Annotated in this window: 33 protein-coding genes and 2 tRNA genes (1 of these 35 running past the window's edge); 12 read left to right on the top strand and 23 right to left on the bottom strand. The window is 65.9% G+C overall.

The features are described 5' to 3' along the window. Positions 1-373 precede the first annotated feature (373 nt). From ACN0RC_RS07700 to rplM, 4 genes are all read right to left on the bottom strand, one after another. Positions 374-5566, bottom strand: coding sequence for a metallophosphoesterase (locus tag ACN0RC_RS07700; protein WP_417510410.1), 5193 nt, complete (start codon positions 5564-5566; stop codon positions 374-376). Between the two features lie 290 nt (positions 5567-5856). Further along, positions 5857-7215, bottom strand: coding sequence for a phosphoglucosamine mutase (gene glmM, locus ACN0RC_RS07695; protein ID WP_417510408.1), 1359 nt, complete (start codon positions 7213-7215; stop codon positions 5857-5859). Between the two features lie 14 nt (positions 7216-7229). Next, positions 7230-7712, bottom strand: coding sequence for a 30S ribosomal protein S9 (gene rpsI, locus ACN0RC_RS07690; protein WP_417510406.1), 483 nt, complete (start codon positions 7710-7712; stop codon positions 7230-7232). A 26-nt stretch (positions 7713-7738) separates the two neighbouring features. Continuing rightward, positions 7739-8185: a 50S ribosomal protein L13 gene (rplM, locus tag ACN0RC_RS07685; protein WP_417510404.1), complete on the bottom strand. Its 447-nt coding sequence runs from the start codon at positions 8183-8185 to the stop codon at positions 7739-7741. Between the two features lie 364 nt (positions 8186-8549). Here rplM and ACN0RC_RS07680 point away from each other — a divergent pair, with 364 nt between their 5' ends. The 4 genes from ACN0RC_RS07680 to ACN0RC_RS07665 are packed head-to-tail and all read left to right on the top strand — an operon-like array spanning position 8550 to position 12574. Beyond that, complete coding sequence (locus tag ACN0RC_RS07680; RefSeq protein WP_417510402.1) at positions 8550-9038, top strand: ribose-5-phosphate isomerase; 489 nt, start codon at positions 8550-8552, stop codon at positions 9036-9038. Further along, positions 9032-9862 carry a triose-phosphate isomerase family protein gene (locus ACN0RC_RS07675; protein ID WP_417510400.1) on the top strand — a complete coding sequence of 277 codons (831 nt, stop codon included), beginning with the start codon at positions 9032-9034 and terminating at the stop codon, positions 9860-9862. Before ACN0RC_RS07680 ends, ACN0RC_RS07675 begins: the two co-directional genes overlap by 7 nt. Beyond that, positions 9859-11568, top strand: coding sequence for a dihydroxyacetone kinase family protein (locus ACN0RC_RS07670; RefSeq protein WP_417510398.1), 1710 nt, complete (start codon positions 9859-9861; stop codon positions 11566-11568). The genes ACN0RC_RS07675 and ACN0RC_RS07670 overlap by 4 nt, the downstream gene beginning before the upstream one ends. Next, positions 11561-12574 carry a tagatose 1,6-diphosphate aldolase gene (locus ACN0RC_RS07665; RefSeq protein ID WP_417510396.1) on the top strand — a complete coding sequence of 338 codons (1014 nt, stop codon included), beginning with the start codon at positions 11561-11563 and terminating at the stop codon, positions 12572-12574. The genes ACN0RC_RS07670 and ACN0RC_RS07665 overlap by 8 nt, the downstream gene beginning before the upstream one ends. A 4-nt stretch (positions 12575-12578) precedes the next feature. On the opposite strand, the gene ACN0RC_RS07660 is transcribed toward ACN0RC_RS07665, so the two are convergent. From ACN0RC_RS07660 to ACN0RC_RS07640, 5 genes are all read right to left on the bottom strand, one after another. Next, positions 12579-13142: an SIS domain-containing protein gene (locus ACN0RC_RS07660; RefSeq protein WP_417510394.1), complete on the bottom strand. Its 564-nt coding sequence runs from the start codon at positions 13140-13142 to the stop codon at positions 12579-12581. A 2-nt stretch (positions 13143-13144) separates the two neighbouring features. Continuing rightward, complete coding sequence (locus tag ACN0RC_RS07655) at positions 13145-14203, bottom strand: ABC transporter permease (RefSeq protein WP_417510392.1); 1059 nt, start codon at positions 14201-14203, stop codon at positions 13145-13147. A gap of 14 nt (positions 14204-14217) precedes the next feature. Then, on the bottom strand, positions 14218-15252 hold the full coding sequence (locus ACN0RC_RS07650; RefSeq protein WP_417510390.1) for an ABC transporter permease: 1035 nt from the start codon (positions 15250-15252) through the stop codon (positions 14218-14220). Beyond that, positions 15249-16802 (bottom strand): sugar ABC transporter ATP-binding protein, encoded by a 1554-nt coding sequence (locus ACN0RC_RS07645; protein WP_417510388.1) that lies wholly within the window; start codon positions 16800-16802, stop codon positions 15249-15251. Before ACN0RC_RS07645 ends, ACN0RC_RS07650 begins: the two co-directional genes overlap by 4 nt. Before the next feature lie 82 nt (positions 16803-16884). Continuing rightward, entirely contained in the window at positions 16885-17946 is a 1062-nt protein-coding gene (locus tag ACN0RC_RS07640) for a substrate-binding domain-containing protein (protein ID WP_417510386.1), read from the bottom strand. Between the two features lie 338 nt (positions 17947-18284). Between ACN0RC_RS07640 and ACN0RC_RS07635 the strand changes: the two genes are divergently transcribed. After that, complete coding sequence (locus ACN0RC_RS07635; protein ID WP_417510384.1) at positions 18285-20285, top strand: bifunctional aldolase/short-chain dehydrogenase; 2001 nt, start codon at positions 18285-18287, stop codon at positions 20283-20285. Positions 20286-20332: 47 nt separating this feature from the next. After that, positions 20333-21277: a carbohydrate kinase family protein gene (locus tag ACN0RC_RS07630; RefSeq protein WP_417510382.1), complete on the top strand. Its 945-nt coding sequence runs from the start codon at positions 20333-20335 to the stop codon at positions 21275-21277. 5 nt (positions 21278-21282) lie between these two features. On the opposite strand, the gene ACN0RC_RS07625 is transcribed toward ACN0RC_RS07630, so the two are convergent. Both ACN0RC_RS07625 and ACN0RC_RS07620 read right to left on the bottom strand, forming a co-directional pair. Further along, positions 21283-22098, bottom strand: a complete 816-nt coding sequence (locus tag ACN0RC_RS07625) for a DeoR/GlpR family DNA-binding transcription regulator (protein ID WP_417510380.1) — start codon at positions 22096-22098, stop codon at positions 21283-21285. Positions 22099-22282: 184 nt separating this feature from the next. After that, a complete protein-coding gene (locus ACN0RC_RS07620; RefSeq protein WP_417510378.1) occupies positions 22283-24211 on the bottom strand; it encodes an acyltransferase family protein in 1929 nt (642 codons plus the stop codon). Positions 24212-24233: 22 nt separating this feature from the next. On the opposite strand from ACN0RC_RS07620, the gene truA reads away from it, so the two are divergent. Together truA and ACN0RC_RS07610 are read left to right on the top strand one after the other, a co-directional pair. Beyond that, positions 24234-25076 carry a tRNA pseudouridine(38-40) synthase TruA gene (truA, locus tag ACN0RC_RS07615; RefSeq protein ID WP_417510376.1) on the top strand — a complete coding sequence of 281 codons (843 nt, stop codon included), beginning with the start codon at positions 24234-24236 and terminating at the stop codon, positions 25074-25076. 10 nt (positions 25077-25086) lie between these two features. Then, positions 25087-25755 (top strand): endonuclease/exonuclease/phosphatase family protein, encoded by a 669-nt coding sequence (locus tag ACN0RC_RS07610; protein WP_417510374.1) that lies wholly within the window; start codon positions 25087-25089, stop codon positions 25753-25755. 101 nt (positions 25756-25856) lie between these two features. Here ACN0RC_RS07610 and ACN0RC_RS07605 read toward each other — a convergent pair whose 3' ends face one another. The 3 genes from ACN0RC_RS07605 to rraA all read right to left on the bottom strand — a co-directional run bounded on the left by ACN0RC_RS07605 (position 25857) and on the right by rraA (position 30981). Further along, entirely contained in the window at positions 25857-27701 is a 1845-nt protein-coding gene (locus ACN0RC_RS07605) for an O-antigen ligase family protein (RefSeq protein ID WP_417510372.1), read from the bottom strand. Positions 27702-27733: 32 nt separating this feature from the next. Continuing rightward, positions 27734-30364, bottom strand: a complete 2631-nt coding sequence (locus tag ACN0RC_RS07600; protein ID WP_417510370.1) for a carboxypeptidase regulatory-like domain-containing protein — start codon at positions 30362-30364, stop codon at positions 27734-27736. 149 nt (positions 30365-30513) lie between these two features. Next, positions 30514-30981: a ribonuclease E activity regulator RraA gene (rraA, locus tag ACN0RC_RS07595; protein WP_417510368.1), complete on the bottom strand. Its 468-nt coding sequence runs from the start codon at positions 30979-30981 to the stop codon at positions 30514-30516. 171 nt (positions 30982-31152) lie between these two features. On the opposite strand from rraA, the gene ACN0RC_RS07590 reads away from it, so the two are divergent. Next, entirely contained in the window at positions 31153-33417 is a 2265-nt protein-coding gene (locus tag ACN0RC_RS07590) for an Ig-like domain-containing protein (protein WP_417510366.1), read from the top strand. Between the two features lie 131 nt (positions 33418-33548). Then, on the top strand, positions 33549-33977 hold the full coding sequence (locus tag ACN0RC_RS07585) for a hypothetical protein (RefSeq protein ID WP_417510364.1): 429 nt from the start codon (positions 33549-33551) through the stop codon (positions 33975-33977). On the opposite strand, the gene ACN0RC_RS07580 is transcribed toward ACN0RC_RS07585, so the two are convergent. The 3 genes from ACN0RC_RS07580 to ACN0RC_RS07570 form a co-directional block, all read right to left on the bottom strand. Then, positions 33947-34078: a hypothetical protein gene (locus ACN0RC_RS07580; RefSeq protein ID WP_417510362.1), complete on the bottom strand. Its 132-nt coding sequence runs from the start codon at positions 34076-34078 to the stop codon at positions 33947-33949. The two genes, ACN0RC_RS07585 and ACN0RC_RS07580, sit on opposite strands and share 31 nt — an antisense overlap. A gap of 85 nt (positions 34079-34163) precedes the next feature. Then, positions 34164-35003, bottom strand: a complete 840-nt coding sequence (locus tag ACN0RC_RS07575) for a universal stress protein (protein ID WP_417510360.1) — start codon at positions 35001-35003, stop codon at positions 34164-34166. A 111-nt stretch (positions 35004-35114) separates the two neighbouring features. Beyond that, positions 35115-36560 carry an MBL fold metallo-hydrolase gene (locus tag ACN0RC_RS07570; protein ID WP_417510358.1) on the bottom strand — a complete coding sequence of 482 codons (1446 nt, stop codon included), beginning with the start codon at positions 36558-36560 and terminating at the stop codon, positions 35115-35117. Positions 36561-36996: 436 nt separating this feature from the next. Between ACN0RC_RS07570 and ACN0RC_RS07565 the strand changes: the two genes are divergently transcribed. Both ACN0RC_RS07565 and ACN0RC_RS07560 read left to right on the top strand, forming a co-directional pair. Continuing rightward, complete coding sequence (locus tag ACN0RC_RS07565; RefSeq protein WP_417510356.1) at positions 36997-37317, top strand: metal-sensitive transcriptional regulator; 321 nt, start codon at positions 36997-36999, stop codon at positions 37315-37317. Between the two features lie 300 nt (positions 37318-37617). Next, a complete protein-coding gene (locus tag ACN0RC_RS07560) occupies positions 37618-39471 on the top strand; it encodes a heavy metal translocating P-type ATPase (protein ID WP_417510354.1) in 1854 nt (617 codons plus the stop codon). 133 nt (positions 39472-39604) lie between these two features. Here the strand turns inward: ACN0RC_RS07560 and ACN0RC_RS07555 are convergent. From ACN0RC_RS07555 to ACN0RC_RS07530, 6 genes are all read right to left on the bottom strand, one after another. Continuing rightward, positions 39605-39678 (bottom strand) — tRNA-Met (locus tag ACN0RC_RS07555). Positions 39679-39711: 33 nt separating this feature from the next. Next, positions 39712-39783, bottom strand: a tRNA-Thr gene (locus ACN0RC_RS07550). 50 nt (positions 39784-39833) lie between these two features. Continuing rightward, positions 39834-40514 carry a M23 family metallopeptidase gene (locus ACN0RC_RS07545; RefSeq protein ID WP_417510352.1) on the bottom strand — a complete coding sequence of 227 codons (681 nt, stop codon included), beginning with the start codon at positions 40512-40514 and terminating at the stop codon, positions 39834-39836. Positions 40515-40951: 437 nt separating this feature from the next. After that, positions 40952-41749, bottom strand: coding sequence for an inositol monophosphatase family protein (locus ACN0RC_RS07540; RefSeq protein WP_417510350.1), 798 nt, complete (start codon positions 41747-41749; stop codon positions 40952-40954). Between the two features lie 8 nt (positions 41750-41757). After that, on the bottom strand, positions 41758-42879 hold the full coding sequence (locus ACN0RC_RS07535) for a hypothetical protein (RefSeq protein ID WP_417510348.1): 1122 nt from the start codon (positions 42877-42879) through the stop codon (positions 41758-41760). A 93-nt stretch (positions 42880-42972) separates the two neighbouring features. Beyond that, positions 42973-43311, bottom strand: the 3' portion of a protein-coding gene (locus ACN0RC_RS07530; protein WP_417510346.1) for an enoyl-CoA hydratase/isomerase family protein. 459 nt of this gene lie beyond the right edge of the window; the window shows 339 of its 798 coding nt (coding positions 460-798); its start codon lies beyond the right edge, outside the window; it ends in the stop codon at positions 42973-42975.

Genomic DNA, 43311 nt, shown 5'->3' with positions numbered 1-43311 from the left:
GGTCTCCTGGCGCTCCCCGCCTGCGTCCGCGGCGGGTTGTGGATGCGCCTCCGCCGCGCGGCCAGGGGACTGGTGCTCGGCCCGGGCGCCTGCCTGCTCGCCATCGTCTCGGCGATCGTGGTCTCGTGGGTGGTGCTGGTCGAAGTGCTGCGTTAGGTTCTCGGCGGGGGGCTGCGCGGGGTCGGCGCGGGGGCGGCGGGGGTCGGCAGGGGTCGCAATTGGCCGCCTCAGCTCACCGGACGCGGCACACTGCGCCACCCGCCGCGCCGCGCACTGCCGCAGGGGTCGCTGAACGCCGCTTGGCCCCGCCGGACGCGGCACACTGCGCCACCTGCCGCGTGCGAACGGGCGGGGTGGCGAAGTCCCGCACCCGTCAGCTGACCGAGCGGCGGCTGCGGCGACGTACCAGCAGACCAGCTCCGGCGATCAGCGCGAGTGCCCCGGCGATCGTCCAGCCGATCAGTCCTGCGCCGTCAGCACCGGTCGTCGCCAGAGCGCCGTCAGAAGTTCCGCCAGAGCCGTTGCCGCCCTTGTCCGTACCCGAGCCGTCGGATCCGCCGGGCGTGCCGCCATCGCCGTTTCCGTCACCGTTTCCGCCGTCGCCGTTTCCGCCGTCGCCGTCTCCGCCACCATCACCCGGGCCCGGGTCTGTCGCGGGCAGCACCGTGAACAGCTGCACAGGCGAGACATCGATTGCCCCGTACGGGTCACTCGTGCGCACGTACCAGCCACGCTCCCCCACCTCGGCCAGCGGCCACGGCGCCGACAGAATCGACCCAGAAGCCACCTGCTCGAACGACGCGATCTCGTTCGCCGTGAGGATCTCTGCCGAGAACGCATCGGTCCCCAGCATCCGCTCGACCGTCGAAATGCCGAGGTCTGCGAACGACAGCTCGAACTCCTGCGGAATCGCCGCCAGCGTCGGGTCATCGGAGTTGTATTTGCCCAGCAGCCCGCCGTTCGCCGGGTCCTCCAGCGACGGCGAGAACGTGCGCACGATCATGCGCTGACCCACCGTGTCGAAGTGCATCAGGCGCAAGAAGCCCTGACCGCCCTCAGGCAGCCCCTGGTAGTCGAACAGCATCGAGTAGACGTTGCGATCCATCACGCCATCACCGTCATCATCGAACTGATCGGTGCGGGTCAACGCGCTGTGGTAATGCCCGGAGAGCACCATCTTCACATTCACGTTGGTCGCGACGACCTCATCGAGGATCCGCTGCGGAGTCGCACCCAGACCGCCCGTGGTGAGGATGAACTCGTGCTGCGCGATGATCGCCACCCGATCGGGGTACTGCGCGAGCACCTCGTTCATCCATGCTATCTCGACATCACCAGGACCCCACCCGGTGTAGACCATGATGAAGTCGATCCCGCCCGCCGACAGCAGGTCGTAGTGACTGCGGTTGTTCTCGTCGCCACCGCCGTACCAGGGGTTGCCCTCGAACCGATCCGCACCGAAGTACGTGCCGTAGTTCGTGTAGTCGATCACCGAGTGACCCACGTCGTGGTTGCCCGCCAGCACACCGTACGGCAGACCAGCCTCGTCGAGCCGGCGGTACTCCGGGTCGGCGTTCTCCCACTGGTACATCTGGTCGTAGTCGTCGACGATGTCGCCGGTGTGGAACAGGTACTGCAGGTTCAGCGTCTCGCGCTGCGCGAGCAGATAACTGTGGATCGCCTGCTGGTGACGGTAGCGGTCCTCCTCGGGAATGAGGTTCTCGTTGTAGTACTGAGTGTCGGATTCCCACCCGAAGGTGAAGTCGTACTCGGCGCGCGGAGTATCCAGCGGATGCCCCGGCGTTGCTCCCGACTCGCGCGTGCTCAGATCAGCACCCGCGAACCCCTCGGAATGCTGGATCAGCACCCGCACCGCGCCATCGTGCGCGTGCGCGGTGACATCGATCGCGGCATCCAGCGTGAACGAACCCTCATCGGCCGCGACGTGCCTGGTCTGCTCGACCCACGCCGAGCCGTCTGCGGCGAGCGCGTACAGCACGACCGTCGCACCGGCGTTCGCGCTGCCAGACCACGACACCCGCACGAGCGAGCCGTCGCCGGCATCCCCCGTGGCGACATCGAAAAGCTGGTACGGGAACGCCTCATTCGAAGACACATCGGCGGCGAGGCCGTCGGTGCTCGACAGCATCCAGATGTCTTCATCGCTCAGCAGCTCGGGCTGCGCGCGATCCAGGCTCTGCGCATCGTTCACCGTGCCGGACTGCAGCTCGATGTCACCATCAGCGAGGTCCACACGTCGCCCCTCAAGGAACGCGACATCCAGCACGTCTCCGGTCGGGTCCTCGACCTTCGCCTGCAGGGTCACATCTCCCGCCTCGACCTCTTCACCCTCGGCGGGCGACAGCGCACCGGCACTGGGCTGCTCGTCGTAGGTGATGAAGCTCGTGGTGTATTCCGAGACGTTGCCCAGAGCATCCGTCGCCGTGATCGCGAGCGTGTGGGTACCTGCGGGCAGCACGACCGACGAGGTCTCGTACGGGAGCGGGATCTCGACTCCGTCGAGCATCGCAACGGTCTGACCGACCCCGGCGCCGGCATCAGTGACGTCGGCATCGATCGCGATCACGCCCTGGAATGCCGTGCCATCGACGATCTCGGTGGCGACATCTGGTCCGGTGTTGTCGACGGTGACGGTGCGAGAGACGGTGTTGGCCGCCTCCGCCGCTGTCACGACGGCCGGACCGTCTTCGTGCGAGGTCGTGTCCCACTGGGCCGTGACCGCAGAGAATGCGTTCTCCGGCAGGGTGAACCGCGCGTCGTAGAAGTCGAACTTGCCCGTGCTGTCGCCCATCGAGAGCACGGTCTCTGGGTTGTCGTACCCCTGCGGGAAGAGCGTGCGCCCGTCGGGCAGGATCATGCGCAGCCCGCGGATCACGAAGTCGTCGTTGTTCTCGAGCTCGTCGATCTCGGGAGCCTTCTTCGTGCCGGCCCACACGCTCACGACCAGCTCGTCGCCCTGACGCACGTACGACAGCGGCACGGGGGTCGAGATGGTCTCCCAGTTCGAGTAGGTGCCCTTGTCGAAGATGTTCAGCACGTCTTCGCCGATGCGAACACCGTTCTTGAAGTAGTAGTCGGTGTTCGACGTCTCAAAGGCGAACATGGGCTCGGCCTCGAGGCTCGTCACGGTCTCAAGCTCGGTGCCGTCGACGTCCACATCGATCTCTGCCGGGTACTCGTCTGCTGCCGCCACAATCGTCTCGATGCCACTCTTCGCGGCACCACCCACGAACGCACCGTCTTCGAGGCCCAGGCGCAGCGGCTCGGTGGAGACGCCCTTCACATTCGCCCGAACAGTGTCGAGAGTCGTCGTGTGCGAGCCATCGCTCGCCGTGACCGAGTACTCGAACCACGACTTGCCCGTCAGATCGACCGCGGGGATCGTGTGGATATACGCGCCGTCGCCGGCATCCGACAGGTTGACCGCCGGCATCGCACCATCGACGTCGTTGGCCATCTCGAGCGTGACCGTGCGCGCCTGCACGTCATCCGTGACGCCGAAGCTCAGCGCGAAGTCGGCGGCCGGGTCGATCTCGCCGGCCGTGCGGTTCTCGATGACCGGCGCCGCAGTGTCGGGCGCGGGGATCATCAGCCCCGCGGGCACCTGGTCAGCCTGGATCGCCCCGGGCGTCGCCGGAGTGACACCGAGAATCCGCTGCAGCGTCAGGTCGTCGTCGCTGGTGACGTAACGGATGCCCTGATCGACCATCGTGTCATCGGCGCCAGCGAGGTTGTAGTGAGCGCGGTTGAGGGAGTGACCGGTGTTGGTGATGACCTCGATTCCGCGCGGGGAGCCGTTCGCCATTCCGCCGGAGTAGATCTCGACGAGGTTCTCACCGAGCGTGAGAGTCGTGCCGAACGCGGCGTTGAAGTCGGCGACGCCGAGCTCGTTGTTCGGACCGTTCTTGATCCACAGCACGAGCGTCTCTCCGGCCGAGATCACCACATCGGCGGGAGTCGCCGGCCACCGGCTCGTCTGCGTGTTGGTGTGCTCGTCGACCGCGTAGAGGTAGTTGATCGAGTAGTCGCCGAAATCGATCGGCTCGCTCGTGGCGTTGTAGACCTCGACGAACTCGAATCCGTCAGAGGCGCCGACGTTCGTCGAGTCGGGCAGCAGCTCGGTCACCTGCAGCGGCGCGGTGACCACCGAGGGATCGGGCTGCGGATCGAACTCGGGCTCGGGCTCGGGGGCCTGTGCCGTGAGGACGTCGGGTGAGATCACGCCGGGAGTCGGGGCAGCCGCCTCTTCGAGAAGCGGCATGCTGTGCTGAGCGATATCGCCGGGAATGCGGAAGTGCGCGCTCAGGTCCACGCCGACCGAGCCTGCCGGATAGTACGACCAGCCGACGATTTCTTCGGCCTCGGCCACGTCGTTCACAACCCGGATGCCGCGGCCTCCGCCGTTCGCCATCCCAGCCTGTCCCTCGACCCTGATCACGCGCGTCTCGGCGGGTGCTCCCCAGCGGGTGCGAAATTCGTCCGCCGTGTGCGCGAACGAGTCCAGGGTCGCGGTGGTGTAGCTCAGCCACATCACGACGGTCTCACCGGGGGCGATCGCGGTCGGTGCGGCGTCAGTGTCAGCATACGTCGTCACCGTCAGCGCGACGTCACGGGTGCGGTCATCGGAATCGACGAAGGTGTAGGCGAAAGAGTATCCGTCAGCGGTCTCGGACGTCTGCAGATCGATCGGCTGGTTCGTGGTGTTGTGCACCTCGAAGTACTCGAAGGCATCGGTGCCGACGTTATCTGGCGCGATCTCGGTGACCATGAGCGGCCAGTTCGACGCCGGCCCAGGCTGTGGCTCTTCGGGCTGCGTCGGCGCAGGGCGCTCCAGCGCGATCGGCAGCACCGTGCCGGGGGTCCGCTCGGACTGCAGGCCGAGCACGCTCAGGCTTTCCGGCGCACCGGCCGTCTCGGGTGCGGCCGGCAGACGGAAGTGCACTCCGAAGTCATCACCCATCGACCCCGCCGGATAGTGCGACCACGTCAGCAGCGCGTCATTCTTCAGAACCCGGATGCCGCGGTCTCCGCCGTTGGCCATCCCCGCCTGTCCTGTGATCCGGACGACCTGGGTGGCCGCATCCACCCCGTGGTAGGTGCGGAAGTCGTCCGTCGTGCGGGCGAAGGAGTCGACCGCACCGGCGGCATAGCTCAGCCAGAGCACAGCAGTTTCGCCTGCGGCGAGCACCAGCGGCTCAGCGGTGAGCGCGATGTCGCGACTGCGGTCGTCGGAGTCGGCGTAGGAGTACGCGAACGAGTATCCCTCTGCTGCGAGATCCACCGCCGCGGCGGTCGTGTTGTGGATCTCGACGTACTCGAACTGGTCGCTGCCGACGTTGTTCGCGACGATCTCGGTGACGATGATCGCGGGGGCGGCGGTGGCGGCTGCCATCTTGGCGGGCGCCGCGGTGGCGGTCGCCGTCTTCAGCGCGTGCGGCGGCGGCGTGACGGATGCCGCGACCGGACTGACCGGAAGCAGCGTGGCGACCAGCACGGTCGCGCCGAAGATGGACGGGAGGGCAAGAGCAGGACGGCGCAGGAGCACGTGGACACACCAATGGCTGGGGAAGTCGACAGGGACGTCCCGAAGCTATTGATGTGTCCGCAACGAGCGGTGTCGCACACTCCCGACCCGCGTGGCCGTGAGGTTGCCGTCAGGTGAACTGGCTCGCTGCGCAGTGTTGCCCATGCGCGTTGCCGCGGCACGTGCCGCAGGAGTCGCGATGCGCGTTGTTGCCCCTGCACGTTGCCGCGGGGTCGCAGTTGGTCGCCTCAGCTCACCGGACGCGGCACACTGCGCCACCTCCCGTGCGCGAACCCGCGCGAACCAGAGCGCTACAGCGCGAGGCGCTCCTTGACGACCGCAGCAAGCCGGTCGGCGTAGGACTGTGCGGATTCAGCATCCGCCGCCTCGACCATCACGCGCACGAGCTGTTCGGTTCCGGACTTGCGCAGCAGCACTCGTCCGGAATCACCGAGCTCGGCCTCGATGGCGGCGACGGCACTCTGTATGCCCTCATCTTCGGCGCAGCGCTCTTTGTCGACCCCGCGCACGTTGATGAGCACCTGCGGGTACACCGTCATGACGTTCGCGAGCTCGGCGAGCGTCTTGTTCTTGTGCGCCATCTCGGCGACGAGGTGAAGACCCGTGAGCACACCGTCGCCGGTCGTCGCGAACTCGCTCATGATGACGTGCCCGGACTGCTCACCGCCCAGCGCGAAGCCGTTGGCGTTCATGTCTTCGAGCACGTAGCGGTCGCCGACAGCGGTCTGGCGCACGGCGATGCCGTGCTCTTCCATCGCGCGGTGGAGGCCCAGGTTGCTCATCACTGTTGCGACGAGCGTGTCCTTGACGAGGTGACCGCGCTCTTTCATGGCCACCGCGAGGATCGCCATGATGCGGTCGCCGTCGATGATGCGTCCGTCGGCATCGACCGCGAGACAACGGTCGGCGTCGCCGTCGTGGGCGATACCGACATCGGCGCCCAGACGGACGACGGCCTCAGCAAGGTTGTCGAGGTGCGTGGAACCGACACCATCGTTGATGTTGATGCCGTCCGGCTCAGCACCGATGACCGTGACGGTCGCGCCTGCGGCCTTGAAGGTCTCGGGCGAGACGCCGGATGCTGCGCCGTGCGCACAGTCGAGCACCACGTGGATGCCGTCGAGCGAGTGCGGGAGCGAGCCCAGCAGGTGCAGCTTGTAGCGGTCTTCTGCGTCGGAGAAGCGCTGGATGCGCCCGACGCCGGAGCCGGTGGGGAGAAGCATCTCCCCCGCCATCGCGGCCTCGATGCGCTGCTCGACCTCATCGGGGAGCTTCACGCCGCCGCGGGCGAAGATCTTGATTCCGTTGTCCGGTGCGGGGTTGTGCGACGCGGACACCATGACGCCGAAGTCGGCATCGTGGTCGCCGACGAGGAACGCCAGGGCCGGAGTGGGAATGACACCCGCGTCGAGAACGTCGACGCCGGATGCTGCGAGGCCTGCCGAGACGGCGGCCACAAGGAATTCACCGGAGATGCGCGGGTCGCGGGCGACGACTGCGGACAGTCGCTTGCCCTCGCCCTTGCGAGCCTCTGCAGTGCGGCCCTGGCCCAGGACGACAGCAGTCGCCTGGGCCAGGGTGAGCGCCAGATCGGCGGTGAGGATGCCATTGGCAAGCCCTCGCACGCCGTCCGTGCCGAAAAGCGGCATCGGAGTGGTGATCCTTAGCGCTTCGAGTACTGAGGCGCCTTGCGGGCCTTCTTGAGACCGGCCTTCTTGCGCTCGATGACGCGAGCGTCACGAGAGAGGAAGCCAGCCTTCTTGAGCGTTGCACGGTTGTTCTCGACGTCGATGCCGTTCAGCGAGCGGGCGATGCCGAGACGCAGTGCGCCGGCCTGGCCCGAGTCGCCGCCACCCGAGATGCGGGCGATGACGTCGTACGCACCCTCAAGGTTCAGCACCTTGAACGGGTCGTTGATCAGCTGCTGGTGCAGCTTGTTCGGGAAGTAGTCCTCGAGAGTACGGCCATTGACCGTGATGGTGCCAGAGCCGGGGATCAGGCGCACGCGGGCGATGGCCTGCTTGCGACGACCCACGGCAGCGCCGGGGACGTTCAGAACCGGACGGGGAGCCGTCTCGGTCTGCGCGGCCTCAGGGCTCGAGGTCGAGTAGTTCTGCGGAGTTTCGGTTGATTCGATGTCAGCCACGAGTATGTCCTTAGTCGTTGCGGCGCTTACTGGGCGACCTGGTCGAGGGTGTACGGCTGGGGCTGCTGCGCGGCGTGCGGGTGCTCGGCACCGACGTACACCTTGAGCTTCGACAGCTGCTGACGGCCCAGGCTGTTCTTGGGGAGCATGCCGCGGACGGCCTTCTCGACAGCGCGGACGGGGTTCTTCTCGAGGAGCTCCTCATAGGAGACCTTCGACAGACCACCCGGGTAGCCGGAGTGGCGGTAAGCCATCTTCTTCTGGAGCTTCTGGCCGGTCAGGGCAACCTTGTCGGCGTTGATGATGACGACGAAGTCGCCGGTGTCGACGTGGTTGGCGAAGGTCGGCTTGTGCTTGCCGCGCAGGAGCGCTGCAGCGTGGGAGGCCAGGCGGCCGAGAACGACGTCGTTGGCGTCGATGACGACCCAGTCACGCTGAATCGTCGCGGCCTTCGGGGTGTATGTGCGCGTCACAATAGTGCTGCTTTCTTGTTCGAACGGAGAGGTTCGTGAATCCCACTCCGGGGTGGTTCTCAACCCGACGCTTCGACAGGCTCAGCGATCGAGAAGGGGAACACGCCAGTGGAGGGCTCACGTTCGTAGCATCCGGCCCCTGAGCTTGTCAAAGGGCGGGCACCAAGGGGATAGCTTACGGCATCGCGTGTCGCCGAGGCAAATGCGCGTAGATATGGCACCCTCAGCCGATCTCGACGCCGATCTAGACCTGAATGTTATCTATTGTCGTGATATCCGGTGATTAGTGTGATGTTTGAATCGTTCTGTAACATTGAAAATCACAAAACTTGGTACGATGGACAGCAGACTCGAGGGAGCAGCAATGAAGAAACTTCGCCTTGTCGTCGGAGCAGACGACGCCGGGTACCAGTACAAGGACATCATCAAGGCAGACCTCGAGGCGAGCGAGCTCGTCGAGTCTGTGGTCGACGTCGGAGTGGACGCCACCGGCGCCACCCCCTACCCCACCATCGCCGTCGCGGCAGCCGAGATGATCAGAGACGGTCTGGCCGATCGCGCCCTGCTGGTCTGCGGAACGGGCCTGGGTGTGGCGATCGCCGCGAACAAGGTTCAGGGCGTGCGCGCGGTCACCGCGCACGATAGTTTCTCAGTAGAGCGCGCAGTGCTCAGCAACAACGCCCAGGTGCTGGCCATGGGGCAGCGGGTGATCGGAATCGAGCTCGCACGCCGTCTGGCTCGCGAGTGGCTCACCTACACGTTCGACGCCACCTCGAACTCCGCCGCCAAGGTCGACTTGATCAACACGTACGAAACCACTACTGACAACAAAGATCACATCGCAACATGTTGAGTTCCACGCCCAACGAGGCTGTTATTCGCACCCGGCCGCTCCAGCTCGGCATCGGGCTGAAGATGTACTTCGACCTGCCGCGCACCCGCGAGTGGGCGGAGCAGGTGCGAGCCCTCGCGCAGTCGCACCCCGCCATCGCACAGGGCATCGTCGACCTCTGGGTGCTGCCGACGACCGTGGCTCTGGAGTCGGTCGCGTCGATCCTCGCCGGGTCTCCCGTGGCCATCGGCGCACAGGACCTCGCCGTCTCCGACGCCGGCGCCTTCACCGGTGAGACCAGCGGGGTAACCCTCGCCCAGCTCGGTTGCCGCTTCGTGGAAGTCGGTCACGCCGAGCGGCGCAGCCTCTTCCAGGAGGATGAAGACATCGTGCGCGCGAAGATGACAGCCGCAGTGCGAAACAATCTGATCCCGGTTCTGTGCGTGGGCGAAGCATCCGAAGGCAGCCCCGCAGACGCCGCGGCGGAGTGCGTGCGCCTGCTGCAGTCGGCCGTCGCGGATCTCGACGAACCCGCAGACGTCATCGTCGCCTACGAACCCGTCTGGGCGATCGGCGCGGCGCAGCCGGCATCCGCACAGCACATCGAGGTCGTCACCGCGGCGCTCCGCAAGGCCTGCGATGCAGACGCTCGTCTGGGCGCAGCATCCATCATCTACGGCGGATCCGCCGGTCGCGGCCAGTTCGCGGCCCTCCCCCAGACCGTTGACGGTCTGTTCGTCGGCCGCGGCGCGCACGATGTCGAAGACCTGCGTGTGATCCTCGACGACATCGCCGCCCGCGCAGGCAGCATCTCTGAAACCACCGCTCAAGGGAGTGCAACGTGACAAAGATCGTCAACGACCCGGCCGAATTCGCAGAGGACTCTCTCGAGGGCTACGTCAAGCTCTACCCGCAGTACGTCAGGCGCGTACCCGGCGGGATCGTGCGCGCTGGACGCGCCGCCGAGCCGAAGGTCGCTGTCATCGTCGGCGGCGGCAGCGGGCACTACCCCGCCTTCACCGGGTACGTCGGTCAGGGCTTCGCCGACGGCGCCGTCGTCGGCAACATCTTCACATCGCCGTCGGCGTCGTACGCGTACTCCGTCGCGAAGCGCGCGCACTCCGGCAAGGGCATCGTGTTCAGCTACGGCAACTACGCCGGCGACGTCATGAACTTCGGCATCGCCGCCGAACAGCTCGAAGCCGAGGGCATCAGCGCCCGCACCGTGATCGTCACCGACGACATCGCAAGCGCCCCCGCCAGCGAGCGCACCAAGCGACGCGGAATCGCCGGTGACTTCGTCGTCTTCAAGATGCTCTCCGCCGCAGCAGAGACCGGCGCAGACCTCGACGAGGTCGTGCGCGTGGGAACCCTCGTGAACGACCGCACCTTCACGATCGGGATCGCCTTCGACGGCTGCACCTTCCCCGGCGCAGACGACAAGCTCTTCACCGTTCCCGAGGGCCACATGTCCATCGGTCTCGGTGTGCACGGCGAACCCGGAATCGAAGACGCGCCGCTGGGCACCGCCAAGGAGATCGCCAAGATCCTCGTCGACCGCCTGCTCGCGGAAGCACCCGCCGGCCACAATGGCCGCGTGGCACCGCTGGTCAACGGACTCGGCCGCACCAAGTGGGAAGAGCTCTACCTGCTGTGGGCAGAGGTCAGCGCACTGCTCGAGGCCGAGGGCCTGACCTGCGTCGAGCCCGAAGTCGGCGAACTCATCACGAGTCTCGACATGTCCGGCGTCTCTCTCACCCTCCTCTGGCTCGATGACGAGCTCGAGCCGCTGTGGAACGCCCCGTGCGAGACCTCCGCATTCCGCAAGGGCGCTCCCCTCGCCGGCGCGACGGGCGCAGATTTCGCCGACGAGGTCGCCGAGGACGACGCCTGGTTCGCCGAAGCGACCGCGAACTCGAAGAATGCCGCAGCACAGGCTGTCACTCTGTTCAGTGGGATCGAAGAGCTGCTGCGCTCTGCCGAATCAGAACTCGGCCGCATCGATGCCGTCGCCGGCGACGGCGATCATGGCCGTGGGATGGTGCGCGGAGTCGAAGCCGCGACCGCTGCCGCAACGGAAGCAGTCGATGCCGGCGCGGGATTGGGCTCGACGATCGCACATGCCGGAGATGCCTGGGCCGAGAACGCCGGCGGCACCTCTGGCGTGCTGTGGGGTTCTGCGCTGCGCTCGCTCGGTCTCTCGCTCGGAGACGACGACACCCCCGATGCGGCTGCGGTGCTCTCTGCCGCTCGCGCGTTCCGCGACACGATCGTGCGCCTCGGCAAGGCAACGGTCGGAGACAAGACCATGGTCGATGCCATGGAGCCCTTCGTCGGTACGCTCACCGCACGGGTCGACGCCGGCGCACCGCTGGGCAGCGCACTCGTCGAGGCCGCGGCAGATGCCACCCGCGCAGCGGAGGCCACCGCCGCGCTCACCCCGAAACTCGGTCGTGCTCGCCCGCTCGCCGCACAGAGCATCGGCACGGCCGACGCCGGTGCGACGTCATTCGCGATGATCGTGACGAGAATCGCTGAACAGCATGGTTGAGTCCGGCGCCCCTGCCGAGCGGACGCGCAGCATCGACCCCGGCAAATACCGGGGGATGCAGCAGGTCACCAGTGCGCACGGCTTCTTCGAGGTCTGCGCTGTCGACCATCTCGCCGACTTCGCGAAGCTGATCGACCCCGACCCCGCGGCTGTGCCCATGAGCGAGATCGTTCAGGCGAAGTCCGAGCTGATCGCAGCTCTCGCCCCGCATGCGTCTGCGGTGCTGCTCGATGCGCAATACGGTCTGCAGTCCGTCGCGGCGGGCATCGTCCCGCGCGAGACCGGGATCATCCTCGCCGTCGAAGAGGAGACGTACTCGGCGCCGACGAGTCCTCGTGTCTCATCGATGCGCTCTGGCTGGGACGCACAGAAGATCGTCCGCGCCGGCGCCGGAATGGCCAAGCTGCTCTGGTTCTACCGCCCGGACCTCGATCAGGGCATCGCCCAGCGGCAGCGGGAACTCCTCGCACAGGTTCAGAGCGAGTGCGACGCGGTCAGTCTTCCTCTCGTCGTCGAGCCGATCTGGTATCCCGTCGCCGGCGAAGACGCGCACGACCCGCAATGGCGGCGTACCCGTGTCGAAGGCATCATCTCGGCAGCTCACGAGGCCTCGCAGTACGGCGCCGACCTGCTCAAGATCGAGTTCCCCGGTGCCGTGGGCTCTCCCGAGCAGATCGAGCGGGCGATCGATGCCTGCGAACGCGTCGATCAAGCCATCTCGGTGCCGTGGGTACTGCTCTCGGCCGGTGTCGGCTTCGACGACTTCGCCCTTCAGCTCGAGATCGCGGCGAAGGCCGGAGCATCCGGTTATATGGCCGGCCGATCCGTCTGGCGCGATGCCGTCACGCGCGACGCGCACGCGCGCGAGGCCGGGATCGCCGTGGCCGTATCGAAACTCGACCGGCTGCGGGCCATCACCCGTCAGCACGCGCGACCGTTCTCCCCGGCCGTTCCCGTCGCGCAGGCGACGCAGGCGATGCCGGAAGGCTGGTACGAAACCTGGTGAGGGTCTACTCGATGTTGCGATGACGAGCGGCGAGGTCTGAGAAGTTCAGCTCCCGCTCGTCCATCAGCATCAGGATCAGACTGTCGAAGAGCACGAAGGTCGACTGCTCGAACAGGCTCCCCATCGGCTGAATCGACTTCACGAGGTCTCCCGATGCGAGGTACGCCGTCGCGGGGACGAACACCCGAGCATCCGCCGCGGCAGCGGTCACGCCATCCGGCGCCGCTGTGACGACGACGGTGGCGGCGCCCGCGTCGCGTGCGTTCGACATGACCGCCTCGATGTGCGGGATGCGGCCCGAGCCTGAGACGGCCACGACGAGGTCCCCGTCCCCCACGGGGGGCGTCGTGTCGTCCCAGACCCAGTGCGCGTCGATGCCTGCGTGCGCGAGCCGCATGGCGAACCCGCGCGCTGTCAGACCTTCTCGCCCCACCCCCACGAGAACGACGCGCTGCGCCGCAAGCAGGCGGTCCAGGAGACCCTGGACCTCGTGCTCATCGACACGCTTCATGACCGCGTGGAGCTCATCAGCCACCGCCGCGGAGATCGCGGAGAACGAGCGCGTCATGACTACTTCGGCACTCCGGTCGTCACCAACAGGTTCTCGGTCTCCGACGATGCGGGCCGTGGTGGTTTAGGAGACCCACCGAACTTGATCCTCGCCACTGTGAAGTTGATCACCATGACGAACAGGAGCATCGCGCCCCAGACCATGTTCTTCGCGAAGGGCGTGAACGCCATCATCGTGAACGCGCTCTGCAGGAACTGCAGCAGCACGAGAGCGAGCAGAATACTGACCACGCGTCCGCGTCCGCCGTACGGGTTGAACCCGGCTAGCACCACAACCAGGATCGCCTGCAGCAGGTACGACTCGCCGAAGCCGACACGCGCCGAGTTCACGCGCGCGATCATCACGAGAGCAGCGAAGCCGACCAGCAGTCCGACCATCGCGTAGGTGAGCAGGATGGTGCGCTCGGTCTTCACGCCGGAGAACTTCAGCGCGACGCTGTTCTCGCCGAAGAGGTAGATGCGCCGGCCCTGCCTCGAGTACCGCAGGAAGAATCCCAGTGCGATGAAGCCGAGGAGCATGACGACGAACATCAGTGGGATGCCCGCCACCGTCACAACGCTGAGCTGCGAGAAACCGGGCACGAGCACTGCGACGCTCTGGCCCTTGGTGATGACCATTCCGATTCCGGAGAACAGGATCATCGTGGCGAGGGTGGCCAGGATCGGGGGCACGGACAGCTTCGCGATCAGGAAGCCGTTGAGCAGTCCGCACAGCAGGGCGGTCACGAGCGTCGCCACGATTGCGATCACGATCAGCATGCCGCCGTTGCCCTCTTCGATCGGGATGATCGCACCGGAGAGGACGGTGGCGCCGACAATGCCGGCCAGAGTGGCCGCGGCCACGATCGAGAGGTCGATCCCACCGGTCAGCATCGCAAGGCCCATGGCCAGCGCGAGGAAGCCGAACTCGCTGACCTGCACGGCCATCGACTGGAAGTTGCCCGGGGAGTAGAACCGGCTGCCGGCGACCACTGCCACGAAGATCGCGGTGATGAGGATCATGACGATCAGTACGGTGAGTTCGCGCTCGCGAGAGACGCTCTTGATGATTCGGTTCATCGGATCTACCTTCCTCACGCGTAATCCGCGAATATGAGGGCACGACGATCGGCCACTCGTTGCCGGTAATACATCAGACCCAGGCTGAAGAGCAGGACGGCGCCGAAGAACAGGTTGTTCCAGGACGAGTCCAGCCCGAGGAAGACCAGCGTCTTCTGGAAGAGCTGCATCACGAACACACCGAGGAAGACGCCGAGGAGGGTTCCTTGGCCACCGGTGAGCTTGACGCCACCGATGACGGCGGCGGCGATCACGATGAGTTCTGTGCCGATCAGTGAGACCGGGTTCACGTACTTGACCTCGCTGAAGGACATCACACCGGCAAGGCCGGACAGCAGCCCGGAGAAGGCGTAGACGAACCACTTCGTGCCGAAGATGTTGATGCCGATGCGCGATGCGGATTCAGGGTTGCTGCCGATCGCGAAGATCGAGCGGCCCAGCATCGTGCGGTACAGCAGGAAGTACGTCAGAGCGAAGACCACGACGACGATCGGCACGAAGATCGACAGACCGTACTGCGAGGTCGCGCCCTCGATCGTGAAGAGGTTGAACGTTCCGAACTCGATCAGCGACTGCGGCATCTCTGCAGTGGGGAACGCCTTGGTTCCGATCGTCACTGCCATGAGGCCATGGAAAAGGCTCGCCGTTCCCAGCGTGACGATCAGCGTCGGCAGCTCGAACAGATGGATCAGCAGCGCGTTGACGCTGCCGAGCAGGGCGCCGATGACCATGGCCGCGAGAAGGACGAACAGGATGTTGTCTATCCCGAACGCGTTCATCAGGATGACGCTCGAATACCCCGCCACCACCGCTATGGCGGTGAACGAGACGTCGATGCCGCCGGAGATGAGCACGACGAGGATGCCGAGGGCGAACAGCATGACCACAGAAGAGCTGCGGGTCATGTCGAAGAGCGTTTCGAGGCTGAAGAACAGCGGGTTGCGGATCGACACGATCGCGATGTAGGCGACGATGATGCAGAGCAGGTAGCGCTCCATCGTCGTCGACCGGCGGTGCATGACCTTCTGGAAGGGCGTGCGCTTTCTCATGCTTGTTCTCCCTGTACCCGAGCGCTGGAGTTCGTGCCTGCGAAGCTGTCTGGATCGCTGATGATCTCGGCCAGTCGCTCCTTGATCCCTTCGGCCCGGAGGCCTTCCTCCTCCAGAGAGGTGATCATCGCTCCCTCGTGCATGACGAGCACGCGGTTGCAGTTCGCCACGATCTCCTCCGGCTCATCCGAGATGAAGATGATTCCGATGCCGTCTGCGGCGAGGTCATGGATCTTGGCGTAGATCTCGGACTTGGAACCGATGTCGATGCCCACCGTCGGGCTGTCGAGAATCAGGATGCGCGGCTGGGTGCCGATCCACTTGCCGAGGACGACCTTCTGCTGGTTTCCACCGGAGAGGTTGTCGACGAGGACGGAGATGTCCTTGTTGTTCACGTTCATGCCGTGCACGAGCTCTGTCGCCAGAGCCTCTTCTTTGCGGCTGCTGATCAGGCGCATCGGGGTCAGCAGCCGGTCGAGCATCGTCGAGGTGATGTTCGTCTTCACGGACTGCTGTCCGAACAGACCCTGGGTCTTGCGGTCCTCGGGGAGAAGCGCGATGCCGTAGTCGAGCGCATCCCACGGGTCATCGATCGCCGCGGCCTTGCCGTCGACGAGGATCGTGCCTGAGTCGGGGCGGTTCAGCCCGAACAGCGACAGGGCGATCTCGGTGCGGCCGGCGCCGAGAAGTCCGGTGAGACCGAGGATGTCGCCGGGGCGCACCGTGAAGCTGATGTCTTCATAGTTGTCGGCTCGAGAGAGCTCCCGCACCTCCAGCAGAGGCTGTTCTTCGGTGCGTGTGCGGTGATAACGGTCGTAGACGATCTCTCGCCCCGTCATGTGGAAGCTGAGACTGACCTCGTCGAGTTCGCTCGCGGTGAAGTCGCCGACCTTGTTGCCGTCTCTGAAGATGGTGATCTTGTCGGCGATCTCGAAGACCTCGTCGAGCTTGTGGCTGATGAAGACCACTGCCATGCCGCGCTTCTTCAGATCGAGCACGATGGCGAGGAGGCGCTTGACCTCGTTCGTCGTGAGCGCCGTCGTCGGCTCATCCATGAAGAGGATGCGGGCATCCATGCTGAGCGCCCGGCAGATCGCGACGATCTGCTTGTTCGCGACGGAGAGCTCGGACACCGGAGCGTCCAGATCGAGGTCGATGCCGATCCGCTCCAGCTGCTCGGTCGCGATGCGCTGCACCTCGGCACGGTTGCTGAGCACGGATCCGTCGTGGATGAGACGGTTGATGGCGATGTTCTCCGCCACCGAGAGGTGGTCGAAGAGCGAGAGGTCCTGGTAGATGACCTGCACGCCCTCGGCGATCGCCTGTCGTGGCTTGAGCGCGGTGAACGAGTCGCCGCCGATCGAGATCGTCCCCGTCGCCGGGGTGTACACACCCGACACGATCTTGACGAGCGTCGATTTTCCGCAGCCGTTCTCTCCGGCAAGACAGACGATCTGTCCTTCTTCGACAGTGAGATCGACACCCTTCAGGGCGCGGATGCCTCCGAACGAGATCGAGATGTCTTCGGCGACGAGTAATGGGGTGCCCATACGGCAGCCTTCCTTGCTGGAGAGTAGTGCGGAGAGTCCGGGCCGCGGTCGCAATGAGCGCGGCCCGGACTCTCGAGGGGGTTTAGAAGGGGTACTCGCCCGGAGCGAAGGTGCCCTTCTCGATCTTCATGATGGCATCGCCGGTGACGAGCTTGCCGTCGACGACGACGCTCTCGTAGCCTTCCTGGCCGAAGTCGTCGCCCGTGGCGATCTTCTTGCCCTCGAGCACGTTGAGTGCGACGAGGCTCGCCACGTAGCCGGCCGATCCCGGGCTCCACGTCTGCGCGTAGCCGAGCCATCCCTCTTCGAGGTACGGGCCTGCAACCGAGGGCAGGCTCAGCACGGAGGTGCTGACGCCATCGAGGTTCTTCTCCTTGAGGATCTGGGCGAAGTTCGAGCCGGCCGAGACCGACGTTCCGATGTAGCCCTTGAGGTCGGGGTACGCACGAACGATCTCCTCGGCGTTGGCGCGTGCCTTGGCGTCGTCGTTGTCGTCCTCGTATGGCTGGTCCGCCACCACATCGATGTTCGGGTAGTTCGCTGTGAAGTAGTCGACAGCGGCGTTGTACCACGCCATGTGCGTCTCGCTGGTGAGCGAGCCGACCATTCCGATGAACTGGCCTTCGCCACCCATCTGCTCAGCGAGGTTCTCTGCAAGGCCTTCGCCGAAGACGACGTTGTCGAAGGACTCGACGTCGTAATCGATGCTCTCGGTCTCGACCAGGGCAGGCGCCTCGTGAGTGACGACGACGATGCCCGCATCGCGCGCCTTCTTGAGGACCGGGGCGATCGACTGCGGGTCGTTGGGGACGACCACGATGGCGTCGACGCCCTGCGCGATGAGGTCTTCGACGATCTGCACCTGCTTGGCGGGGTCACCCGTGTCGGGGCCGGTCTGACGAGCGTTCACCTGGTCGGTGTAGTCCTCGTTGAACTGCACGACGCCCTCGTTCATGGCCTCGAACCACGAGATGCCCTCGACCTTGGAGACGAGGACGATGTCGTACTTTCCGTCAGCGCCGGCGCCGGCGTCGGCATCGGAACCGCCGGTGTCGCCGACTGAGCCACAACCAGCGAGAGCGAAACCAGCCACGAGGGCCAGTCCCGTGAATGCAGCCGAACGGCGCGTAAAGGACTTGCGCATGGTTCTCCTTTGAACGGATAGAAGGTGAAGGGTAAAGACCGTGTATGTGTTGTTAACAGTACATTCACCGGTTTGCACAATTTATATCACAATGCCTCACGTTCGCAAACCCTTGTTCGAGCATGCAGGCACCGGGACCGGTAGCATCCGGTTTTTATAGAGTTTTATCTGGGTTTTTTGTGCAGCGTCCGCCTCCATATCGATTGCGTCACAACGCCGAGCGCGTCTGGCAACTTCACAGCAACGTCGCAAAAGCGCCCAGAATCTCACAACGTTACGATTTCACCGTGTATGTTAGATATAACATCCGATAAAACATGTCTGGACATCGTGTCCCGATGCCCACCCAAGGAGTAAGCGTGCACAACGAATGGCGCGATGGCGCGGCCCCCTTCGCAGATCCCCTCGATGAAGCCGTCGCCGGCAGCCGGCTGCTCGGGTCCAATGCGGATCTGGTTCTGCACGGCGGGGGGAACTCGTCCATAAAGGGCACAGTGACCGACGTCACCGGGCGCGAGGTCGATGTCCTGTTCGTCAAGGGCAGCGGATGGGACCTCGGCACGATCGAGCGCCCCGGGTTCGCGGCGCTCCGGATGGAGCGTCTGAAGGAACTGCTCACTGTCGAGGTGATCCCCGATCCGATCCTCGTCAACGAGCTGCGATGCGCTTTGATCGACGCCAGCGCTCCCGATCCGTCGATCGAGGCGCTGCTGCATGCTCTGCTCCCCCATCGTGCTGTGCTGCACTCGCACGCCGACACCATCGTGACGCTGACGAATCAGCCGGAGCCTGAGGCACACGTGCGGGCAGTGTTCGGCGACTCGGTCCTCGTCGTGCCCTACGTCAAGCCCGGTTTCGACCTCGCCCGGCTGTGCGCGGTCATGTGGCAGGAGCACGGCCGCGACGACCTGGTCGGGATCGTGCTCCTCAACCACGGCCTGTTCACCTTCGGCGACACGATGGCAGAGGCGTACACGCGTCACGTCGAACTGCTCACCCTCGCAGAGACCTATCTCAGCGAACGCGGCGCCGTCGTGCCGACCGGTGACCCTTCGCTGACGCGCAAGAGCCTGCCCGTCACGCAGGCACACGAACTCGCCTCGTTCCGCAAGAACGTCAGCGAAGCAGCCGGTCGCCCGATGGTCGTGTCGGCGTCGGATGCCGAGACGGTGACCCGCTTCCTCTCCCGTGAGGACGCCGCAGATCTCTCCACCCGCGGCCCGGCGACCCCTGACCACATCATCCGCACCAAGCGACTTCCCCTGGTCGGCAGAGACGTCGATGCCTACGTCACCGAGTACCAGGAGTACTTCCAGACCAACCAGCATCGCGCCGATGAGCCCCTGGAGATCCTCGACCCCACTCCGCGCATCGTGCTCGATGACGGCTGGGGTCTGGTCACCGTGGGCAAGACGCTCCCCGAAGCAGATCAGGTGCGCGACATCGCCGTGCACACGCTGAACATCCTCACCGCCGGTGAAGCTCTGGGCAGCTACACGCCGCTGGATGCCGGGCAGCTGTTCGACATCGAGTACTGGGACCTCGAGCAGGCGAAGCTGCGAAAGGCCGGCAAGCGCCCTGCGCTGCAGGGGCAGACGGCGGTCGTCACCGGTGCTGCCTCCGGCATCGGGCGCGGATGCGTCGCCGCCCTTCTCGAAGCCGGCGCCAACGTCGTCGGAATCGACGTCGCGGACTCTGTCGCCGACGCGTTCACGCACCGCGGCTGGCTCGGGCTGCAGGTCGATGTCCGCGATCACGACGCGGTCGAACGCGCGCTCGCCGAAGCCGCCTCGCGCTTCGGCGGCGTCGACATGCTGATCGCCGCGGCCGGGGTGTTCGCACAGAGCGCGCCGATCGTCGATGTCTCCGCAGACGAGTGGAAGCGGACGATGTCGATCAACGTCGATGCCATGCAGACCCTGTTCGCCGCGGCGCACCCCTACCTCGCACGAGCCGTTCCCTACGGACGCGTCACCCTCGTCGGCTCGAAGAACCTGGCAGCACCAGGCCCAGGGGCCTCGGCGTACTCTGCGTCGAAGGCGGCAGCGACGCAGCTCGCCCGTGTCGCGGCACTGGAATGGGCCTCCGACGGCATCCGCGTGAACACCGTGCACCCGGATGCCGTGTTCGACACCGCGCTGTGGACCGACGAGCTGCTCGCCGAGCGTGCGAACAAGTACGGTCTCACCATCGACGAGTACAAGCGGCGCAACCTGCTGAACACCGAGGTCACGAGCGACCTCGTCGGTAGGCTCGTGGCGACCATGAACACCGAGGTCTTCCAGGCCACGACGGGCAGCCAGATTCCGATCGACGGCGGCAACGAACGCGTCGTGTAGCGCGCCCGCCCACCCGTTTCACGTATCAAGTCGAAGGAGACCCCACAATGAGCGATGTCATAACCCTCGGAGCCCACATCGGCGACGTGCACGCCTGGCCAGTCGAAGGCATCCCCACCGGGCAGCAACTAGGCATCATCGAGAAGATCAAGCTCAGCGTCGCGGGCACCGCGGCCGGCACCGCCGTCGACCTGGCCAAGCTCGGTGTCTCGGTGAGCACCGTCGGCAAGGTCGGCGATGACAGCATCGGACAGTTCGTGACGGCGAGCATGGCAGCCCGCGGCATCGATGTCTCGGGCCTGACGGTGTCTGCGCACAGCCAGACGTCGTCCAGCGTGCTCCCCATCCGCCCGGATGGCTCACGGCCTGCACTGCACGTCATCGGCGCGAACGCCGACCTCACCGAAGACGACATCCCATGGGATCTCGTCGCACAGGCGAAGGTCCTGCACATGGGCGGCGTCTTCATCCTCCCCGGCCTCGACGGCAAGCCGATGGCACGCGTCCTCGAGCGCGTGAAGAGCCTGGGCGTGACCGTCACCATGGACTTCCTGATGAGTCCGCGTGACGATGCGCAGGAGATGCTCGCCCCCAGCCTGCCATTCGTCGACTACGTGATGCCGAACATCGAAGAGGCCGGCTGGCTCGTCGGTTCAGAGGACCGCGCGGAGATCATCCAGTGGCTGCATGATCGCGGTGCAGGATGCTCGGTGCTGACCATGGGCGGCGACGGCGTCAGTATCGCGGAGAAGGGGCGGCAGGAGATCCTCGAGACTGCGTTTGATGTCGACGTCGTCGACACGACCGGATGCGGTGACGCGTTCTCCTCCGGCTTCATCGCAGGTCTTCTGGCCGGGGAATCGCTGGGCGAGGCTGCGACGCTGGGACTGGCCTGCGGGTCACTGGTGGCTACGGGTCTGGGCTCGGATGCCGGGATCGTCGACCGCGCGCAGGTAGAAGCCTTCCGGCGCGAGCATCCGCGCCACAGCTGAGCAGATCAGGCGATGATCAGCTGCACGCCGGTCTCTTCGATCAGGCGACGGGTGCCCTCGTCAGCCTGATCGTCGAGAACGACGTGCGTGAAGTCGGTCACCGAGCAGACGCGGTGCAGGGCGCTCTGGCCGATCTTCGACGAGTCGATCAGAAGCACGCGCTTCTCGGCCGCGCGGATCATCGCGTGCTTCGCGGTCACCACGCTCTGATCCTGGTGGTAGACGTCCGTGCCCCGCAGCGCGGACGACGACGCGAACAGGATGTCGGCGTGCAGGTCTGCCAGGGTGCGCTCGCAGATCATGCCGAGGAAGGCTTGGTACCTGCTCTCGTACTCGCCGCCGAGAGCGATCAGGTTGATCTCTGGTGCGCTCGTGAGCTTCTGCATCGCCTGCATGAAGTTGGTGATGACAGTCAGCGGAGCGTAGTTCTCGAGGAAGGGCACGACCTCCAAAGTGGTCGTCGAGTCATCGAGAAGGATGACGTCACCCTCGGAGATGAGCTCGGCGGCTGCCGCGGCGATCTGTCGCTTCTCGTGCACCGAGGAGCGCGCACGGAAGAGCAGGTCGCTCTCGAACTGAGTGGACCGGTGCGCTGAGGCCCCGCCGCGCACCTTGCGCAGCACACGGAGCCTTTGGAGTTCGTCGAGGTCGCGGTGAATCGTCATGCGGCTCACGCCGAGTTCGTCGGCGAGCGCGTCGACACCGACGAAGCCCTCCTGATTGACGAGGTTGGTCACATAAGCGAGCCGTGCGGCCTTGTTGGTGACCGTGTTCGGGTCCCTCGCATCGGCTCCACCGTCAACAGCGACGGAATCAGACACTGACACTCCTCAGTAGGTATTCATAAGTTGACGATCGAACCTGGCGATCTTTCTCCAGAATACGCGATGCGCGCGGGGCGGCGATCACCGCCTCCGTTCTCAGACGCCAGTGGGGCGGCACGGATTTGCGAATATGAGGTGCGTAGTACACACGGCTGAGCCGCTGCCGCCCCTGTCTGCTCAGCTACGCCGGAAAAGGCACGCGCGGAGCGCGACCACTCGGTGCGTTCACGAAGTCCTGCTCGGCACGCAGGCGACTCTTCTCGATGTTCACGAGCGCGGACTCGACGCATGCCGCGAACACCCGCCCGCCGGCATCACCCGGGTGAATGCCGTCACCGGCCAGAAGATCCTCATGCGGAGCGATCGCCCCTGTCCAGTCCGCGATCCAGACGCGGCGTTGGCTGTCGGCGAACGCTGCGAGATCGGCGTTCACTCCCGGGATCCAGTCCCGAGGCGCGTGCGCGTTCACGAGGATGAGGTTGCGATCCTTGCCGGCGATCTGCGCCATCTGCTCGAGCACGTCCCAATCGACAGGCCCGTTCGTTCCGAGCGCGACCACGACGTTCTCGCGCAACGCGCCGTTGGCGGCGAGGTTCTGCAGCACCTCAGGCCCCGCCCAGATCGACCGCGAGACCTGCGCATCGACCGCGATCCCGGGGAACTGCTCGAGCAGCGCCGGCGCAGAAGCCAGCATGACCGAGTCCCCCACTGCGGTGATCTCCGCACCATCGGCGGCCACGATCTCGTCGGCCGTCGGCGTCGGCGGCGGCACGGGTGCAGCGGTCTCGGTCGCGTCACCCAGCGCCGCCTGCCCGCGAGTGATCGCGTCCGCCGCCGATGTCGTGTGCGGCGCGCTGAGGACCGCCGCACTCGTGCCACTGATGGCAACGAGCACGACTGTCATCGCTGCGATTCCGCTGAACCTGCTGATCGGGCTGCCGGTGATCCGCCGACCGAGCGCGCGCAGCGCGTGGCGGAATCCGTATCGGCGGAACGGTCGTTCCACGAATCGGTAGGACACGGCGGCAGCGGCCACCGAGAGTACGAGCGCACCGATGCCGGTCCACACCGGAACCCCCGCTTCGGGCCCGAAGCCCTGCGTGCCGACGAGCATCAGCACGAGCACCGGCCAGTGCCACAGATAGATGCCGTAAGAGCGGTCGCCGACCCACTTCAGCGGTGCGACGTCGATGCCGCGCCCGAACCACGACCCCGGCCAGATGCCGGCGAAAATGGCGAGGGCTGCACCGCCGCTCGCCAGCAGCAGAGATCCGGGGAAGGTCGCGGCATCCGCTGTTTCGGGCATCAGCGCGGCCACGACGATCGCCGAAAGCCCGGCCACTCCCCCGAGCAGCGCGGCCGCGCGAGCACTCCGCGAACGCATCCATTCCCGCTCAGGCATATTTGCCACGGCGAGCGCCAGCGCGATGCCGATAAGCAAGCCGAAGGCGTGCGCATCCGTCCCGAAGTACGCGCGGGTGACATCGCCCGCCGCGACGAGCTGCGCCATCCACCACGCCGACCCACCCGCGGTGACGAGCATCAGCGCGACGCGCGGCCAGCGCCCTGGAATCAGCAGCACGAGCGGAAGCAGCAGCGGCCACACCACGTAGAACTGCTCTTCGACCGCCAACGACCAGAAGTTGCGGAACAGCTCAGGCGCCGTCGCCGCGAAGTAGTCGGTGCCATCGGCTACAGCGAGCCAGTTGTAGCTGAAGGTCGCCGCACCCAGCACCTGACGCCCCATGCCGACCAGCAGGTCGCCGCCGAGCATCCATGCCGCCGTCGCACAGACCGTGACCACAACGGCGAGAGCGGGGATCAGCCGTCGTGCGCGGCGCCGCCAGAAATCGACGAGGCGGCGGGGCGAACCGAGTCTCCCGAGCCTCGACGGACGCAACAGAAGAGAGGTGATCAGAAAGCCGCTGATGACGAAGAAGACATCGACTCCGACGAAACCGCCTCGCACCGGCAGCCCCGGAAACAGGTGATACAGCACCACGAGGATGACCGCCATCGCCCGCAGACCATCGAGGCCTGCGTAGCGCGGAGGAGGTGTCTGGTTCAGCATCTGAGGGGCGATTTCGGGGATAGATCGGGGCGAAGCCAAAGCGCCAGCTTAGGCTGGGCATGTGAGGATTCGCCTGGACATCGCCTATGACGGCACGCATTTTCGCGGGTGGGCGACGCAACCCGGCCTGCGCACCGTGCAGGGCACTCTGGAAGCCGCTCTCGCGCGGATCGTTGGCTCTGACGTGCGCTTCGTCGTCGCAGGACGAACGGATGCCGGGGTGCATGCCGCAGGCCAGGTCGCCCACGTCGATCTCGACGACGAGCAATGGGCGCGGATCGAGTCGCGCCACGGGCGCGCAGCATCAGACCCTGCCGCGACGATCGCACACCGCATGCGCGGCGTGCTCGGTGCGTACCCCGACGTCGTTGTGCACCGCTCATCGCTCGCGCCGGAGGGTTTCGACGCGCGCTTCTCAGCGGTGTGGCGCCGCTACCGCTACCGACTCGCTGACGATGCCGCCGGTTACGATCCGGCGCGCAGGCTCGACACGACCAGCATCCGGGGCGTTCTGGATATCGAGGCGATGGATGCCGCGGCACGCTCGCTCATCGGACTGCACGACTTCGCCGCGTACTGCAAGGCCCGCGACGACGCGACGACGATCCGCACCCTGCTCGACTACCGCTGGGCACGGGATGCCGATGGCGTTCTCGTCGCGGAGGTGAAAGCCGATGCCTTCTGCCACAGCATGGTGCGCGCGCTCGTCGGCGCCTGCGCTGCGGTCGGCGAGCAGCGTCTCGATGTCAGCGACCTCGTCGCCCTCCGCGATGCGCTGCAGCGCACGAGCGCGTTCAAAGTGCTCGCCGCCCGCGGGCTCACGCTGACCGAGGTGGGGTACCCGGCCGACGACTTGCTCGCCACCAGGGCGGAGCAGACCCGCGCACGCCGCGACTCGGAGTAGCGTGGCAAGCGTGAAGGTCATCTCGTACAACCTGCGCAAGCATCGCGCCGCGACCGAGCTCGAGCAGCTCGTCGACCAGTACGGGCCCGATCTGCTGTGTCTGCAGGAGTGCGATGTCGACGCACTGCCCGACGAGATCAGCGGTCTGGCCCTCGCCGATGCCACGCACGGCAACCGTCTGGGGCTCGCGCTCTACTACCGGAAGAACACCTTCCGGTTGAAGGACATCCGCACCATCGGACTGAAGAAGTCACTCCACGACCGGATGCTCAAACCAGCGCACGAGCGCGTGCTCGGGGTGCGGCTGCAAGACATCGACAACGGCCAAGAGCTGATCGTCGCCTCATTCCATGCGGCGCCGCTGACCGCGCTGAACTCGCTGCGACGCAACCAGATCCGTGCCGCGCTGACCGAGCTGGAGACGATGGGCCCCGGCCTGCCGCTGCTCATGGTCGGCGACTACAACTACCCGGTATTCAAAGAGAACCTCGGGCAGACCGTCCGCGATCACGGGTACACGCTGACACTCAGCGACGACCGCACGTACACGCGGTATCGGGTCTTCAAGGGGCACTACGACTTCGCGACGTCGGATGGGTTCCGGATCGACAGCATCCAGACCCTCCCCCAGCGCTCGAGCGATCACCGCCCGATTCTGGTGACCACCACCATCGAGTGACCCGCCCAGCCCGTCTAGGTCGCAAATTACGTCGCTCTGACGGCGCGAGAGCGGCATAATTCGCGACCTGAACGGGTTCCGGGGTTCCGGGGCTCCGCCGATCACGGCGCGACGGCGTCCCGAGCGCATTCTTCGTCGCCGAGAGCTGCGCACACGTCGCGAAGCGCGGCCCACGACGACTTCGAGTACGGTGCCAACTCGACCGCACGCTCAAGTGCAGGGCGGGCTCCTGCCGCATCACCGGAGACAAAGAGTTCGACGCCGAGCTCATGCTGGATGCGGGGATCCGTCGGCGACAGTTCCGCCGCTCCTTCCAGGTGCTGAACGGCCAGCACCGAGTCGCCCCTGACCGAGGCCGTCATCCCCGCCACGTACTGCGCGCGAGCAGAATTCGGAAGCGCATCGACCGCCCGCTGCGCCCATTCCGCGGCAGGGTCGATCGCCCCGGCAATGCCGTTCGCCGCAGCGCCGCCGAGCGAGCTCGCCGCTACGAGTGCGATGTCCACGTCCCAAGGGCGGAGCGTCTGCGCGGTCGTGAACGACCCCAGTGCGCGGTCGAGATCGCCTGTGCGTGCGGCGGCTCGGGCGTCGAGCAGCGCCGCATCGGCGATCATGCAGATCACCACCATCACAGCTCCCGCCGCGGCGAGCACCCCACCGATCCATCGCACAGCGCGCACTTCGGGTTCGCGAGGTGCGACAGCGACGAGAATCCCGACGCACACAGCCAGCGGAACCATGGTCGTCGGCGACGTCACATGCGTCAGCAGCGCCGTACCCGCGCCGACGACGGCGAGCAGGCTCCCGATGAGCGCGTCGCGTTGCGCACCAGACGATCGACGAGCGTGACGGATGCCGAGGAGCAGAGCCCCTCCTACGATCACCGCTGCCAGCAGCAGCCCGGGGATGCCTCCCACCGCGAAGGCCTGCAGGATCACGTTGTGAGGCGAATCGAGAATGGCGCCGACGTCGGCGCGCTCGAACCACTCATCGCCGAAGAACGGGGTGATCGCATCCGCGTACCCGTTCGGGCCGACACCCCACCAAGGTCGAGTCTGGATCAACGCCCAGGCGTCGTCCCACATGTAGAAGCGGTCTACGACGGTCTGCTGCGAGAGCGGGCTCGTGCCGAACAGGCGGCTGCGAGTGAGCGGGATCGCGATCATCAGCAGGAACGCCCCGAGCACGACGCCACCGGCGACCGCTGCATCCCGCGCTCGTTTCGGCGAGGTCGCGATGAAGACGACGGTCAGTCCGAGGGCGACGACAGCGAGCGCGAGCAGCCCGCCCCGTGATGCGGAAGTCGCGACAGACACCACCCCCGCGATGAAGCCCGAAAGAGCCCACCAGTCGATGCGGGCAGAGCGTCGCCACGCCCCGATCGCGACGGCTCCGAGCACGGCGGCGAAGATCGCGCCGAGGATCGCTTGGTCGGTCGCGTTTCCCGCCAGCGAGCCGGAGCGGGTGAGATCGCTCGGGATCGGCCGAATCCCGAGCGTCTCGAGCACAGCGACGAATCCGAGCAAGAGCGACGCCACTGCGACCGCACGCATCAGGTGTCGACGAACTCCCGGTGACGCCTGTGGGCCCACGAGTCGCGCCGCCGACCACCCGGCCGCGACCAGCGCGCCGATCACGAGCATCCCCTCGTACCGGGGTGCGCGGCCGATCAGCTGCGCGAGCGGCGCCTCCCCAGTGAGCGCGCTCACCGCGAGCAGTATGACCGCGATGCCGATGAGCGCGGCGAACCATCGCGGCAATGCCCCCGTGCTTCGCCCCAGCGCGGCGAGCACCGTCGCGGTGGCGACGCACAACAGGGTGGGCCAGCCCCAGCGGTCGTTCAGCCCGGGGAGCATCGCAATGGGCGCGATCCCTAGCAACCACACCGCGGCGATCTGCAGCCGGGCGCTCCCATCATGCGTGTGAGCGGGACGAACAGCTTTCACTGTTCGTCCGGCTCGTGCACGCTGCCGGGTGGTCAGAGCGCCGATCGCTGGCGCCGGTAGAGCAGCACGCCACCGACGAGCAGGAGAAGAGCAGCACCGCCCAGCTGATTCCAGGGGACGTCACCACCGGTGACGGCCAGCCCACCCGTGCCCGACGAAGACGGTGACGGTGACGCGGCCACGACGGTGATCGGAGTCGCTGTCACAGTGTTGCTGGTCAGTCCGAATGCGTAGATGGTGTGTGCACCGGGAGCTGTTCCCGCAGGGATCCTGACCTGCGCTGTGAAGGTGCCGTTCGGGGCCACCTTCACTGTGCCCAGCACGACAGGTGTCGAATGCAACTCCAGACGCACGGTCTCTCCCGGCTCGAAGCCCTGTCCGGTGATTGTGATCGTCGCTCCGGCGGCAGGAGTCGTGTCATCGACCCGGACTGAAGGCTCAACGGGTGCACTGTCATTCGACACCCGCGATTCAGACGCGTAGCCGCTCTTCGAACCGGTGACCTCGACGCTCAGCACCGCACCGAGCTGCGCGGCGGTGGGAACGATCGTGGCGCCTGTCGAGCCAGCGATCAGCGCACCGTCAGCGAACCATCGGTATGCCAGATCGACGGGGGCTGGCCCCCACGTGCCCGTGTTCGCCGCGAACGGCTGCCCGACCTGCGGTGCTCCCGCCAGTGTCGGTGTCGCAGCGGTCAGCGTGCCTGCGGCCACAGGGTCGGTTGCCTCAGCAGATCGATTCGCCGGGTTGTAGCCCGGCTTCGTGCCACGGACCACGACAGTCATCCGTTCGCCGAGGTCGGCTGCGGTGAGCGTGAGTGTCGCGCTCGTCGCCCCTGGTACGACAGCGTCTCCGCGATACCACTGGTATGCCAGTGCCACCGGCGCAGGACCCCACGTGCCAGACGTCACCGTCAAGGTCTCGCCGACGCTCGGTGTACCGGAGATCGTCGGAGTTCCCGGTGTCAGATCAAGCAGCGTTGCCGCCTCGATCGGGCCGAACGATGCGCTGGTCGCTGTCGCGTCGGTGTACCCGGGCTTCGTCCCGGTCACCCGCACACTCAGCATCGCACCGACCTGCTCGTTCCCGAGGACGAATGTCTCACCCGTCGCTCCGGCGATCGCCGTCGTCCCGGCAAACCACTGGTAGCTGAGTGCAGCATCGGCAGGGTCCCACGTGCCCGGCGCCGCGGTCAGCGTCTGCCCGGCCTGGGCCAGACCGGTGATCGTCGGCGTTCCAGGAACCATCGAGGCATCCTCGCAATTCTGCTCGAGGCTCGCGTCGATGCCGGACCGTTCGCGGTCGGTCGCAGTGAGAGTGAATGAGTCAGCGCCCTCGAGAGCCGACTTTCCGTCCCAGTACTGCGTGCAGTACCCCGGAGCGGAGAATCCGACCGTGTACTTCCCCTCGGGGAGGGTGTAGATGCTGCCACCGCTGATGTACCCACTAGCGAACGTATAGTCGCCCGATGCAGTCACACGGCGAACCTCGTCCCACGAGTCGCCGCTCCATCGGTACGCGGTTACGTCTGCCACGACGGAAGTGTCTGCAGAAACGGTGCCGGTGATGTTCACGGTTGCGTCCAATGAGGCGTTGATGTCATCGATCTTCTGCCCCTCGGCTACATGGACCACCGTGGCATCGCTCAACGTCATCGCGCCGTCCCAGTACTCCGATATCAGATTCGACACATCATTCGGTTGGAAGGACAGCGTGTAGTCACCCGGGACAGCATCTTCAATCGTGTACTCCCCTTCGGCATTAGTGTAGGCGCCGAGGGAGTTCCCGCCGCGGTCTGCGCGCACGTACGTATGTGCGACGGGAGCGCCGTCGTCTGCCCGCGTCACAACCCCGCTGATGGTCGCTGCGCGCATGAGCTTGGCGTCGATCCCTGTCAGCTCGTCTCCTGCCGAGACCGTGAGGGGGGTGCGATCGGAAGAGTCATGGGCGCCCTCCCAGTACTGAGACAAGAACGGCAGCTCGTAGGACACGAACCAGACGTCGTAGAGGCCGGGAGGCACCTCGAGTTCATAGCGTCCATCGGATCCAGTCTTGGTCTCGACGTAATCCCAGTATGACGATGCGTACGCCCAGATGCCCTCGACAGGATTACCGTCTCCATCGGTCACAGTTCCCGAGAACTTCCCGGTTTCCACCGGTGCTCTCTGCGCGAGGGGCGAAGCGGTCGGAGCATCACTCACCTCGGCGGGTGCGTCGCCCGACGTGGTTGCGACGTCATCCGAAACACCAGCGCCGTTCTCGGCCGGCGAGAGAGCGAAGTCCGCGCCCGTGCGCGCCTCGGCTGCAATCAGAACGATCGACTGCGCGGTCGCGTCACTCACGTAGTCGGATGCTGCGCTCACCGAAACGTAGTACTGGCCCGGATCCAGCTCAGACACCGTGTATCCGCCGGTTGAGCCCGTCACCGCCGACCCGAGTTCGGTTCCATCGGCATCGAGCACGAGGACGGTCGCATCTGCGATGCCGTCGGCGGTGACAGCATCCGTCACCGTTCCGGAAATCGAAGCGGTTCCCTGCGGACTATCGGTCGGTGTTGTTGCGGCACTTGCCACAGTCACGCCGGTGAACGTCATCGCCAATGCGGCGACGACGGATACCAGAGCGCGCACCGTCCGGCGCGCAACCGAGGGTTGCGTGTACATTCCGTCTCCCATGCTGATGGGGGACACAACGCACGATGGCGATCCCCAGAATTGTTGCTATGAGCTAGCTGTACCACGTCCACGGCCCGCGCGGCAAGCAATTTCTCGATACCGTCCCCGCTGCGTCAGCGCGGGTTCAACGCTCGATCTCAGAGCTCGACGAGAATTCCGTCCTCATCCGCATATAAATGCTTGCCGACGCGGAACACCACGCCGCCGAATGCGAGGTCCACGTCGACCTCGCCGGTGCCGAGTTTCGCGCTCTTGCGAGGGTTCGTTCCGAGAGCTTTGACGCCGAGGTCGAGGTGCGAAATGGCGACGCTGTCGCGCACCGCGCCGTGGATCACCACTCCGGCCCATCCGTGACGCACGGCCGACTCGGCGATCATGTCGCCCATCAGTGCTGTGCCCAGCGAACCGCTGCCATCGATGACCAGCACGGCACCCTGACCGGGTGTCGCGAGCGTGGTCTTGACGAGTGCGTTGTCCTCGAAGCAGCTGATCGTACGGATCGGCCCGTCGAACGCCGCACGTCCGCCGAAGGTGCGGAACTGCAGGGGCGTCGACTGGAGTTCTTCGCCGAATTCGTCATAGAGATCTGCGGTGGCTTTGGTCATGCACGCATCTTTGCATGGGTAGTTCTATCCCCCTGGAGTTCGCGTGAGCTTCCTGTGAAATTGCTACGTTGGCCAGCGTTGACTGTTTTGAACAGTGTCTGAATGCATACCGGGGGGAATTTAAACTTGAAATCTACACACCGCAGGTGGCTCACGGCTACCGTGGCTACGGTGGGCGCTACAGCCCTGACCTTCGGCGGGGCGGTTCTACCCGCAGCCGCTGTCGACCAGCCGGTCGTCGCTGATCTCGCCAGTGACAAGTACGAGCTTGCCGCTGCCCACACCGGCGAATCCGCCGCAGAGGTCAAGGGCAAAGAGAACGCCGGTCTGATCAGCGTCACCGACCAGGGCTTCGTCTATTTCATCGACGACGCGCACGAGTCGCACGGCATGGATCTGTTCGCTCTTCCCGAGGCCAAGGGTGCTGCCATCCCGAGCAACCCTGCCACTGGTTCACGACCTGGCGCTCCCGTCACCGTCTACCTCGACTTCGATGGCGAGACGCTCACTGACAAGCACTGGAACACTGACTCTGGTATCGCCTCGCTGACGTTCGCCTCCGCCACGGTGTCGAGCACGCACGACGTCTGGGCCGCTGTCGCCGAAGACTACGCGCCGTTCAACGTGAACGTGACGACGACCCGGCCGAGCGCAGATGCGCTGTACAAGACGTCTGCCGGTGACAACGAGTACGGTGCTCACGTCATCATCACCGATTCTTATGACGAGGTGCTTCCGGCTGCTGCAGGGTCGGGCGGCATCGCCTGGCTCTATGGCGCCGGCGCAGAATATCTGAGTGGTGCACTCGTGTTCACCGAGGGCACCGGCGGCGACGCCAAGACGATCGCCGAGATCGCATCGCACGAGTCCGGACACAACTTCGGACTTGAGCATGACGGCATCGCTGGCTCCACCACTGGTGAATACTATGTGCCCACGCAAGGCGTCTGGGCCCCGATCATGGGAGCCGGCTACTCCACGCCCGTCACTCAATGGTCCGCGGGTGGCTACGCCGGCGCGACCAACATGCAGGACGACCTCGCCACGATCACCGATCGCGGTGCGGTAGGGGCCCTCTACGTCGGCGCGACCCTTCCCGACGGCACCCCGTACACGGCCGCGACGGTGTGTGTGATCTCCGGTGACCCGGGAGCACCCCAGCCTGGCGACCAGTTCCTCGCCGTGGACGCCGGCGGCAACTGCGCAGAGCCCCTCACGCTCCACTTCAGCTACACGGACCGTGCGGACTACGCCGCCGACACCGTCGGCAACGACTCGTCGACCGCGCAGGTTCTCGACAACGCCAACGACACGTTCGAAGCCGCGAGCGTCATCGAGACCACGGCCGATGTCGATGTGTTCGCGGTGACCACCATCGGTGGCACGCTCTCCGCTGAGGTGTCGGTGGCCGAGATCGGCCCGAACCTCGACGCCAAGCTGACCCTCACGAACTCGAACGGTGACGTCGTCGCAGTGAACGACCCCGCGGCAGCGCGAGTGAGCACCGGCACGGCATCGGGCCTGAACGCGTCGATCTCCGAAACCGGGCTCCCGGCGGGCAACTATTACCTGTCGGTCGAAGGTGTCGGTTCTGGCAGCCCTGAGACGGCTACCCCTGACAACGCGAACGGCTACGTCGAGTACGCCAGCCTCGGCAACTTCACCATCTCGGGCACCGCGGATGCCTTCGTCACCGAGCCGATCGTGATCGAGTCGCCTGCTGCTGGTGCTGCTGTCACTGGAGGCGCCGAGATCGACGTCACCGGAACGGCGACGCCCGGTGCCGTGGTGACACTCGCCATCGGTGGTGCGACCGTTGACACGGTGACCGCTGACAGCGCCGGCGACTGGGCCGGCGCTGTGACGGTGGGCCAGTACGGCGACACCGTGATCACCGCCTCGCAGACGATCGACGGCATCGCTATCGCGGGCACCGACTCGGTCACTGTGACTGCTCCTCCGGCTCCGGTCGCGGCTCCCGTGATCACGACACCGGCTGCGGGCTCGACGGTCACGGACGCCACGCCCACGATCGGCGGCACCGGTGTCGCCGGCGCGACCGTCACCATCGCTTTGAATGATGGAGGCAACGGACGCCACTTCCTCGAGGCTCTGGTCGCCGCGGACGGCACCTGGTCGGTCGACGTACCCGCCGTGCTTGCCGACGGCGCTTACACAGTGTCGGCGATGCAGTCGCTGAATGGCGTCACCTCCGACAGCAGCGCAACGGTAGCGTTCATCGTTGCCGTCCCCGCCGATGGCGGAACCGGTGGCAACGGCGACGGCACCACCGGAGGCAACACCGGTGACAGCCTGGCAACGACCGGCGGCGACTTCAACGCCACACCGTTCGCCGCTATGGCTGGTGTGCTGCTCCTCATCGGAGCGGGCCTGGCCGTCTACGCACGACGCAAGCACCTCTCCACTGAGGGCTGAGTCGTCTGACTGAAGGGGGCGGGGATCAGGCAACTGGTCCTCGCCCTCTTTCTTCGCCAGATCTCAGGAAGGATTTCTATGATGAGGGTCCACCCGCATCATTAAGGGACGCCGCTCGCCAGGAGGCTGACGTGACTGACCCGCAAGCACGCCACAGTCGAGGGCTCACGATCGCGCTGCTGATCGTCGCTGTCGTCATCGTGGTGGGAACCATCATCATCATCGTGTCCGCGACGCGCGGTGGGCAGATATCAGCATCCGCCACCCCGACGTCGTCTGCGCAGCCCGAGACGTCGGCACCAGCCGACACTTCGGCGCCAGCTAACACCGAAGAAGGCACCATGCCGCCGTCTCCCTCGCCGTTCACCGGGGCGATGCTCCCTGAGCCCATGGGCGGCCAAGAGGCCATCGATGCTCTCGGCGACAAGATCGAGACCGTCGCAAAGCGCAACGGCAAGACCGTCGAGGAGCTCGAGGATCTGCTGCTGCGCGACAAGACCGCACAGGTCTCGACGACCGGTTTCATCGTCTACATCGACACCTTCAAGAACGAAGGCTGATTGTCGCCAATCATCTCAACCGGTTCGATGAATCGCTTGAGCAGGCTCGTGCGATTCTGGCCGATGTCACCGTAGTACACCATGTCTGCGGGGATACTCACGCCCGACTCGCTGCTGACGAAGTTGATGCGCCGCACTTGGACGAGGCGGTACGCGCGAGGAATGAGCGCACCACCGGAGGCCCGATCACCGCACGATTGCGGTCACCGTCGCGAGACGGGTGAGGACCTCGTGACTGATCGAACCCAGCAGAAATCGTTTGAACGCTCCGCGACCGTGACTGCCGACGACGGCCATCCGCGCTTGCGCGGCGGCATTGTTGATCACCGAGGAGGGATACCCGCTTTCGACCTGTCTCACGACCTCGAGATCCGGGTATTGACTGGCTAACCCAGCGAGGGCGACCGAGACCATCTCTTCGGTGAGCTGCTGCAGGTTGGTGAGGTGCTCCTCGGGGTACAAACCCACGTCTCGGGGACCCGCGACCGGGGTCCACACGCTGACCGCGATGAGTGGTTCGCGTAGCCGGTCGGCCTCGGCTGCGGCCCACGCCAGCGCGTTCTCAGAGGTCGGCGACCCATCGATACCGACCACGACGCCCGCGCGGCCGCCGGTGTCGAAGTCGGGCACCACAACGACGGGGCACGGCGTCGATGACACGATGCGGATGCCGTGCGAGCCACGCACTGTTCCCGAGCCGGGACCGCGGTAGTCGCTTCCAATCACCAGAAGGGCCGCCTCTGCGGCCGCTTCGACCAGCTTCTCGGTGGGATCGCCGCGATCGACAACCAGCTGCACCTCGAGTCCCTGATCGCGGAGTCTCGCCGCCGCTTGCTCAAGCCTGGCCCGGGCGGCCTGCAATAACTCACTGACCAGCGCGTCCTCGCCGACCGCCCCAACCGCCCCGCCCAGAACCGAGACGAGCCGCAGTTGCTGCCGACGGTCGGTCGCGCGTTGCGCCGCCCAGTCCAAGACTCGTTCGGCGACGGGTGCGTCGGTCAGGCCCACCACAATCATGCGGCTCATGGTCGTGCTCCTTCGGGTTGCCACTGGTCTCGGCCAGGCTACCGGCACCGCGGATGCCATGCGGCTCGGCTTCAGAGGAGAGTGGCGGTGTCTGCCATCTGTTCTGGCCCGTCACGCAGCCGCGGCGTGATCCGCCTCGACCGCGGCGCTGACCACAGGGGTGTTGCCCGGGATCGCGTTCCAGCCCAAGTAGGAGCCGTCGAGTTCGACCACGTCGTAGCCGTGCCGGCGCAGGGCACTCGCGACGACGCTGTTGCGCACGCCGCTCTGGCAGTACGTCACGATCCTCCCGCGCTCAGGTAGTCGGTCCAGCGCCCATAGTGCGCGGCCGCCGCTGAGCTGCACCGCACCGGGCAGATGACCCTGCGCATACTCGGTCTTGTTGCGCACATCCAGCAGCACAGCGTGCTCGAAGCCCTCAAGGTCCTCGGGTGCCACGAGGGCGGGGGTGACCAGGTCGATCCCGTCCAGCGATGTCACGAAACCGGTGACGGTGTCGAGGCCGACGCGCACCAGATGGTTACGATACGCGGCCGCCTCCTCCGCGTCCCGTGCCAGCAGCACCACGGGCCGGTGCTCCGTTTCCGGGTCATACGCCCAGGCCCCGTAGCTGGCCGCCTTCGCGACTCCTGCAATGTTCAGGGACCGGGCGACTGTCCCTTCGTGCACCGCGGAGTTGTGCCGGGTATCGATGAACACGACTGCGTCGCTACCCAATGCCGCGGTCAGCTGCTCTGCCGAGTACTCGACCAGAGCAGGCTGTTCGCCCATCACGGCCGGACCGGCCTTGTTCTGCATCTTCATGCGGGCGAAGTAGGCATGCGCGTCGGGCTGACCACTGAGCAGCTCATCAATGAATCCCTGCTCGTCACTTGCGGCAAGGTACGGGGTCCACCACGAGAACGCGCGCTCGTAGCCGACGGTGGACGTCGGAATCGCACCCAGCGCCTTACCGCAGGCGCTACCGGCACCGTGTGCGGGCAGCACCTGCACGTAATCAGGCAAGGTGAGGAAGCGGTCGCGAAGACTGGCGAACAGGTCGCGGGCGCCCTCGAAGCGGGTGTCGATGCCTCCGGCGGCCTCATCGAGCAGGTCGGGCCGGCCGACATCGCCGACGAACACGAAGTCTCCGGTGAGCATGAACCCGGGAGCATCGGCCTGCGCGCCGTCGGTGATCAGGAACGACAGGTGCTCCGGCGTGTGGCCTGGGGTGTGGACCGCTTTCACGGTGATGTTGCCCAGGATGATCTCGTAGCCGTCGTACATCCGCACCGCGTCATCGAACGCGCTGCCGTAGGTCCAGTCCGGACCGCCTTCGTCGGATACGTACATGGTGGCGCCGGTTCTTGCCGCAAGCTCGCGAGTGCCCGAGAGGTAGTCGGCATGGATATGGGTCTCGGTGACCGCAGTGATCGTCATGCCGTGCTTCTCGGCGAGTTGGAGGTACACGTCGACGTCGCGACGCGGGTCGACGACGATCGCCTCACCCTTCGCCTGGCAGCCGATCAGGTAGCTCGCCTGCGCGAGGTCCTCGTCATAGATGTGTTCCAGCAGCATGAGTAGCTCCTTCTCAGCTCTCGCAGTCGCAGCGGTCGGTGACGGGGACGCCGGCCAAGGCCTCGTCGACGTGCTGGCCACAGCCTTCCCAGGTTGGTTTGCCACATATCAGGCAGGCAACGCGTGCACACATGATCGTTTCCCCTCGTCCACAGTGAGGTTCGCGGTGATCATCGCCCGGCCCCCGACCTGGCGAACAGGCGGGAGAAGAAGCCGCCACGCTTGGCAGCCGCTTCGATCTGCGCCTGCGTATGCGTGCCGCCGCACCAGTCCGAAGCCGGGACCGTCTGCCGCACCGATTGGACATGCTGCCCGCATCCGGACCACGTCGTCTTACCGCACACGCGACACTTCACTGCTCGGCACATCACGTCTCCCATCACTTTGATCAGATACCCTAGGGGGTATACGAATTATACCCATGGGGGTATAGTTGATGTCAAGCTCTCAGAAGAAAGAAGGAGACCCCGTGACGACGGACACTTCGCCGGCCTTGGTTCATGACGCTGACGCGCAACGCAAGATCGTCAATCGACTACGTCGGGCCCACGGGCAACTCGCTGCGGTCATCAACGCCGTAGAGGGCGACGCTCACTGCCGCGACGTCGTGCAACAACTCGCAGCGGTTTCGAAAGCTCTCGACCGCGCCGGTTTCCTCGTCATCTCCACCGCCCTGAGGGAATGCCTCACCGCCCCTAACGGTGACGGATCACCGCAAGCAGACGAGCTGGAGAAGCTCTTCCTCTCACTCGCATAGACACAGCCCGCCACGTCGCGGCGGAAATATTGACACCGCGAAACGCGCCGACAATCGGCGTCCCGCTGCTCACCTCCGACGCCGAGATGGGATCACTTATCGAGTACAAGCCCATGGGCAAGGACGAGATGCGGAAGGTGTCCTAATCCCGCCCTAAACCGGTGAAGCTCGTTTCTGGCGGGTCGAAATCCCGCAAGTTTTCGGGCGCTACGTTTGGAAGGGTCGGTTATCTCGAGCAGCGTCCAGAGGACGTCGACGCGACGGCGTACGTGGGCGATGAGCGCATGGGAGGCTGGGGGTATGCGCCACCTGTCCGCCGCTCTGCGGCGTTATCCGGTCATCGGCTTGACGATCCTCGTCGGGTTGGTGGTGCTGGTGCTCGACCTTGCCGGCGCGCGGACGGCGAGCATGTGGTTCGCCGTCGGCTACGTGGGCGCGTTCGTGGTGTGGACATCGATCGGGATGGTGCGCGACATCCTGCGCGGTCATCTCGGGCTCGACATCCTCGCAGTGGTGGCGATGGTCGCCACCCTCGCGGTGGGCGAATATGTGGCCTCCCTCATCATCGTGTTCATGCTCAGCGGTGGCGAAGCACTCGAGGACTATGCCGCGCGGCGGGCCCGCAGCGAGTTGTCGGCGCTGCTGGACCGCTCCCCGCAGCAGGCACACGTCTTCCCCGATCCTGAGGACTCAAGCGAAGTGACGGATGTCGACGCTGACGATGTCGCCGTGGGTGATGTGCTGCTGATCCGTCCCTCCGAGATGGTCCCAGTCGATGGTGAACTGCTCACCGACTCGGGGTCGTTCGATGAGTCGTCGATCACCGGCGAGAGCCTTCCGGTGACACGAAACCGGGGTGACGAAGTGCTCTCCGGGTCGGTGAACGGGTCGCGTGCGGTACGGCTGCGTGTCGTGCGCCGCAGCGCCGACAGCCAGTACCAGCAGATCGTCGCTCTGGTCCGGGAGGCACAGGAATCGCGGGCGCCGGTGGTGCGGCTGGCCGACAGGTTCGCGGTGCCCTTCACCGCCGTCTCTCTCGCGATTGCCGGGGTCGCGTGGGCCGTGTCCGGTGACCCGTCTCGGTTCGCGGAGGTGCTCGTCCTGGCCACGCCCTGTCCGTTGCTCATCGCCGCACCGGTGGCATTTCTGGGCGGGCTTTCCCGCGCCGCGAAAGCCGGTGTGATCCTCAAAGGCGGCGCGGTCGTCGAACAGCTCGCCCGCGTGCGATCGGCCGCCTTCGACAAGACCGGCACCATCACCGAGGGCAGGCCCGACCTGGTGGAGGTGCGGCCGGCCGACGGATTCGACGCGGACGATGTGCTGGGACTTGCAGCATCCGCCGAGCAGTACTCCAGCCACGTGCTCGCCGAGGGGATCCGCCGTGCTGCTGCGCAGCGCGGGCTAACGATCCACGAGGTCGAGGATGCCCGCGAGGAGGCCACGAACGGTGTGATCGCGCAGATCGGCGGCCGGGTCGTGGTGGTCGGCAAACCCGCCTATGTCGCCTCCCATGCACCGGACACGGCGCGAGCGGTGCTCGGGCCGGGCCAGGCTGCCGCCTACGTCGCGGTGGACGGGCGCTTCGCGGGCGCGCTCATCCTCGCCGACGATGCCCGGCGGGAGTCGCCGGCGGTCGTCGGGTGGATGCGGACGCACGGCGTGCAGCGCATCGTGATGCTCACCGGTGACTCCCGTGACACCGCCGAGTCGGTCGCCGTGGAGGTCGGCATCCACGAAGTGCACGCCGAACTCCTGCCAGCAGACAAAGTACAGTTCGCTGCACGGCTGCAGCCGCGGCCGGTGCTGATGGTCGGCGACGGCGTCAACGACGCACCGGTGCTCGCGGCCGCGGATGTGGGCATCGCGATGGGAGCCAAGGGCGCCACCGCCGCCGGAGAAGCGGCCGACGCTGTCATCCTGCGGGATTCTCTGGCCGGTGTCGCCGACGCTGTGGCGATCAGCCGTCACACTCTGCGCACCGCCTACATCGCGATCTGGATCGGCATCGCTCTGAGCATCGGGCTGATGCTGGTCGCCACCACCGGGGTCATCCCGGCGGTCGTGGGCGCGCTCGTGCAAGAACTCGTAGACCTTGCGACGATCCTGTACGCGTTGCGTGCTCTCGCTGCCCGTGGTGCGACTGGTCTGCGATAGACCAGAAAGGCCTGCTCAAACGGACTCGTTCCGAATGGTTTGTGGGCAAAATGTGGGCAGAACGGCGATTTCGGGCTGACAGCACCACACCAGCAAAAAAGAAAAACCCCCGTCGACCGGGGGTTTTCGTCTGTAGCAGGAGCGGGGCTTGAACCCGCGACCTCACGATTATGAGTCGTGCGCTCTCACCAACTGAGCTACCCTGCCGCACGGCATCCGATCAAAAGAAAGGATGCTGCGAGCCCCGAGTCAGGATTGAACTGACGACCCCTTCCTTACCATGGAAGTGCTCTGCCACTGAGCTATCGGGGCGCTGTCACCCGTGAAGGCAACCACACGAGAATACCATCACTTCGGCGTTCTCACGAAACCGGGGCGACCCCGTCATAGCGACCGGCATTCTCCTGCAGCCACGGAAGCGGATCGATGGTTGCTCCGTCGACGACCAGCTCGAAATGCATGTGCGCTCCGAATGAGCGACCGGTGTTGCCGACCTTGCCGATGATGTCGCCGACCTCGACTGTCTGCCCCGCCTCGACCCGCAGAGATCCGTACTGCATGTGCGAGTAATGGCTGGTGATCAGCTCGCCGTCGATCATGTGATCGATGTAGACGGTGACGCCGTAGTTGCCGCCGGTCTCTGTCGCGATCCGCACCCGACCGCCCGCGATCGCCTGAACCGGCGCGCCATCGCCCGGAACGAGATCCAGACCCTCATGCAGACGCCCGTCGCGCATGCCGTAGCCGTAGCTCATGCCGACGCCCACCATGAAGGGCCACTGAATCAAGGCATACGGATCGTTCGTGTACACCGACGTCGAATAGTCGATGCCCTGCTCCTGCGCGATGTCGACCAGCGACGCCGTCGAGAACTTGTCGACGCGTTCGATCGTGTCGCTCTGCAGGTCGGACGACGACACGAACGCTTGGATCTCGTCGCCGCCGATCCCGCGCGGAAGACGCTCGTATCGCGTGGCTCGGCGGCTCCAGCGCCGGTCACGTAGATGGGCAGGCTCGGCGGGACGGCGAGGAACGCGCGGCATGCCGCGTTGAACGCATCGGCTCCGTCTTCGCAACTGGGCTGCTGAACCCCTGGCTGTTCGACTACGACCTGCTCAACTTCGACTAACTCGACCAACTCGACCGGAGGCTGCTCAACCGGAACCTGCTCGACCTGCGACCGCTGGGCTCGCTCTTGCCTGAGGCTTGCCCTTGTGACCGGAGCGGGCGCAACTTCTTCACCCTGCCGAAGCTCACGCAACGCACGTCGCGACAGCGGCACGGCGACTGCGGCCGTCGCGGCTTCTGCAGCGCGACGTCGCGAACGACGCGTGGGCGCAGGGCCAGCGAGGAGGGAATCGAAGGGCAAAACAGAACTCTCGGGCAGTCGTCAGCGGGGGCGCCTTCGTGTGGGTAGTACGAAGGTAACGATTACAAAAACACTACCGTGGCGGCGTCGACAATGACATGCGTTTCGCCACTACTTTTCGTCGGAAAGAACACTCAGAAGCCGTGCGTGCAGCGCGGGCCCGGCAGCGACCGTCATCGGACGAGCGGATGCCGCATCCAGCCAGCTCACCATGCCACCTGCCTCTTGCACGAGCAGCGAACCGGCAGCGAAGTCCCAGGGCTTGAGCCCGCGTTCGAAGTATCCGTCCAGACGCCCTGCCGCGACGTATGCGAGGTCGAGCGCAGCGGCGCCCATCCGTCGAAGGTCACGCGCGAGCGGCATCACTTCGCGCACGGTGGCGAGGTCGCCGTCGTGCGTCGCCGGGTCGTAGCCGAACCCGGTCGCGAGCAGTGCTCCCGCCGGAGTCTCAGTGGTCACCGCGAGCTTCTCACCGGCGAGCCAGGATCCGCCACCACGGGATGCTTCGAACAGCTCCCCCAGCGCCGGCGCGTGCACGGCTGCGGCGAGCGCCTGCCAGCCACCGGGATCGGTGCCGCCCTGCACTGCGGCGATGCTCACGTTGTAGGTCGGCATGCCATAGGCATAATTCACCGTGCCGTCGATCGGATCGACGACCCACGTCACCCCGGTCGTCGATACGGCGGCACCGGACTCTTCGCCCAGAAAGCCATCGCCGGGGCGCTCGGCCGCAAGTCGCGTGCGGATGAGGTCTTCAACCTCGCGGTCAGCCTCAGTGACAATGTCTGCCAGGTTCGTCTTGGTCGCCGCAAGAGAGACGCCAGCCGCACGGCGCTGCCGAGCGAGGGCTCCCGCTTCACGGGCGATGTCTGCGGCGAGCTCTCGCAGCTGTGCGGGGTCGACCGACACCTCGCCGCTCACTGGCGGGGCGCCGGAGGCGGAGGCGGGAACGCGCCGGGCGCCGGGGGCGCGATCGGCGGCTCCTGCGGTGCAGCGGGCTGCTCCGCAGCACCGGCCTGCTCCGCAGCAGCAGGTTGCTCAGGCATCGGCGGCACGGGCGGCACCTCCGGCGTCGGGAACTGCCACGCCGCTTCGCCCAGAATCCCATCGTGCGCTGCCGGGGCACCGGCGGGAGGCACCGGGAACCCGTCCGGACCGATCGGAGCATCCGGAGAGGAGACGAGGCCCACCGGCGAATGCTGACCCGGCGACGCCTGCGGCGCGATCTGCGTCGGATACCCGGTGTAGTACGCGTTCCAGTCCGGGGATCCATCCGGAAGAACCGGCAGCGGGGTGAACCCATCGGCGTACGTCGGCCATTGCTGCGCCGCAGAACCTGTGGGGGCGGTGGGCGCCGCGAGGGCAGGGGCGTACGCCTGCACGGGCGCGTAACGGCCAGCCGACGCAGGCTTCTTCGGGGCGAACAGGGCGTTCAGCAGCGGAATCAGAGTCGTGCCGACAGCGACGAGGATCGCCAGCGCGACCACGATGCGCCAGTACAGCTCGCTGTAGTCGAACGTGTCGGGAAGAGTGAGGAAGATGACGAGCATCGCCACGAGCAGCACCAGCATCGCAATCGTGACGTAGAAGATGACCCGTGTGAACGTCGTGACATATCGCTGCGCGGCAGGGACGAACAGCCGCACGTGCAGCAGCGCGAGCTGCAGAACGCCCACGATGACGAGCAGCATGAAGAAGCGACCGGCGCCACCGGTGTACTCGTAGGGCTCGCTCGGAAGCCAGATCTTGATGGCTCCCGCGATGAGCGCGACGATCCAGGTGATCATGCTGGCAAGCGCCAGCCAGTCAGGACGACGAGCCGCCAGTCCTGCTTCGAGGATTGCGATCCCGGCGAACCCCGCAAGCAGGAGGATCGTGAGGAATGCTCGCCCGATGATGCCGTTCTGGTCACCGATGAGCACCCACACGACGCAGACCAGCGCCGCAGCGATCAGGGCGCCGATGGCGATCCAGATCGCCCCACGGATCAGCAGTGACGCACCCGGTTTCGACTGGGTGTGATTGACCTCTGACATCATGATCTCCTCGTCGTCTGCGTTGCACTCATCCTCGCACGCGACGGCGACAACACGACGGGCATCCCGGCGATTGTGAGTAACTCTTCGAGGAGCTCAGCGAGCTTTCTTCGCGGACTGCGCAGCGAACGCCGCCACTCGAGCCTTCGCATCAGCCGTGTCGAAGGATGCCCCGATCGAACGGGCCTCTTCGGCGAGCTGATCTGCGAAGCTGCGCGACGGCTGCGAACGGACCAGCTGCTTCGCCTGCCCGTACGCGCGCGCGGCGCCCGCGAGCCAGAAACGTGCGATCTCCTCCGCGCGTGCGCGCACGCGGTCGGCCTCGTCTGCAGCATCCGACCCGCTGACCACCTCAGCGACCAGCCCCCATTCGAGAGCCTCTTCGGCGCTGAGCAGACGGTCCTGCAGCACCAGCTGAAGCGCGCGGCGCTGGCC

Origin of the sequence: Microbacterium sp. (assembly GCF_048259935.1) — a bacterium.
Classification (GTDB): Bacteria; Actinomycetota; Actinomycetes; order Actinomycetales; family Microbacteriaceae; genus Microbacterium.
This window is presented reverse-complemented; position numbering and strand designations above follow the sequence as displayed.

What these genes read in the sequence shown, in the direction of transcription:
- glmM (WP_417510408.1), bottom strand. Translation starts at nt 7,215, where the DNA reads ATGCCGCTTTTCGGCACGGACGGCGTGCGAGGGCTTGCCAATGGCATC.
- ACN0RC_RS07680 (WP_417510402.1), top strand. Translation starts at nt 8,550, where the DNA reads ATGAAGAAACTTCGCCTTGTCGTCGGAGCAGACGACGCCGGGTACCAG.
- ACN0RC_RS07675 (WP_417510400.1), top strand. Translation starts at nt 9,032, where the DNA reads ATGTTGAGTTCCACGCCCAACGAGGCTGTTATTCGCACCCGGCCGCTC.
- ACN0RC_RS07665 (WP_417510396.1), top strand. Translation starts at nt 11,561, where the DNA reads ATGGTTGAGTCCGGCGCCCCTGCCGAGCGGACGCGCAGCATCGACCCC.
- ACN0RC_RS07660 (WP_417510394.1), bottom strand. Translation starts at nt 13,142, where the DNA reads ATGACGCGCTCGTTCTCCGCGATCTCCGCGGCGGTGGCTGATGAGCTC.
- ACN0RC_RS07655 (WP_417510392.1), bottom strand. Translation starts at nt 14,203, where the DNA reads ATGAACCGAATCATCAAGAGCGTCTCTCGCGAGCGCGAACTCACCGTA.
- ACN0RC_RS07650 (WP_417510390.1), bottom strand. Translation starts at nt 15,252, where the DNA reads ATGAGAAAGCGCACGCCCTTCCAGAAGGTCATGCACCGCCGGTCGACG.
- ACN0RC_RS07645 (WP_417510388.1), bottom strand. Translation starts at nt 16,802, where the DNA reads ATGGGCACCCCATTACTCGTCGCCGAAGACATCTCGATCTCGTTCGGA.
- ACN0RC_RS07640 (WP_417510386.1), bottom strand. Translation starts at nt 17,946, where the DNA reads ATGCGCAAGTCCTTTACGCGCCGTTCGGCTGCATTCACGGGACTGGCC.
- ACN0RC_RS07635 (WP_417510384.1), top strand. Translation starts at nt 18,285, where the DNA reads ATGCCCACCCAAGGAGTAAGCGTGCACAACGAATGGCGCGATGGCGCG.
- ACN0RC_RS07630 (WP_417510382.1), top strand. Translation starts at nt 20,333, where the DNA reads ATGAGCGATGTCATAACCCTCGGAGCCCACATCGGCGACGTGCACGCC.
- ACN0RC_RS07600 (WP_417510370.1), bottom strand. Translation starts at nt 30,364, where the DNA reads ATGTACACGCAACCCTCGGTTGCGCGCCGGACGGTGCGCGCTCTGGTA.
- rraA (WP_417510368.1), bottom strand. Translation starts at nt 30,981, where the DNA reads ATGACCAAAGCCACCGCAGATCTCTATGACGAATTCGGCGAAGAACTC.
- ACN0RC_RS07575 (WP_417510360.1), bottom strand. Translation starts at nt 35,003, where the DNA reads ATGAGCCGCATGATTGTGGTGGGCCTGACCGACGCACCCGTCGCCGAA.
- ACN0RC_RS07570 (WP_417510358.1), bottom strand. Translation starts at nt 36,560, where the DNA reads ATGCTGCTGGAACACATCTATGACGAGGACCTCGCGCAGGCGAGCTAC.
- ACN0RC_RS07565 (WP_417510356.1), top strand. Translation starts at nt 36,997, where the DNA reads ATGTCAAGCTCTCAGAAGAAAGAAGGAGACCCCGTGACGACGGACACT.
- ACN0RC_RS07560 (WP_417510354.1), top strand. Translation starts at nt 37,618, where the DNA reads ATGCGCCACCTGTCCGCCGCTCTGCGGCGTTATCCGGTCATCGGCTTG.
- ACN0RC_RS07545 (WP_417510352.1), bottom strand. Translation starts at nt 40,514, where the DNA reads ATGCCGCGCGTTCCTCGCCGTCCCGCCGAGCCTGCCCATCTACGTGAC.
- ACN0RC_RS07535 (WP_417510348.1), bottom strand. Translation starts at nt 42,879, where the DNA reads ATGATGTCAGAGGTCAATCACACCCAGTCGAAACCGGGTGCGTCACTG.